This window comes from Streptomyces sp. NPDC040589 (assembly GCF_055594445.1).
This window is the reverse complement of sequence record NZ_JBVIWP010000016.1, coordinates 57,672-113,088: the sequence shown is the minus strand read 5'-3', so window position 1 is coordinate 113,088 and position 55,417 is coordinate 57,672. Positions and strand designations below refer to the sequence as shown.

At 72.4% G+C, this 55,417-nt stretch carries 52 protein-coding genes and 2 pseudogenes (2 of these 54 only partly in view); 26 read left to right on the top strand and 28 right to left on the bottom strand.

From position 1 onward, the window contains the following. A protein-coding gene (locus tag ACZ58V_RS40375) for a hypothetical protein (RefSeq protein ID WP_468198161.1) crosses the window boundary here: on the top strand, positions 1-44 show its 3' portion. Its footprint begins 280 nt before the window's first position; only the last 44 of its 324 coding nucleotides appear in the window; the start codon falls outside the window, past its left edge; its stop codon occupies positions 42-44. A 30-nt stretch (positions 45-74) separates the two neighbouring features. Here ACZ58V_RS40375 and ACZ58V_RS40370 read toward each other — a convergent pair whose 3' ends face one another. Together ACZ58V_RS40370 and ACZ58V_RS40365 are read right to left on the bottom strand one after the other, a co-directional pair. Next, positions 75-611, bottom strand: a complete 537-nt coding sequence (locus ACZ58V_RS40370) for a hypothetical protein (protein WP_468198159.1) — start codon at positions 609-611, stop codon at positions 75-77. Continuing rightward, positions 608-1,240 (bottom strand): hypothetical protein, encoded by a 633-nt coding sequence (locus ACZ58V_RS40365; RefSeq protein WP_471296306.1) that lies wholly within the window; start codon positions 1,238-1,240, stop codon positions 608-610. The genes ACZ58V_RS40370 and ACZ58V_RS40365 overlap by 4 nt, the downstream gene beginning before the upstream one ends. A gap of 251 nt (positions 1,241-1,491) precedes the next feature. On the opposite strand from ACZ58V_RS40365, the gene ACZ58V_RS40360 reads away from it, so the two are divergent. Together ACZ58V_RS40360 and ACZ58V_RS40355 are read left to right on the top strand one after the other, a co-directional pair. After that, positions 1,492-2,022: a hypothetical protein gene (locus ACZ58V_RS40360; protein WP_471296274.1), complete on the top strand. Its 531-nt coding sequence runs from the start codon at positions 1,492-1,494 to the stop codon at positions 2,020-2,022. 143 nt (positions 2,023-2,165) lie between these two features. Then, positions 2,166-3,131: an NAD-dependent epimerase/dehydratase family protein gene (locus ACZ58V_RS40355; RefSeq protein WP_468198154.1), complete on the top strand. Its 966-nt coding sequence runs from the start codon at positions 2,166-2,168 to the stop codon at positions 3,129-3,131. A gap of 73 nt (positions 3,132-3,204) precedes the next feature. Here ACZ58V_RS40355 and ACZ58V_RS40350 read toward each other — a convergent pair whose 3' ends face one another. Both ACZ58V_RS40350 and ACZ58V_RS40345 read right to left on the bottom strand, forming a co-directional pair. Then, the gene (locus ACZ58V_RS40350; protein WP_468198152.1) at positions 3,205-3,768 is read right to left on the bottom strand and encodes a hemerythrin domain-containing protein; all 564 of its coding nucleotides are present in this window, start codon (positions 3,766-3,768) and stop codon (positions 3,205-3,207) included. Between the two features lie 76 nt (positions 3,769-3,844). After that, entirely contained in the window at positions 3,845-4,378 is a 534-nt protein-coding gene (locus ACZ58V_RS40345) for a DoxX family protein (protein WP_468198150.1), read from the bottom strand. A 210-nt stretch (positions 4,379-4,588) separates the two neighbouring features. On the opposite strand from ACZ58V_RS40345, the gene ACZ58V_RS40340 reads away from it, so the two are divergent. From ACZ58V_RS40340 to ACZ58V_RS40320, 5 genes are read left to right on the top strand one after another with little or no spacing between them, the layout of a single operon-like run. Then, the gene (locus ACZ58V_RS40340) at positions 4,589-4,777 is read left to right on the top strand and encodes a hypothetical protein (protein ID WP_468198148.1); all 189 of its coding nucleotides are present in this window, start codon (positions 4,589-4,591) and stop codon (positions 4,775-4,777) included. Between the two features lie 20 nt (positions 4,778-4,797). Then, the gene (locus ACZ58V_RS40335; protein ID WP_468198146.1) at positions 4,798-5,493 is read left to right on the top strand and encodes a hypothetical protein; all 696 of its coding nucleotides are present in this window, start codon (positions 4,798-4,800) and stop codon (positions 5,491-5,493) included. Next, positions 5,490-6,452 carry a DUF6895 family protein gene (locus tag ACZ58V_RS40330; protein WP_468198144.1) on the top strand — a complete coding sequence of 321 codons (963 nt, stop codon included), beginning with the start codon at positions 5,490-5,492 and terminating at the stop codon, positions 6,450-6,452. The genes ACZ58V_RS40335 and ACZ58V_RS40330 overlap by 4 nt, the downstream gene beginning before the upstream one ends. Beyond that, positions 6,449-7,366, top strand: a complete 918-nt coding sequence (locus ACZ58V_RS40325; RefSeq protein ID WP_468198141.1) for a DUF6895 family protein — start codon at positions 6,449-6,451, stop codon at positions 7,364-7,366. The genes ACZ58V_RS40330 and ACZ58V_RS40325 overlap by 4 nt, the downstream gene beginning before the upstream one ends. Next, entirely contained in the window at positions 7,363-8,457 is a 1,095-nt protein-coding gene (locus ACZ58V_RS40320; protein WP_471296270.1) for a serine hydrolase domain-containing protein, read from the top strand. Before ACZ58V_RS40325 ends, ACZ58V_RS40320 begins: the two co-directional genes overlap by 4 nt. A gap of 61 nt (positions 8,458-8,518) precedes the next feature. Here the strand turns inward: ACZ58V_RS40320 and ACZ58V_RS40315 are convergent, their stop codons facing one another. From ACZ58V_RS40315 to ACZ58V_RS40305, 3 genes and pseudogenes are all read right to left on the bottom strand, one after another. After that, a complete protein-coding gene (locus tag ACZ58V_RS40315) occupies positions 8,519-9,886 on the bottom strand; it encodes a carbohydrate-binding protein (protein WP_468198136.1) in 1,368 nt (455 codons plus the stop codon). A gap of 55 nt (positions 9,887-9,941) precedes the next feature. After that, on the bottom strand, positions 9,942-11,606 hold the full coding sequence (locus ACZ58V_RS40310; RefSeq protein WP_468198134.1) for an alkaline phosphatase D family protein: 1,665 nt from the start codon (positions 11,604-11,606) through the stop codon (positions 9,942-9,944). A 191-nt stretch (positions 11,607-11,797) separates the two neighbouring features. Continuing rightward, a pseudogene (locus tag ACZ58V_RS40305) lies at positions 11,798-13,428 on the bottom strand (protein-arginine deiminase family protein). A 505-nt stretch (positions 13,429-13,933) separates the two neighbouring features. On the opposite strand from ACZ58V_RS40305, the gene ACZ58V_RS40300 reads away from it, so the two are divergent. Then, on the top strand, positions 13,934-14,512 hold the full coding sequence (locus tag ACZ58V_RS40300) for a hypothetical protein (protein WP_468198129.1): 579 nt from the start codon (positions 13,934-13,936) through the stop codon (positions 14,510-14,512). A 16-nt stretch (positions 14,513-14,528) separates the two neighbouring features. Then, the gene (locus tag ACZ58V_RS40295; protein ID WP_471296267.1) at positions 14,529-18,866 is read left to right on the top strand and encodes an HAD-IC family P-type ATPase; all 4,338 of its coding nucleotides are present in this window, start codon (positions 14,529-14,531) and stop codon (positions 18,864-18,866) included. 28 nt (positions 18,867-18,894) lie between these two features. On the opposite strand, the gene ACZ58V_RS40290 is transcribed toward ACZ58V_RS40295, so the two are convergent. Further along, positions 18,895-19,344 carry an SRPBCC family protein gene (locus ACZ58V_RS40290; RefSeq protein WP_468198125.1) on the bottom strand — a complete coding sequence of 150 codons (450 nt, stop codon included), beginning with the start codon at positions 19,342-19,344 and terminating at the stop codon, positions 18,895-18,897. 95 nt (positions 19,345-19,439) lie between these two features. On the opposite strand from ACZ58V_RS40290, the gene ACZ58V_RS40285 reads away from it, so the two are divergent. After that, positions 19,440-19,892, top strand: coding sequence for a flavodoxin family protein (locus ACZ58V_RS40285; protein ID WP_189729759.1), 453 nt, complete (start codon positions 19,440-19,442; stop codon positions 19,890-19,892). A 5-nt stretch (positions 19,893-19,897) separates the two neighbouring features. On the opposite strand, the gene ACZ58V_RS40280 is transcribed toward ACZ58V_RS40285, so the two are convergent. Further along, positions 19,898-20,974: a YihY/virulence factor BrkB family protein gene (locus tag ACZ58V_RS40280; RefSeq protein WP_471296264.1), complete on the bottom strand. Its 1,077-nt coding sequence runs from the start codon at positions 20,972-20,974 to the stop codon at positions 19,898-19,900. Positions 20,975-21,447: 473 nt separating this feature from the next. Between ACZ58V_RS40280 and ACZ58V_RS40275 the strand changes: the two genes are divergently transcribed. The 4 genes from ACZ58V_RS40275 (at position 21,448) to ACZ58V_RS40260 (ending at position 26,128) form a co-directional block, all read left to right on the top strand. Continuing rightward, complete coding sequence (locus ACZ58V_RS40275) at positions 21,448-22,080, top strand: GNAT family N-acetyltransferase (protein WP_471296261.1); 633 nt, start codon at positions 21,448-21,450, stop codon at positions 22,078-22,080. 179 nt (positions 22,081-22,259) lie between these two features. Next, entirely contained in the window at positions 22,260-22,943 is a 684-nt protein-coding gene (locus tag ACZ58V_RS40270) for a lytic polysaccharide monooxygenase auxiliary activity family 9 protein (protein ID WP_471296258.1), read from the top strand. A gap of 243 nt (positions 22,944-23,186) precedes the next feature. Then, positions 23,187-25,187: a DUF1996 domain-containing protein gene (locus tag ACZ58V_RS40265; protein WP_471296255.1), complete on the top strand. Its 2,001-nt coding sequence runs from the start codon at positions 23,187-23,189 to the stop codon at positions 25,185-25,187. A 173-nt stretch (positions 25,188-25,360) separates the two neighbouring features. Further along, positions 25,361-26,128, top strand: coding sequence for a sulfite exporter TauE/SafE family protein (locus tag ACZ58V_RS40260; protein WP_471296253.1), 768 nt, complete (start codon positions 25,361-25,363; stop codon positions 26,126-26,128). 10 nt (positions 26,129-26,138) lie between these two features. On the opposite strand, the gene ACZ58V_RS40255 is transcribed toward ACZ58V_RS40260, so the two are convergent. The 3 genes from ACZ58V_RS40255 to ACZ58V_RS40245 form a co-directional block, all read right to left on the bottom strand. Next, positions 26,139-28,400 (bottom strand): MMPL family transporter, encoded by a 2,262-nt coding sequence (locus tag ACZ58V_RS40255; protein WP_471296251.1) that lies wholly within the window; start codon positions 28,398-28,400, stop codon positions 26,139-26,141. A 58-nt stretch (positions 28,401-28,458) separates the two neighbouring features. Further along, the gene (locus ACZ58V_RS40250) at positions 28,459-29,445 is read right to left on the bottom strand and encodes a DMT family transporter (RefSeq protein WP_471296248.1); all 987 of its coding nucleotides are present in this window, start codon (positions 29,443-29,445) and stop codon (positions 28,459-28,461) included. A 92-nt stretch (positions 29,446-29,537) separates the two neighbouring features. Then, a complete protein-coding gene (locus tag ACZ58V_RS40245; RefSeq protein WP_468198105.1) occupies positions 29,538-30,350 on the bottom strand; it encodes a chitosanase in 813 nt (270 codons plus the stop codon). 223 nt (positions 30,351-30,573) lie between these two features. Here ACZ58V_RS40245 and ACZ58V_RS40240 point away from each other — a divergent pair, with 223 nt between their 5' ends. Beyond that, entirely contained in the window at positions 30,574-30,756 is a 183-nt protein-coding gene (locus tag ACZ58V_RS40240; protein WP_468198103.1) for a hypothetical protein, read from the top strand. A 7-nt stretch (positions 30,757-30,763) separates the two neighbouring features. On the opposite strand, the gene ACZ58V_RS40235 is transcribed toward ACZ58V_RS40240, so the two are convergent. Next, positions 30,764-31,492, bottom strand: coding sequence for an ankyrin repeat domain-containing protein (locus ACZ58V_RS40235; RefSeq protein WP_468198101.1), 729 nt, complete (start codon positions 31,490-31,492; stop codon positions 30,764-30,766). 152 nt (positions 31,493-31,644) lie between these two features. Here ACZ58V_RS40235 and ACZ58V_RS40230 point away from each other — a divergent pair, with 152 nt between their 5' ends. Next, positions 31,645-33,777, top strand: a complete 2,133-nt coding sequence (locus ACZ58V_RS40230) for a SpoIIE family protein phosphatase (protein WP_471296244.1) — start codon at positions 31,645-31,647, stop codon at positions 33,775-33,777. A gap of 23 nt (positions 33,778-33,800) precedes the next feature. On the opposite strand, the gene ACZ58V_RS40225 is transcribed toward ACZ58V_RS40230, so the two are convergent. Together ACZ58V_RS40225 and ACZ58V_RS40220 are read right to left on the bottom strand one after the other, a co-directional pair. Beyond that, entirely contained in the window at positions 33,801-34,463 is a 663-nt protein-coding gene (locus tag ACZ58V_RS40225) for an ANTAR domain-containing protein (protein ID WP_468198262.1), read from the bottom strand. 455 nt (positions 34,464-34,918) lie between these two features. Further along, the gene (locus ACZ58V_RS40220) at positions 34,919-37,489 is read right to left on the bottom strand and encodes a SpoIIE family protein phosphatase (RefSeq protein ID WP_471296242.1); all 2,571 of its coding nucleotides are present in this window, start codon (positions 37,487-37,489) and stop codon (positions 34,919-34,921) included. A 148-nt stretch (positions 37,490-37,637) separates the two neighbouring features. Between ACZ58V_RS40220 and ACZ58V_RS40215 the strand changes: the two genes are divergently transcribed. Next, positions 37,638-38,225, top strand: coding sequence for an AMIN-like domain-containing (lipo)protein (locus ACZ58V_RS40215; RefSeq protein WP_471296240.1), 588 nt, complete (start codon positions 37,638-37,640; stop codon positions 38,223-38,225). A gap of 141 nt (positions 38,226-38,366) precedes the next feature. Here the strand turns inward: ACZ58V_RS40215 and ACZ58V_RS40210 are convergent, their stop codons facing one another. The 5 genes from ACZ58V_RS40210 to ACZ58V_RS40190 all read right to left on the bottom strand — a co-directional run bounded on the left by ACZ58V_RS40210 (position 38,367) and on the right by ACZ58V_RS40190 (position 42,444). Beyond that, positions 38,367-39,470 (bottom strand): GNAT family N-acetyltransferase, encoded by a 1,104-nt coding sequence (locus ACZ58V_RS40210; RefSeq protein WP_468198260.1) that lies wholly within the window; start codon positions 39,468-39,470, stop codon positions 38,367-38,369. Between the two features lie 97 nt (positions 39,471-39,567). Beyond that, entirely contained in the window at positions 39,568-39,954 is a 387-nt protein-coding gene (locus tag ACZ58V_RS40205; RefSeq protein ID WP_471296238.1) for a hypothetical protein, read from the bottom strand. Between the two features lie 146 nt (positions 39,955-40,100). Continuing rightward, positions 40,101-40,787, bottom strand: a complete 687-nt coding sequence (locus ACZ58V_RS40200; RefSeq protein ID WP_468198091.1) for a hypothetical protein — start codon at positions 40,785-40,787, stop codon at positions 40,101-40,103. A 92-nt stretch (positions 40,788-40,879) separates the two neighbouring features. Beyond that, a complete protein-coding gene (locus ACZ58V_RS40195; protein ID WP_468198089.1) occupies positions 40,880-41,938 on the bottom strand; it encodes an LLM class flavin-dependent oxidoreductase in 1,059 nt (352 codons plus the stop codon). After that, the gene (locus ACZ58V_RS40190) at positions 41,938-42,444 is read right to left on the bottom strand and encodes an SRPBCC family protein (protein WP_468198087.1); all 507 of its coding nucleotides are present in this window, start codon (positions 42,442-42,444) and stop codon (positions 41,938-41,940) included. Before ACZ58V_RS40190 ends, ACZ58V_RS40195 begins: the two co-directional genes overlap by 1 nt. Positions 42,445-42,769: 325 nt before the next feature. On the opposite strand from ACZ58V_RS40190, the gene ACZ58V_RS40185 reads away from it, so the two are divergent. Continuing rightward, positions 42,770-44,122, top strand: coding sequence for a diacylglycerol/lipid kinase family protein (locus tag ACZ58V_RS40185; RefSeq protein WP_468198085.1), 1,353 nt, complete (start codon positions 42,770-42,772; stop codon positions 44,120-44,122). A gap of 67 nt (positions 44,123-44,189) precedes the next feature. Here the strand turns inward: ACZ58V_RS40185 and ACZ58V_RS40180 are convergent, their stop codons facing one another. Then, positions 44,190-44,516 (bottom strand): antibiotic biosynthesis monooxygenase family protein, encoded by a 327-nt coding sequence (locus ACZ58V_RS40180; RefSeq protein WP_059416674.1) that lies wholly within the window; start codon positions 44,514-44,516, stop codon positions 44,190-44,192. A 116-nt stretch (positions 44,517-44,632) separates the two neighbouring features. Here ACZ58V_RS40180 and ACZ58V_RS40175 point away from each other — a divergent pair, with 116 nt between their 5' ends. Continuing rightward, complete coding sequence (locus tag ACZ58V_RS40175) at positions 44,633-45,583, top strand: DUF1731 domain-containing protein (protein ID WP_468198082.1); 951 nt, start codon at positions 44,633-44,635, stop codon at positions 45,581-45,583. A 13-nt stretch (positions 45,584-45,596) separates the two neighbouring features. Here ACZ58V_RS40175 and ACZ58V_RS40170 read toward each other — a convergent pair whose 3' ends face one another. Together ACZ58V_RS40170 and ACZ58V_RS40165 are read right to left on the bottom strand one after the other, a co-directional pair. Further along, positions 45,597-46,469: an SCO4651 family lipoprotein gene (locus ACZ58V_RS40170; protein ID WP_468198080.1), complete on the bottom strand. Its 873-nt coding sequence runs from the start codon at positions 46,467-46,469 to the stop codon at positions 45,597-45,599. A 125-nt stretch (positions 46,470-46,594) separates the two neighbouring features. After that, a complete protein-coding gene (locus ACZ58V_RS40165; RefSeq protein WP_184598895.1) occupies positions 46,595-46,741 on the bottom strand; it encodes a hypothetical protein in 147 nt (48 codons plus the stop codon). Between the two features lie 139 nt (positions 46,742-46,880). Here ACZ58V_RS40165 and ACZ58V_RS40160 point away from each other — a divergent pair, with 139 nt between their 5' ends. From ACZ58V_RS40160 to ACZ58V_RS40150, 3 genes are all read left to right on the top strand, one after another. Then, the gene (locus ACZ58V_RS40160) at positions 46,881-47,309 is read left to right on the top strand and encodes a hypothetical protein (protein ID WP_468198078.1); all 429 of its coding nucleotides are present in this window, start codon (positions 46,881-46,883) and stop codon (positions 47,307-47,309) included. Between the two features lie 293 nt (positions 47,310-47,602). Then, on the top strand, positions 47,603-49,243 hold the full coding sequence (gene pgm, locus ACZ58V_RS40155) for a phosphoglucomutase (alpha-D-glucose-1,6-bisphosphate-dependent) (RefSeq protein WP_468198075.1): 1,641 nt from the start codon (positions 47,603-47,605) through the stop codon (positions 49,241-49,243). Between the two features lie 127 nt (positions 49,244-49,370). Further along, positions 49,371-49,661: a zinc-ribbon domain-containing protein gene (locus ACZ58V_RS40150; RefSeq protein ID WP_468198073.1), complete on the top strand. Its 291-nt coding sequence runs from the start codon at positions 49,371-49,373 to the stop codon at positions 49,659-49,661. Between the two features lie 47 nt (positions 49,662-49,708). Here the strand turns inward: ACZ58V_RS40150 and ACZ58V_RS40145 are convergent. Next, positions 49,709-50,116: pseudogene (locus tag ACZ58V_RS40145) on the bottom strand (hypothetical protein). Positions 50,117-50,325: 209 nt separating this feature from the next. Here ACZ58V_RS40145 and ACZ58V_RS40140 point away from each other — a divergent pair. Both ACZ58V_RS40140 and ACZ58V_RS40135 read left to right on the top strand, forming a co-directional pair. Beyond that, a complete protein-coding gene (locus ACZ58V_RS40140; protein WP_468198070.1) occupies positions 50,326-50,802 on the top strand; it encodes an SRPBCC family protein in 477 nt (158 codons plus the stop codon). 219 nt (positions 50,803-51,021) lie between these two features. Beyond that, on the top strand, positions 51,022-52,029 hold the full coding sequence (locus tag ACZ58V_RS40135; RefSeq protein ID WP_471296235.1) for a trypsin-like serine peptidase: 1,008 nt from the start codon (positions 51,022-51,024) through the stop codon (positions 52,027-52,029). A 107-nt stretch (positions 52,030-52,136) separates the two neighbouring features. Here ACZ58V_RS40135 and ACZ58V_RS40130 read toward each other — a convergent pair whose 3' ends face one another. The 3 genes from ACZ58V_RS40130 to ACZ58V_RS40120 form a co-directional block, all read right to left on the bottom strand. Beyond that, positions 52,137-53,138: a hypothetical protein gene (locus tag ACZ58V_RS40130; protein WP_471296232.1), complete on the bottom strand. Its 1,002-nt coding sequence runs from the start codon at positions 53,136-53,138 to the stop codon at positions 52,137-52,139. Positions 53,139-53,313: 175 nt separating this feature from the next. Then, a complete protein-coding gene (locus ACZ58V_RS40125) occupies positions 53,314-53,568 on the bottom strand; it encodes an EF-hand domain-containing protein (RefSeq protein WP_189729715.1) in 255 nt (84 codons plus the stop codon). A gap of 62 nt (positions 53,569-53,630) precedes the next feature. Then, positions 53,631-54,329: a helix-turn-helix transcriptional regulator gene (locus tag ACZ58V_RS40120; RefSeq protein WP_471296230.1), complete on the bottom strand. Its 699-nt coding sequence runs from the start codon at positions 54,327-54,329 to the stop codon at positions 53,631-53,633. Between the two features lie 89 nt (positions 54,330-54,418). Between ACZ58V_RS40120 and ACZ58V_RS40115 the strand changes: the two genes are divergently transcribed. Next, positions 54,419-54,856, top strand: a complete 438-nt coding sequence (locus ACZ58V_RS40115) for a hypothetical protein (RefSeq protein WP_471296228.1) — start codon at positions 54,419-54,421, stop codon at positions 54,854-54,856. A gap of 85 nt (positions 54,857-54,941) precedes the next feature. On the opposite strand, the gene ACZ58V_RS40110 is transcribed toward ACZ58V_RS40115, so the two are convergent. Then, a protein-coding gene (locus ACZ58V_RS40110) for a tyrosinase family protein (RefSeq protein ID WP_471296225.1) crosses the window boundary here: on the bottom strand, positions 54,942-55,417 show its final stretch. The gene runs 499 nt beyond the window's last position; the window shows 476 of its 975 coding nt (coding positions 500-975); the start codon falls outside the window, past its right edge; it ends in the stop codon at positions 54,942-54,944.

Here is a 55,417-nt window from a genome sequence, read left to right as displayed (position 1 = left end):
TGGATCTGACGCATCAGCCCGCCCTCAGCAGCAGGTTCTGGTGACGTGGGGCCGATTCTCCGGAGGACCGCGCGTCAGCCGGTTTCGCGGAAGGCGACGTCGACCTGCCTGCGGCGCAGTTCCTCCAGTGAGGTGTGCTGCCGCCGGGCCCGTTCGACGAGGTCGTCGAGCTGCCGCGCGTCGAGGCGTCGGTCCGTGCCGGCCAGGGCGCGCAGTGCCTGCCAGACCGCGGTTTTGCCGTCCACTCCCAGCCGCAGCGCCTCCAGCTCCCACAGCGTGCTCAGCGGGGAACGCCGTACCAGGCTGCCGTTGCTCTTCAGACGCCCCATCTGCTCGGCCGCCCGGCCCGCGTACACCTTGTAGCGCCGCACCGGGACGTCCAGCCGCCGCATGATGTGGAGCAGGCTCGCCCGGTCCTCGGCGATCTCGTCGGCGATCGGGGCCAGCGCGTCGGCGAGCACCGGATCACCGCACGAACGCAGCAGATAGCGGACTCGAGCGGTCCCGGCCGTGGCACCGGCGAGATGGTCGTTGAGGTAGATGCCCAGCAGGGACATGTCCGTGGCCGGAGCGCCCGGTGCGCCCGGCTGGTCCGCTCGCTGTTCCGTCATGGCACTGCTCCTGTTCTGCTCCGGCCCTGTGCCACGGCCACCCGCGTGGTGACGCGTACGACGCAGGGACTTCGGGGCGTCGAGCCGGGCCCGAACCGCACGGGAGGCTCGACCGGGGCGAGGGCGCCGAGGCTCTCGCCCTCGTAGGTGCCGGTCGCCGAGGTGACGGGGTGCAGGTCCCGGACGCCGTACCACTGGTGCCGGCCGGCCCGGGCGCTGCCGTGGGTGCGCGCGCCCAGCAGCAGCCCGGCGGGCCGGTCCCACAGCGCGATCCAGCCCGGACTCGTGGCGAGCCGGACCGGCACCGCCCGCAGCGCGAGGCCAGGCAGGCCCCTGCGGCCGGTGCTGAAGCGGAGGTCGAGCGGCGGCGCCGAGACGGCCCAGTGCCGGCGGTCGGTGACCCGCACCCCGACCGGCACGACCCGAACCTCGTCGAAGAGATACGTACCGGCGACGAAGTCCGCGGTCTCCCGCGAGGGGGCCAGCAGCAGCCGCAGCCCGCCGGGCTCCTCGACCATCACATCGCTGAACGGCCCGAACGGCGATCTCGCCCAGTGTCCGAGCACCACACGAGCGCCGGACGCCGTTCCGATCCCCGCGATCCAGCCGTCGAAGCGCAGTGTGCGCAGCGGCGACCGGGTTCGGGTACGCCGGGCCGGACCACTGGGTTCGCCGGAGTCACCGGGCCCATGGAAGAGCACGCGGGCCGGGTGCCCGGCCCCATCGCGGCGAAACGGCACCGGGGCTCCTCCGTCCGGTTCCGGCGATGTGGCCGAGGCCACGTCACAGAGGAGGTCCCTGTCACGCCGGGGCGAGCACGGCGGCGACTACCGTCTCGAGTGGATCCCCACTTCCCCCCACCCTTTCGGACGGTCCGGCAGTGCAAGCAGATCTCTCCCCTGTCATCGCGGCGACCGCCCAGTGGCTGACCCGCGCCTTCCCCGCCTCCGGCGGCGCGCTGGCCTTCGCCCTGTGCGAGGTACAGGCCCGGCAGGCCGTGACGGTCGCGGCGTGGCTCAGGTACCCGACCGAGATGGACGCCGCCCTGCTCGGCATGGCGGGCCCCGGCGGCTCCGCGCGGCTCGACTGGGTCACCGGCGCCGACGCCGCCCCGGACGACGACGGGGACGACGCGCACGCCTGGCGGACCTGGGTGGACGAGGTCGTCGCGAGCTGGGCGGCCTGCCTGCTCACCGACCCGGAGCTGGCCGACCGGGCGGTGGCCGCGCTGGCCGAGGGCAGCCACAGCACCGGTACACCGGCCGAGTTCCGCCGGCTCGTCGCCCCCGACGACGGCGACCGACGCGCCGCCGCCCTGCTGCGCCACCCCGACCTGCTCGCCCCGGTGGCCGGCCTGCACCACTCCCGGCTCCTGGACCGCCTCCACCCGGGCCGCACACTGATCGCCTGACGCGGCGCCCCCGCCGGGGCCCGTTCCCACCCTCCGTCTTCTCACCCTCCGTCACTCACCTCTTTGCCGTACGCGACCGTGCCCCGCTCACACGGGCGGCGGACGCTGAGCGTGGGAACGCCGCTGACGGAGGAGAGGCCGACATGACCACCGCCCTCACACGGAGCTGGGAACACGCCGTCGTCACGGGCGGTGCCGGATTCGTCGGATCCCATCTGTGCGCGGCCCTGCTGGACGCGGGCGCCGCCGTCACCTGCGTGGACGACTTCAGCACCGGCAGGGCGGAGAACATGTCCCCGCTGCTCGAACGGCCCGGCTTCACGCTGGTGCAGGCCGACGTCACGGAGGGACTGCCGGTCAGGCAGCGGCCCGACCTCGTCCTGCACTTCGCCTCCCCGGCGTCCCCGGCGGACTACCTGCGGCTGCCGCTGCACACCCTGGAGACGGGCAGCCTCGGCACCCGCAACGCCCTGGACCTCGCACACTCCTCCGAGGCCCGCTTCGTCCTGGCCTCGTCCTCCGAGGTCTACGGCGACCCGCGACAGCACCCCCAGGACGAGCGCTACTGGGGCAACGTCAACCCCGTCGGCCCGCGCGGTGTCTACGGCGAGGCCAAACGCTTCGGCGAGGCGCTGACCACCGCCCACGCCGAGACCCGCGGCACCGACACCTGCATCGTGCGGCTGTTCAACACCTACGGCCCCCGGATGCGCGGCGAGGACGGACGCGTGGTGCCGGCGTTCGTACGGCAGGCCCTGGCGGGCGAGCCGCTCACCGTGACCGGCGACGGCCGGCAGACCCGGTCGCTGTGCTACGTCGACGACACCGTGCGCGGCGTCCTGGCGGCGGCCGCCCACGGCATGCGCGGCCCCGTCAACATCGGCAGCCCGACCGAGATCAGCATGCTCGACCTGGCGCGACTGGTCGTCGAACTGACCGGGTCCGCCTCGGAGATCCGCCCCGTCGCACGCCCGGTGGACGATCCGGCCGTGCGCTGCCCGGACATCACGCTGGCCCGCGACAAGCTCGGCTGGGAACCGAAGGTACGCGCCGAGGAAGGGCTGCGGCGCGCGATCGCCTGGTTCCGCGAGGAAGCGACGGCCGGCTGACTCACCTGGGCACGCCCCCGGTTCCTCGCCGCGAGCACCGCCACGCCCGTTCTCCCCGGCGCGCGGCGGTGCCCTAGTCGAACTTGCCGCGGCCGGTCAGCGCGTCGCGCAGCCGGTCGACCATCCCCGTGCCCGGAGCCAGGAGCTTGTTCGCCGGCGGCTTGTCGGGCGCGGCCGGGTGGGGCCGGGTCGGGGCGGTCTTCTTCGCCTTGCGGACCTTGTCGCCCAGCTCGTTGAGCGTGTCCATCGGACAGGCCTGCCGCAGCGCGGGGAAGAGGGCCTTCTCCTCGTCCGCGAGGTGGGAGCGGATCTCGCTCATCAGCATGCCCATCAGCCGGTCGAAGTCGGCGTCGCCCGCGTCGCAGGCCTCCAGGTCCTTCATGATGCGCTCGGCCGTCGCGTGGTCGGCGAGTTCCCGGTCGGCGAGGACGTCCCCGTTGGCCACGTGCTCGCGTACGGCCGGATACAGGTAGGCCTCCTCGGCCACCGAGTGCCGTACCAGCTCGATCGTGACCTGGTCCGCGTACACCTTGCGGTCCTGGTGACCGGACGGCAGGGCCTCGATCCTGCCGAACATCTCCTCGACTTCGCGGTGATCGGTCACCAGCTCGTCGATGACGTTTCCTCCGTGTCCCATGTCCTTCACCTCCTGCCCCCGGGTCCCCCTGGCCCGAATGGGCTAACGCGCGGTCCCGAACAGGGTCCAGGCAGGCTCAGACAGGGAGCTTGGCCCGGACCCGGCCGGCCGCGGCGGCCGGCCGCGCGGTGGCACGGACGGAGCGGCGCACCAGTCCCGCGTCGTGCCGCAGGCCTTGCGCGGCATGGGTGCCGCGCCACAGCAGCGAGGGGCGTGCGCCGGTGTCGTCGGCGGCGATCAGCAGCCCGCCGAGCATGGACACGTTCTTGAAGAAGTGGATGCGCTGCTGGGCCCGTTCCGCGGGGTCCTCCACCTCCCAGAACCGGTGCGCCGCCAGCGTCGTGGGCACCAGCGTCGCCGCGATGGCCAGCGCGGCAGGACGCGGCATGCGCCCCGTGGCCAGCATCAGGCCCGCCACGACCTGCACGGCGCCGTTGAGCCGTACGACCTGCTCGGTGCGGTCGGGCAGCGCCGAGACACGTTCGGTGACCGGTTGTACGACCGGCTCGGCGGCCGGGGCGACCTCCTCCGGGGCGCGGACGGAACTCAGGCCGCCCGTCAGGAACATCGAGGCCAGCATGGGGCGGCCGAGCACGCGCAACAGACTCATGGCCCTCTCCAAGGGTGTCGGTGGGTACAGCGCTCGCCGGGTTCCCCGCCAGGGGCGAAAGCACTCACGAGGTTCGCGCCGCAGGGCTGATACGCGTGCGTCGAATGTTGAACAAGTGATGCAAATAAACTCATGGGTAAGTTGGCATGATTTGTTCCCATCAGGTGCACTAGAGGAGAAAGCATCCGCTTCCCTCAAGGAGATGGTGCAATGTCCTCCAGCGAGAAGGTCGCCAAGGAACTGACGGGCATCCAGAGCGCCGACATCGAGGCCGCACTCGACCCGGCAGAGACCGACGGTATCTACCGCGACAGCCGTGAGTGCGCCGCACTCGCGCTGTTCAAGGGCGGATTCGGTCTCCTCCTGTCGCCGCCCACCCCGCGCCCCAAGCAGGGTTGAGTGGATCGACAGGAGCAACCATGAAGCAGTCAGGCACTTCGTCTCTCTTGCAGGACGCGGTGCAGGACCTCGCTTCCGGCGTGGTCTCCGCTCTTCGGAGCGGAGACCACGCTCGTGCGGCCGCCCCCGTGGCGGTCGACCCGGAAGCGGAGGGCCTCGCCCTCGCGGCCGTACGGGTGCTGGGAGCCGACGCGTTGCTGCCGAGCACCCTTCTGCACACCCCGCCCCCGCCCGACGAACTCGCCGTGTTCCGGAGGGCCGTGGAGACCTACCCGCCCGGCGCCCAGGCCGCCCCCACCGTCGTGTGGAGCCACTGGGCCATGCGACGCACGCTGCGGCGGCTCGACCCGGGCCACGCCGACGGCCCGGACGAAGAACCCGACGCGGCCTGGCTCGAGGGCGCGACCTGGCAGCTCCTGACGCACCAGCTGGCGGTGCTGGCCGCCCTCGCCCTGCCCGGCGAGGACAGCGCGGTCGCCCGAGCGGCCGTGCACCGGCCGGTCGACGTCGCCCGCGGCTTCGTGCGCGCCGTACGCCGCAGAGACTGGCGGCAGGCGGCCGGCGCCGGACGCTGGCTGACCCTGCTGGACGGCGTACCGCGGACGCTGGGGCTCGAGAACGGCCTGGACTTCGTGGAGTTGATGGGCGGTCAGGACCCGCTCGTGGCGCTGCAGGTGAAGGCCGCGCGGCTGACACGGACGGGAGCGTTCGTGTGAGGGACGTACGGGGGCCACGGCAGGTGGCCGAGGACGCGCTGGCGTGGGTGTCCGCGCATCGCGAGCGGTTCGCGCTGGGCGAGGACGCGCTGGCCGCCGACGGACAGGTGAACCGCAGCTGGAAACCGCTCGGGGAACTGGCCCAGGTGTGCGCGACCGTGTCCCGGCACACCGCGCCCCCGGATCCGCTCCACGCGTGCGCGGCCGACCTCATGACCTTCGCGTGGCAACAGACCGGCCGGGGAGAGCTGTTCGTGCGCCTGCAACGGCTGGAGCCCTTCGCCACCTACCCGTTGGAGGTGTACGCCGCCATGGCCGCGGCGGGCCTGCGGCACCCCGGCTACGAGGCGGCCACGGCCACGGTCGCCCGCACCCGCGGCTGGCGGCTCACCGAGCAGGAGCCCACCCGGCGGCTCGGCGTCCTGAACGCCGAGACCCGCAGCGGCGTCCGGCCCTCCGACGCGATGCCGCAGGCGCTGCGGCACACCTGGCTGGCCGGGCTGCCCGAGCCCTGGACCTTCGAGCAGTCCTCCGGCTACTCCCTCACCCACGTGGTCTTCCACCTCACCGACTGGGGGCGCGCCGGGCCCGGGGGCGTACCACCGGACGTGGCCGACTACCTGGCCGACTGGCTGCCGCCCTGGCTCGACACCTGTCTGGACGCCGGGATGTGGGACCTCGGCTGCGAGCTTCTGGCCGTGGCGGCGAGCCTGCCGCTACTGCCCGAACCAGCCGTCCTCGAGGACGCCTGGGCACGGGTCGCTGCGGTACAGCACCCCTCCGGCGCGATCCCGGAGCAAGGGGGAGGAACGGACCACGACGGCGGCCCGGACTTCCTCACCCACTACCACCCCACCCTCATGGCCGCCTTCGCGGCAACCCTGACCACAGGGCGCCTCGAGGGCGGAGCCCGGGCAGGCACGCATCACCGGCCCGGCGGACAAGGAGTGCTGGGATGACCGACACCCGCCTGATCCACAACGTCGGTGCCAACGCCCTGGAATGGCTGTGGGCCCACCGCGACGGATTCCAGCTGGAACCCGACGTCGACCCGGAGGTCGGCTTCCTGGAGCGCTTCAAACCCATCGGCGAACTCGCCATGATCTGCAAGGTGCTCTTCCGCGAGGGGGTCGCGGGATCGCGTCAGGCGCAGCTGGCCCGGCAACTCCTCGACCACGCCTGGCGCGAGACGCTGGACGGCGGCCGCATGCTGGTGCGCGGGCAGCTCACGGAGCCGATCTCCCCCATCCCGTTCGAGGTGTACCTGCCCTTCAAGGAACTCGGCTACAGCCAGCCGGAGGTGGAGCGCGCCGCCGCCCTGAACCACCGGCTGGACAGCTGGGTGTCGTTCGAGGCGACCCCCACCCGCAGGCTCGGACTGTCCGCGTTCCAGCGCCGGTTCGGCCTCCCGCCGCGTCCGCCGGAGGCCGAACTTCGGGACACCACCTGGCTGGCCCGCACCCCCGAGCCCTGGACGGTGGAAGGGCACATCGCCTACGACGTCACGCACAACGTGTTCCATCTGACCGACTGGGGCGAGAACCCGGACGGCCTGCCGCCCGCCACCGCCGACTACCTCGCGACCTGGCTGCCCGTCTGGATCGACGACTGGCTGGACCTCGAGCGCTGGGACCTGCTCGGCGAACTGCTGGTGGTCGACGCCTGCCTGCCCCGCCCCACCCTGGACGAACGGGCCTGGGAGGGTTTCGCCGCCGCACAGCAGCCCGACGGGGCCATGCCCGCCCTGCGGACGATGCCCGAGGGCGCCCCCGACGAGGTGTTCGACATCGTCTACCACCCGACCCTGGTCGCCGCCTACGCCTCCGTACTGGCCACCTCCCGCTCGCTGTCCCGCCTGGCACACGCCTCATGACGACCCGCCGGCCCGCCTCGCGGCAGGGCGAGCCGCGTGATTCCCCTCCTGTCGCGCCTGTGGCCGCTCGCCCTGCCCCGGACGACGGGCCGCTCGGCGCGCGGCTCGCGGACGCCGTCACCGCAGCCGACGCGCCGGACGTCGTCTTCGCCCTCTCGCGGCACGGCCGCCGGATCGTCCGGAGCGGCGGTACCGCCCCGCCTCCGCCGCTGTCCCGAGAGAACCTGCGGTACGAGATCGGCTCGGCCGCCAAGACGTTCACCGGGCTGCTGCTGGCCCGGCTCATCCACAGCGGACTGCTGTCCGGCGGTGAACCGGCCATCACCCTCCTGGGCAGGGGGCGACCGACCGGTGCCGACCCGGTGACGCTCGCCCATCTCATAACCCACACGTCCGGACTGCCCGCCCTGCCGCCCGGCTTCCTCCTCCGGGCCCTGCCCGCCTGGCACACCAACCCCTACGGTCGCTTCCCGGCCGCCCGGGTCGTCGACGCCTTCCTGCGTCACCGGCCGCGCCACCGCCCCGGCACCCGGTGGCGCTACTCCAACTACGGCGTCGCCGTACTCGGACACGCACTCGCCGCCGCGACCGGCACACCGTGGGAGGACCTGCTCACCGACCAGGTCCTGCACCCGATCGGCCTGCACGGTACGACCCTGCGCGCGGACGGCTCGGGGTCCGACGCACTCGGGCACGGCACGGACGGCCGGTCACCCGTGCCCCCCTTCGACGCCGGAGGCTTCCAGGCGGCGGGTGCCGTACGGGCCACGCCGGGCGACCTGCTCACCTTCCTCGAGGCCCATCTCGACCCCGCCGGCCCCTCACCACAACTCACCGCGGCCCTGCGCGAGGTGCGCCGACCCGTGCTCCGCCGGGGCATCGGGCACCGGCACGTCCACACCACCGCCTGGTTCCGTCACCCGGCCGACGGCGGACCGATGTACTTCCACAGCGGAGCGACCCTCGGCCAGCAGGCGTTCCTGGGCTTCCGCCCCGACACCGGGACGGCCCTGGCCGCGGTGTGCACCCGCCGCTTCCGCGGCCACGACCCGTTCCTGGCCGCCGCGTACGCGCTGCTGACGGAGGAGTAGCGGGCCCCGCCCGGCGCCCACGGCACGTGGCGCGCCGGCGCCGGACGGCCCTGATCCGTCGTCACACCCGCTGCCACAGGGCCGGAGTGCCGGTCGGCGCCCACGCGCCCTGGGCCTGGTGGGTCTGCAGGCACTGGTAGCGCACCCCGGCGTGACTCACCGTGACACCGGCCTCGTAGACACGGCCGGCGGCCCACGTCTGCGCGACGCTGCCCTGCGGTGCCGCGGCTTCGGCGGCGGCGGTCTCCAGGGTGAGGCCGAAGTCGCTGAGCAGCGGATTGACCGGCTGGTAGAGCGTCGTGCCCCCGCTCTTGCAGTCGCCCGTACCGCCGGAGGTCACGCCCTGCGCCTGGACGCCCGCGACGTAGGGCCCGCCGGAATCGCCCGGCTCGGCGCACACCGTCGTCCGGGTCAGTCCGTCCACCCTGCCCTCGGCGTAGCTGACACTGGTGTCGTGCTGCTCGATCTTGCCGCAGTGCCACCCGGTGGTGGAGCCGGAGCGGCAGACGGCGGCCCCGACGAGCGCCTGGACCGAGCCGGTGACCTGCACCTTCTGCTCGCCCTCGACCTTCACGTTCGGTGTGGTCGTCCACTGGTCGTTGACGGCCACCCACGACATGTCCTTGCCGGGGAACGCGGAGGCCTGGAACGTGCCCTGCTCCGCCTGGTTGAACCCGGTCGTCGTGGCGCCCTTCTTGCCGCAGTGGCCCGCCGAGGCGAAGCCCTGCTGCGCGCCCTTGGTGACGGAGAACCCGATCGAGCAGCGGGCGCTGCCGTTGATGTAGTAGGCGTCGCCGCCGGTGACGTCCGCCAGGAGGCGCGGCCGGTCCGCCGTCACCGTGACGCCCACGCTCTTGGCGTCGAGGCCCGCGGCCTTGACGAACGCGGCGGCCGCGGCCTTGCTCCGGGCCTGAACCGCGACCCGGTTCGCCGGGATGTCGACGTACCACAGGGGTGTGTCACGGGTGTTGGCACGGGCCGCTGCCCCGTCCAGCTTCTTCTTCGCCGCCTGGAGGTCCCGGAGCGTCTTCTTCACGACGGCGGCTTTGGCGCCCTGGGCCTTGATGGCGGGCACGTCCGCGGTGTTGGTGGTCGCCACCACGAGCTCCTGCGCTGTCGTGCCGCGCAGCCAGGCCCCCGCGAAGCGGTTGCCCAGGGCGTTGCGCAGCCGCCCCGCCCGGGTGCCCGCCTCCGCCTCGTTGACCAGCCGCAGGGACGCCTGGGCCGGGGTCAGCCCGAGGTCGCGCTCCAGGGCACGCAGCACCGGAGCCGACGGCCGGTCGGCGCCGAGGGTCTGGGCGGCCGAGGGCAGCGGGCCCGCCGGGGGCGCCGGCTCGGCCGCCACCGCGGAGGGGAGCCCGGTGGCGACCAGTGCGCCGAGCGCGGTCAGGGCCGCTCGGCGACCGGTCACGGCGTGTCTGTGGACCATTCGATGTGTCTCCTTCGATCACGGTGGAACTGCGGTACTGCGGGAATCGGGCGTCTCACGCGGTCTTCAGGCCGGGGGAACCCACCTCCGTGACGAAGGACGCGGTCGTCGAGACGGTGCCCCCGGGCTGTGTGATGGACGGGACGGTCCGGAAGTCGACCTGGGCGTTCGCGCGGCCCAGCTCGACCCGGACGTAGCCACGCCGGCCGTCGTAGTACTTCATGTGGGGGTTGGCCCGCAGATAGGTGTCCCGGTTGTCGGGCCTCTCGGTTCCGTTGCCGCCGCTGGAGATGGAGGTACAGGTGAACTCCGTGCCCAGCGTCTTGGACTGCGGGTCGTCGAAGTCGTCCTTGATGTCGAAGGCGTACCCGACGTGGACGTCGCCGGTGAGGACCATCCAGTTGTCGATGCCCGCGGCCTTCGCGCCCGCCGTGACCCGGTCGCGGGAGCCGCGGTAGCCGTCCCAGGCGTCCATGGAGACCCGGGCCGGCCCGTTCACGTCGAACTTGCGCTGTGAGAAGCACACCTGTTGCGGCATCACGTGCCACAGCGCGCCGGAGGCCCGCCAGCCGTCCAGCAGCCAGCGTTCCTGCGCGGCGCCGGTCAGGGTGCGGGCCGGGTCGTCCGACTCGGTCCCCGGCGCGTGCGGCCGGTCGTCGTAGGCCTGGTCGGTGCGGTACTGGCGGGTGTCGAGGAGGTCGAACTGGACGAGTGACCCCCAGGCCAGCCGGCGGTACAGCCGGGCGTCGGGGCCCTGCGGAAGCTGCTCGGCGCGCAGCGGCTGGTTCTCCCAGTAGGCCCGGTAGGCGGCGGCGCGTCGCGCCAGGAACTGCTCAGGGGAGGTGCCGTTCTCGTCGAAGGCGCCCGCGTAGTTGTTCTCCGTCTCGTGGTCGTCCCAGGTGACGAGGAACGGGTGCCGGGCGTGCGCGGCGCGCAGGTCCGGGTCGTTCTTGTAGAGCGCGTAGCGCAGCCGGTAGTCCGCGAGGGTGATCGTCTCGCGGTTGAACACGTCGGGCAGCTTGCGGTCGCTGTAGCGGCGGGCCCCGCCGGCGGAGTCCACCGGGTACTCGTACAGGTAGTCGCCGAGGTGGAACACCACGTCGACGTCCTCCTCCGCCAGATGCCGGTGGGCGGTGTAGTAGCCGTCCTGGTAGGCCTGGCAGGCCACGGCGGCCAGCCGCATGCCGTCGATGGCGCTGCCCGCGGCCGGTGCCGTACGGGTGCGGCCCGTGGGGCTGATCCAGCTGCCCACCCGGAAGCGGTAGTAGTAGTGGCTGTTCGGCCTCAGGCCCTTGATGTCGACGTGCACGCTGTGGGCGTACTCGGGATGCGCCGTGGCGACACCCCGCTGCTCGACGAGCGCGAACCACTCGTCCGTGGCCAATTCCCAGGAGACGGCGACCCGCTCCTGGCCCAGGCCGCCGTCCGCGGTGAACGGATCGGGGGCCAGCCGGGTCCAGATCAGCACCGAATCGGGCAGCGGATCGCCGGAGGCCACGCCGAGAGTGAAGGGGTCGTCGGAGACCCGGGCGGCGTCCAGTTCCGGAGCGGCGGTGGCGCCGCGGGCCGGCCGGTTGGTGGTGAAGGCGAGCATCGCCGCCGCCGCGGTGACGGTCAGGAAGCGGCGGCGGGCGACGTGCGGCGCCGCGCTGCGCAGTACCGCGTCGTGCGGGGAGAAGGCATGCTCGGACGGTGCTTTTCGACGGCCCGTCAGCGTCATCTGGTGTCCTCTCGTACAGGGCAGTTGCGCCCCGGGCGGACGTGTGGGGCATCGCCGACGTGCGGAGCGCGGAGCATGCATGCTAAGCAGACAAAATGCCTAAAGCGGTCGCGACCTGCGGGGCGTTCACACCAGAGGCCGTAAAACGCCGCCGCCGCCGGCGTCGGCCGGCGGCGGAGGGGGAGTGGGGGTCACCGGCCGCCCGGTTCGGTTTTCCACCACCGCGCACTCCCGGACGTGTCCCGCAGGGCGTTCGTCGCGCAGTGCACCTCGCCGCCCGCCAGGTGCGACCAGGCGAAGTTCTCCACCCAGTGCACGCGCACTCCGCCGGCGGCGAGGGCCTTCTGCGCGGCGGTGCGGAACAGATCGCGGCCGTCCACCTTCGGCCCGTGTGGATCGGGTGCGGCGTAGTCCCGGGCGGTCAGGGACAGGCCGTTGGCGATGCCGGGGGAGTAGGCGATCGCACCTATGGGTCCGTCCGCTTCCGCCCCGAGCGTTTTGTACAACACCGGCACGCGCACCAGGTCGCGCCGGGACAGCCCCGTCTCCCGCAGCAGCACGGCGATCTGGTCGTCGATGCGGCGTGCCGCCTCCTCGTTGCCGGCGCGGAAGGCGTCGTCCGCCGGCAGGGCGTCGACACTCGGCTTGCGCTCCGCGCTCATGTCCGCGAACAGCCGCTGTCCGCCCTCCCCGGCGCGCCGCGCATGCCGCAACAGCTCCACCGCCTGCCGGGGGTCGGCGACCGCCAGTGTCCAGCCGCGCTCGTTCTCGGCCCGCACGACGTGGACCGTCTCGTCCACATGGCCGACCAGCAGCCACGACTGGTGATGGCCGGCTGCCTGCCCTGCGCCTCGATCATCCGCACGAACGCCGGATCGGGTGCCCGGTGCGGGGCGGTGCCGTACAGCACCCGCCCGTGCGGGTGACCCTCGTACGGCGGTACGGACTCGAAGTTGCCGGTGAAGTTCTGCAGGTCGACGCCGCTCGGCTCGCGCCCCGGCGTGAACTGCTGCACGACCCCGACGTCGGGCCCGCGGAAGTCACGGAAGAGCGGCCGGGCCGACCGGCTCAGGGTGCTCTTGCCGCCCTGGGGCGGCGCCCACAGCACCGGAGCGCGCGACAGCACCCGCATGCTGTGCACCCCTCCGCCGGGCGCCGGGACACCGGCCACGGCCGGTTCGGCCATGTCCTGCCGCCGGATGTCCCGCCACCACTGCTCCGTACCGGCCGTGAAGGTCACGTCCCGCCGGGACAGCCCCGCGGCGCCGGCCGCCCGGACCAGGGAGGAGGCGAACGGCCGCCACTCCCGCGGCCGGTGGACGTCGCCCACACCCCAGCGGCCGGGCGCGACACCGTGGCCCGGGTCCGGCTTGGCCGCGAAGACGCGCTCGGCACGCTGCAGATCGTTCTGGAACAGCACGGGCGCGACCTTCAGCCGCACCCGGTCGGACGTGGTGCGCCCGCGGTCGGTCACGGTGAGGGTGAGCGCGACCTCGCCGTCCCCGTGCCGAGGGTCGCGGACGATGTCACGCCCCTCCAGGGCCAGTTCGGCACCGGCCCGCAGTTCACCGGCCGTCAGCGGTCCGCGCAGGACCCGCAGCGCCCCGTCGCGTCTGACGAACAGACGGACGTACGGCCGCTGTGCCGCCGCCACCCCCACTCGCCCCGACGCGTCGTCGCCGACCGGCGCCGGCGGAACGCGCACCGGGGCGAGATCCGCCTCGTCCCGCTCTCCGTTGACCCGCTCGTCCGCCCCGTCGTGGCAGGCCGCCAGCCTCTCGTCCACGGCCGGATCGATACGGTCCAGGTCTCCGGGGCGCATCCGGCAGCGCCGCGCGTCGTCGTCGACGTTCGCGAGGAAGACCGCGCCACGCCCCGGCCGCCACACCTCCTCGCCCGCCTCGTCGGACGTCCCCGCGACATCCACGCGGCCGTCCTGGTTCACATCGGCGCGCAGGTCCGCGACGGTCGGTGGTCTCTGCGCGGCCGTCGTCGTCCCTGTGGCGGCGCCCAGCAGGGCCACGGTGGCCACCGCGGCGCGGCACGGCACGCGCGCCCTCGGCGTTTCGGGCATGACGAGTCTCCTCGGCAGATGAGGGGCCGGAACGGGAGGACGTCCGCAGACCATGCTCCTCGGCGCAGGCGAGCCGTTCATCGTGCTGTGCGCCGAGATGCCGGCTACATCGATGGATCTACCGGGCAGCCGTGTCCGCCTCCTCGGGCCTCGGCCGAACAAGACAAGCGCTAACCACCTCAAAGGCGGAATATGGGGCAAAGGGCTGGGAAGCCGGTTGAAGTCGCTGAACAACGCGCCTGTGGAGGTCGACATGAACCAGGAGACATCACGTTCGTCTGATCTTCCGCAGCCGTTGCGGGCCGTCGCCTCGGGCCTCAGGCATCTGCCGGGTGCGGAGCAGGTGGGCAAGGTGGCCGGAGGAGCCCTGGACAAGGTCGGCGCGGTGTCGCCGCGCGGCCGCCGGATGGCTGTCTACGCCGGTGCCGGTGTGCTCGGTGTGGCCGGAGTGGTGGAGTGGCCGGTGGCGCTGACCGGCGCCGCCGTCGCCTGGCTGACGCGGCCCCGGCCCGGACAGGAGCCCGACGGCGCGTCACCGAACGGCGGCACGCGTACCGCCCGGACCGGTGAACGCCGCAAGGGCGCCCACGACACACCGGGCGATCAGGACACCTCCGAGTACGGCCCCGGCGGCAGACTCGCCGCGTCCCACTACCGGCACGACCAGCCGGAACAGCCCGTCCACGAACAGCCCGCCAAGGTGGGTGACACCGCCACCGCCTCCGCGCTGAAGAAGGTCGCCGAGGCCACCGCGCACCACGAGGCGCACGGCGAGGAGCCGGACCGGGAACACGCCCACCCGCACGGACACGACAGCCGGCCCACCGGCTGAGTCGGGACAGCAGGAGATGCTCACACGCTTCGACATCGCCCCGCTCGTCGGGGCCGTGGCCGGGGCGGCCGCAGGGGCCGTCCGCGGCACCGCCCAGGGCGTGACGTCCGTCTACGACACCACGCGGCGCGTGCGCAACGTCGCGCGCAACGCCCTGACCGGCGGACAGCACTGGAAGGCCGGGCAGCGCGTCCACCTCGCCCTGCGGCGCGCCGACGGCGAGGCCGGCGCGCTCGCCCGCACGATGGCGGAGGAACTGCTCGACCACCCGGACGTGCTCATGGCGTACTGGGACGAGGGACTGTCCCGCCTGGTGATCACCGTGGCCGAGGACGCCGCCACCGACCGAGTCACCGAGCGTGCCACCGCACTCGCCGCCCGCTTCGGCCTGGACGAGGGCGCCGACCCGAACGCCCGGGACACCAGCCACCCCGGCGACCCCACCGAGGTGCGCGTCACCGCGGCGGCGATCCTGCTGGACGCCGCCGGCGCGGCCGGCGCCTTCGCGGGCCGGTCCCTGCGCCTGCCGCCCACCTCCCGCATCATCACCGCGGCCGTCACCCTGCTGCGCGAGAACCCCCGCTTCAGGGCCCTGCTCCGGGAGCGGTTCGGCACCTCCGGCATGGAACTCGTCCTGGCCGCCGCCAACGCCGCCGCACACAGCGCCGGCCAGACCCCGCTGGCGCTCGTGCTCGACGGCGCTCTGCGCGGCACCCAGCTGACCGAGGCCGTGGCCAGGGCCGCGGCCTTCGAGGCGCTGCACGACGACATCGTCCACGAACGGCGCACCAGCCTGTCCTGTCCGTCGGACACCCGGCCGCCGCTCAAGGTGACGCCCGCCGCGGAGTACGCCTCCCACGCCAGCACCGGCAGCGTCGCCGGCGCCGCCGCCACCCTCCTCGTCACGCACAGGGCGAGCGACGCGGCCGAAGCGGTCCTGGCGGGATCCCCGAAGGCGGCCCGGTACGGACCGGCCGCCTTCGGCGCGACCCTCGGAACGTTCCTCGCCCACGCCGGGATCCTCCTGCGCAACGGGGAGCGCCTGCGGCAGCTGGAGATCGCCGACGCCCTCGTCCTGCACGCCGACGCCCTGCGCAGCCGGCGGGATGACACCGAAGACGACTCCGACGGGCTGCCCGACGACCCGGTCCACCCCTTCGCCGAGGCCGTCCTCGACGCCGCCCGCAGGGCAGGACTCCACGTCGTGATCGCGGGCGGCTCCGACCTGAAGGACATCATCCGGCTCGCCGACGAGGTCGCCCCGAGCGCCAAGCCGTTCGGAGACGTCGTGCGGGCCCTTCAGGACGACGGGCACGTGGTCGTGACCGTCGCCCGCCTGAACGAGTCCGGCGACGGCCAGGTCGCGGCCGGGCTGACCGCCGGAGACGTGGCCATCGCCCTCATCGACGGGCGGGCCGCCGTCTCCTGGGGCGTCGACGCGCTGGCCCCCGGCGGCCTCGCCGACGTCTGGCGGCTGCTGACGGCGATCCCCGCGGCCCGGCGCGTGGGACGCCGGTCGCAGACACTGGCCCGCGCGGGCGCCGCCCTGTCGGGGCTCCTGGTCGCCCGCGGCGGGCAGCGCCTGGGCCGGCTCGGAATGTGGCCCCTCACCCGGCACGCCCCCGTCAACATCGCCGCCGCGGGCGCCCTGCTCACCGGCTGGCTCGCCGCCGCCCAGGTGGCCAGGGCCACCCCGCCCCCGCCACGACTGCACATCCCCTGGCACGCCCTGGAACCCCACGAGGTCCGCGACCGGCTGGGACGCGCCGGGCGCGACGGAGAGCCCCGCGGACTCGCCCTGCTCGCCGACCGCTCGAGACAGCAGGCCGGTCGCCTGATCCGCCACCCGGCCGTGACGCCCGCCCGCTGGACCTGGCAGGCGGCCGGTGCCGTACGCCGCGAACTCGACGATCCGCTCACCCCCGTCCTGGCCACGGGCGCCGTGGCCTCCGCGCTGCTCGGCTCCCTCGTCGACGCCATGCTCGTCGTGGGCGCCATGGACCTCAACGCCGTGACGGGCGGACTCCAGCGACTGCGCGCCGAACAGGCACTGGCCCGGCTGGCCGCCCGGCAGCAGCCCAAGGCCCGCAAGCAGGACAGCCACCGGCGCACCGTCACCGTCGACGCCGCCCGGCTGCGGCCCGGCGACGAGATCAGCCTCGGCGCCGGCGACGTCGTACCCGCCGACGCGCGGCTGCTGGAGGTCGAGGGTCTCGAGGTCGACGAGTCGGCACTCACCGGCGAGTCCCTGCCCCTGTCCAAGGCCGTCGACGCCACGCCCGGACTGCCGGTGGCCCAGCGCGCCTGCATGGTGTTCGAGGGCACGACCGTCGTGGCCGGACGCGCCACCGCGCTCGTCGTGGACACCGGCGAGCAGACCGAGGCGGGCCGCGCCGTCACCCTCGCCGCCCGCACCCCGCCACCCGCCGGGGTCCAGGCCCGGCTGCAGGAGCTGACCCGCAAGGCACTGCCGGTGACCTTCACGGGCGGCGCCGCCGTGACCGGACTGTCCCTGCTGCGCGGCAGCCCCGTCCGACGCGCCGTCAGCGGCGGTGTCGCGGTCGCCGTCGCCGCCGTGCCGGAAGGACTCCCGCTCGTCGCCACGGTCGCGCAGATGGCGGCCGCCCGCCGGCTGTCCCGGCGCGGCGTCCTGGTCCGCACCCCGCGCACCCTGGAGGCGCTCGGGCGGGTCGACACCGTCTGCTTCGACAAGACCGGCACCCTCACCGAGAACAGACTGCGCCTGGTCCGCGTCGCCACCGCCGACGGCACCGTCCTCGAGACCGGCACCGAACAGGCCCTGCCGGTCCTGCGCCTGGCCGCACGAGCGTGCCCGCAGGAGGAGACGGGACAGGGCCGCCGTGTCGCGCACGCCACCGACGAGGCCGTCCTCGACGTCGCCCCGCCCGACGAGGGCTGGGCCCCGACCGGCGAGCTGCCCTTCGAGACGCGGCGGGGCTACGCCGCGGCGGTCGGCCGCGACGGCGACCCGGACTTCGGTGAACTCCTCGTCGTCAAGGGCGCCCCGGAGACGATCCTGCCCGCCTGCCGGGACCTCCCCGGCCACGCGACCGACACCGCCCACGAGCTGGCGGGAAAGGGGCTGCGCGTCCTCGCCGTCGCACGGCGCCCCTGCCGGGCCGACGACGCCGACGCCGAACTCGACGCGCCGCTCGCGGACCTGGAGTTCAGCGGCTTCGTCGCCCTCGCCGACGTCCCGCGCGACACCTCGCAGGCCCTGCTCGCGGAACTCCGCCGCTCCGGCATCCTGCCCGTCATGCTCACCGGCGACCACCCCGAGACCGCCCGCGCCATCGCCCTGCAACTGGGCTGGCCGGAGGAGACCGAGGCGGTGACCGGCGACGAACTCGTCGCCATGGAACGCCGCGAACGAGTCCGGGTCCTGCGCGGCGCGGGCGTCATCGCCCGGGTCGCACCCGAGCAGAAGCTGCACGTCGTCGAGGCCCTGCAACAGGCCGGACGGGTCGTGGCGATGGCCGGCGACGGTGCCAACGACGCCGCCGCGATCCGCGCCGCCGACGTCGGGGTCGGCGTCGAGTCCCGCGGCTCCGCGGCCGCCCGCAACGCCGCCGACCTCGTGCTCACCACCGGCGACCTGTCCGTCCTCGTCGACGCGGTCGCCGAGGGCCGTGCCCTGTGGCGCAGCGTCGCCGACGCGGTGAGCATCCTCATCGGCGGCAACGCCGGCGAGGTCGGCTTCAGCGTCCTCGGCACCCTGCTGGCCGGCGCCTCACCCCTGTCGACACGTCAGCTGCTGCTGGTCAACCTGCTCACCGACATGTTCCCGGCCATGGCGGTGGCGGTCACGCCGAGCGACGACCCCTCGACGGCGGAGCACGCCGCGACCGGCCCGATGGGCCTCAACGTCCTCGGCGCCCCGCTGCTGCGCTCCATCCGGCGCCGGGGCATCACCACCTGCCTCGGCGCGGTCACGGCCTACCTCATCGGCCGCCTCACCCCGGGCACCGAACGCCGGTCCACCACCATGGCCCTGTGCGGCGTGGTCGGCGCCCAGCTCGTGCAGACCCTCTCCGGCCGCCGCCGCAGCCCGCTGGTGTGGGTGACGGCCCTCGGCTCGGCCGCCGTACTCGCAGCCCTCGTCCAGACCCCTGGCGTCAGCCACTTCTTCGGCTGCACCCCGCTCGGCCCGGTGGCCTGGGCGGGCGTGGCCCTGGCCATCGCCCTCTCGGCCCTGGCTCCGCGACTGGAACACCTCCGGGCCGTCCACCTGCTCTACGAGGCCGTGACACGCCTCGCCCTGCGCCTGGGCGACCTGACCCAGCAGGCCCGGGAGCTGCTGCAGAGCGGGATCGCCCGGCCGGTGGTGGCGTAACGGGCGGCCCCGCACGGCAGCTGGCGGCTCAGACCGCGCCGCGCCAAGCGCCCGTCTCCGACCCACGGGTCTCCATGAACTGCTTGAACCGCCGCAGGTCGCCCGAGACCTGCCGCTTGACGAACCCGAGCTTGTCGCCCACGGCCTCGGTCAGCCCCACGGGGTCGAACTCCAACTGCAGCATGACCTTGGTCGTGTCGTCCTGGATGCGGTGGAAGGTGACCACACCGGCCTGCCTGGCCTCGCCGCCCACCGTCGTCCAGGCGACACGCTCGTCCGGAACCTGCTCGGTGATCTCCGCGTCGAACTCCCGCTCCTGGCCGCCGACCTTCGTCACCCAGTGCGTCAGCGTATCGGTGCGCTGCTCGATGCGCTCCACGCCGTCCATGAACCGGGGAAAGTCCTCGAACTGGGTCCACTGGTTGTAGGCCGTGTGCACCGGGACGCGGACCTCGATGGATTCCTCTACCTGTGACAAGGCGGTACCTCCCTTTCTCGTACGGAGAGCGACGGACGGGTACCGGATCTCGCGCCGGCCACTCATGCTCTTCACGACTTGTAAGGTCGGATGCCGTGGCCACCTTGCTGATCGTCCATCACACGCCCTCGCCCAACTGCCAGGCGATGTTCGAAGCCGTCGTCTCCGGGGCGACCGACCCCGAGATCGAGAACGTCACGGTCGTGCGCCTGCCCGCGCTGTCCGCCACCGCCTCCGACGTCCTCGCGGCCGATGGCTACCTCCTCGGTACCCCAGCGAACCTCGGCTACATGTCCGGCGCCCTCAAGCACTTCTTCGACCAGGTCTACTACCCGTGCCTGGACGCCACGCGCGGCCGGCCCTTCGGCTATTACGTGCACGGCGGGAACGACGTGACCGGAGCGGTGCGGGGCATCGAGTCGATCACGACGGGCCTCGGCTGGCGCCGCACCGCCGAGGCCGTGACCGTGACCGGAGAGCCGGACAAGGGCGACGTCGAGCGTTGCTGGGAACTGGGCGCGACGGTCGCCGCGGGACTCATGGGCTGAACCCGTCAGGTCTCTTCCACCCGGCGCCGGTCCTCCTCGTCCCACGCCCGGGTGTCGCGCGGCTGGGTGTACGGCTCGGCCTCGGGCGGATGCCCCCCGGCGACGGCCCGCTGCCGTACCGTCTCCGCGTCGAACTCCAGGCCCAGCAGGATCGCCAGGTTGGTGATCCACAGCCACACCAGGAAGACGATGACACCGGCCATCGTGCCGTAGGTCTTGTTGTACGAGGCGAAGTTGGCCACGTAGACGGCGAAGCCCGCCGACGCGACCAGCCAGATCAGCAGGGCCAGCACACTGCCCGGCGTGATCCAGCGGAAGCCCTTCACCTTGGCGTTCGGGGTCGCCCAGTACAGAATCGCGATCATGATCGTGACCAGCACGACCAGAACGGGCCACTTCGCGAACGACCACACCGTCAGCGCGGTGTCGCCGATACCCAGAGTGGTCCCGGCCTGACGGGCCAGCCCGCCCGTGAAGACCACGATCAGCGCGCTGATCGTGGCCAGCACCATCAGCACCACCGTCACACCCACCCGCACCGGCAGCACCTTCCACACCGGCCGCCCCTCGGGCATGTCGTAGACGGCGTTGGCGGAGCGGATGAACGCCGCCACGTAGCCGGAGGCCGACCACACCGCCAGGACAAGACCGACGATGGCCATCAGCGAGCCGATGCCGGCGTTGCCCTGCAACTGCTCGACGGCCCGGGTGATGATGTCCCGCGCCGCGCCGGGAGCGAACTGCTGGATGTTCTCGAGGACCTTGTCCGTGGTCGATTTGCCGGTGATGCCCAGCAGCGACACCAGCACCAGCAGCGCCGGGAAGATCGACAGCACCGTGTAGTACGTCAGCGCCGCGGCCCGGTCGGTCAGCTCGTCCTTCTTGAACTCCCGCAGGCTCCCCTTCAGCACCGCACCCCACGACGTCCGGGGCAGTTCACTCGGCGTGTCCGGCGCCGCGCGTTCCACTTCGGGTCCCGGACCGGCCGTCCCGGGCGCCGGCCGAGGGCTCTCCGACGGCTCCGAAGGCGGAGCCTCGCTCTCGTGATGTTCTTTTCGTCCTGGAATATGCAGCTTCACCATGCGAGCCGGGTAACCCAGGTCCGGGCCCCTAAGCGGACCCGGTCAGCCGCGCCCGGCAGGTCGGCGTCACCCGCCCAGGGCCGGAACATCAACCCCGCAGGGCGAGCCCCCGCTGCTCCAGCGCCTCCGACAGCACCCGCACGGCCTTGGGCCCGCCCCCGCGCAGCGCCGGCAGTTCCGCCCGGGAGTGCGGGGCGCCACCTGCTCCAGCGTCGTCACGCCGGCGCCGACCAGGGCCTGCGCCGCGGGCCGGGCGATGCCGACGGGCAGGTCCCGCCCGGGGCGTCGGCCGCCGCCTCCGCCGCCGCGAGGGACGCGGCGAGCCGCTTCGGGGCGCGACTGAACCAGGACGGTCGGGCCGGCGCGTCGGATCCTCGGTCTCCTCCCGCGGCAGGTACAGCTTCAGTCCGGCACCCGCACCACCTCGTCACAGCGGGTTGAGGGAGCGCTCCCACGGCGTGCACGATGCCTCCATGACCACGTCCCCCGCCATCCGCCCGTACCGCCCCGAGGACCGTTCGGCCCTCGACGACATCTGTATCCGCACCGCGCACGCCGGCCAGGACAGCCGCCCCCACTACGCGGACCCGGGCATCTTCCCGGTGACCTTCGCGGCTCCCTACGTCCGTCTGGAGCCGGAACTGGCCTTCGTGCTGGACGACGGCCAGGGGCGGGCGGTCGGCTACATCCTCGGCGCCGCTGACACCCCGCGGTTCGCCGCGGAGTTCCGCGCCACGTGGCTGCCCCTGGTCGCCGGCCGCTACCCGGAACCGCCCGAGCCGCCGCACACTCCGGACGAGGCCATGGCCCACCTGCTGCACCACCCGGAACGGATGGTGAGGCCCGAACTGGCCGCGTATCCCGCGCATCTGCACATCGACCTGCTGCCCGACTGGCAGGGCCGGGGCCACGGACGCCGTCTGATGCGGACGCTCCTCGGGGCCCTCCAGGGCAGGGGAGTCCCGGCCGTCCACCTGGCCATGGCGACCGCCAACACCGGGGCCAGAGCCTTCTACGACCGCCTGGGGTTCCGCGAGATCGACGTTCCGGAGCCCGGCTCGGCCACCTACCTCGGTCGCACCACGAAGGAACTCGACCGGCTCTGACAGCCGCCTGTCGAACGCCGCGATCGCGCCAGGAGAAACGGAAGTGGCGCAATCGTGCGTTGCCGACCCGTGCCATCGGGCGCAGCGTGGACAGTGCGGGAGCGCTCCCACGCATCCCCGCACTCCCCACGCAAGGCACACCGCAAGCACCGCAACCCCCACATCCGAAAGAGGAGATCATGGATTGTCATGGTCATGCTCGTAAAGAGTCCCGACCGGTCAGGACCCGTCTGACACTCGCCCTGAGCGTGCTGGTGGCCGCGCTGCTCAGCCTGATCCCATGGAGCGGCACCGCCGTCGCCCACGGCTCGGTCGTCGACCCTGCATCCCGCAACTACGGCTGCTGGCTGCGCTGGGGGAACGACCACCTCAACCCCGCCATGGCCCAGCAGGACCCCATGTGCTGGCAGGCGTGGCGGAGCGACGCGAACGCCATGTGGAACTGGAACGGCCTGTACCGCAACGGCTCCGGCGGCAACTTCCAGGCCGTGGTGCCCAACGGTCAGCTGTGCAGCGGCGGCCGGACCGAGGGCGGCCGGTACAACTCCCTCGACACGGTGGGCGCCTGGAAGACGACGGACATCGGCAACAACTTCACCGTGAAGCTGTACGACCAGGCCAGCCACGGCGCCGACTACTTCCTGGTGTACGTCACGCGGCAGGGCTTCAATCCCGCCACCCAGCCGCTGACCTGGAACGACCTCCGCCTCGTCACCCGCACCGGCAAGTACGCGCCCAGCCAGAACTACGAGATCCCCGTGAGCACTTCGGGGCTGAGCGGCCGCCACGTCGTCTATACGATCTGGCAGGCGTCGCACATGGACCAGACCTACTTCCTGTGCAGCGACGTGAACTTCCGCTGACCTGCCGCTTCGTCTGCCGTACCCCGCCGGAGGGGACAAGTCCGGCGGGGTACGGCTGTGCATGCTTTCTGAGAGTTCTCGAAGAATTTCCGGGGTGGCTGAACGCTCCGGTGCTCCCGCACGTATGGGGCGAGGGGATTTTCATGCCCGGCACGCCTCAAGCGCAGGAGAGCACCCTTGGCACGCAATACGCGAAGACGCCCTACAGGCCCACGGCGCGCGACCTTCGCCGCAGTCGCGCTGATGCTGGGCGGAGGCGGCCTGATGGCGGCGAACGTCTACGCCTCGGCCACGGACGGCGGTTCGGGCGGTGAGCCCGCCCAGACGCGGTCCGGTACGGGGGTGCGGACCGCGGGCTCCACGATCGACTGCCCAGACGTGGGCAGCCGGCTGACCTCGGTCCCCGAGCAGGCGAGGGCGGAGGTCGACAAGGAACTCGCCCTTCTGGACGAGCAGATCGCCAAGGCCTACCAGCGGCTGAGCGCATCGGCACAACAGATACAGCAGGATTCCGGCTTCGCCGACAACGCGATCATGAACCCGCTGAAGGAGAAGCGGGGCGCGACCCTCGAGCGCATCGCCATCGCCATCGACCGGGTGGGCGACCGCCCCGAGGGACTCGACGCCCTCGCGGCCTGTACCGTCCGGGACTCCGGCAACCAGGCTCCCGAGCAGGGCGAGGGCCAGGACGGCGGCGGCGCGGAGCAGCCCGGCCAGGAGCAGGGCCAGGGCGGCCAGGAGCAGGGGAACGGCCAGGGGCAGGGCCAGGGCAACAACGGCGGACAGGCGGGCAACGGACCGGTCGCCGCCGACTTCGCGGACATCACCGGCGTCCAGCCCAACGTGAACAGCCCCCGCCAGAAGGGCAACGCCTCCCGCGGCACCTTCGCCACCAGCTGCGGCGTGAACGAGAACGGCCTGTTCAACTCCGACAACATCATCGCCGCCCCGGGCGTCACCAACGGCGCCCACCACTTCCACGACTATGTCGGCAACCAGGCCAACAACGCCTTCGCCAGCGACCAGGACCTCGCGAACGCCGAGACCAGCTGCGACGACCAGGGCGACAAGTCCTCCTACTACTGGCCCGTCCTGCGCGTGCAGAACGGCACCCAGGAGCAGGACGCCGACTCGCCCGGCGGCGGCATCGAGGGCAACGCCGGCGCGATCGTCACGCCGAAGCAGGTCACGCTCGACTTCGTGGGGAACCCGCGCGACAAGGTCACGGCCATGCCGCGGCTGCTGCGCATCATCACCGGCGACGCCAAGTCGTTCGTCAACGGCACGGCCAACGCCAACGCCTCCTGGAGCTGCACCGGCTTCGAGGACCGGCAGCTGAAGGACAAGTACCCGCTGTGCCCGAAGGGCAGCGACGTCGTGCGCTCCTTCAAGTTCCAGAGCTGCTGGGACGGCCGCAACATCGACAGCGCCAACCACCGCACCCATGTGGCGTTCGCCGACGCCTCCGGCGCGTGCCCGTCCGGTTTCCGGCCGATTCCGCAGCTGGTCCAGCGCATCGTCTACGACGTCGACGCGCCGAGCCTGAAGGACGGCGGCCGTACGACACCGCTGTTCGCGGTGGACTCCTTCCCCGAGCAGCTGCACAAGCCGGTCACGGACCACGGTGACTTCATCAACGTCTTCGACGAGGACCTGATGGGGGAGATGGTCGACTGCATCAACGACGGCCGGAAGTGCGGAGCCGGAGCGGATGCCGAGCCGGGCGAGAAGCCGGGCGAGGAGCCGAGTCAGGAGCCCGGGGCGGGCGAGGAGCAGAGTGCGGAGCCGACGAAGACCCCCGAGGCTCCGCAGGAGCAGCCCACCCGCACCCCGGACGCCCCGAAGGACGGCAACGCGGGCGGCAAGCCCGGCAACACGGGCAATGACGGAAAGGGCGAGGCTTCCAAGCCGCCGGCGGCGGACAAGCCGGCCCCCGAACCGGAGCCGAGCGACGCGCCCGCCGACGAAGCCGAGGTGTACGCGACGCCCTCGGCGAAGTCCGGTGAACAGGGCGGCTCGAAGGACGACTCTGGTGAGGACTCGGAGGACGGCCTCGGCCAGTCCCAGGCCGTCGGCACGGCGACCAGCGCCGCCGCCACCCCGGCGACTCCGCCCCGGACCGAGCCCCAGGCGGTCGGCAGCGGCAACCTGGCCGAGACCGGCGCCCAGCTCTGGCCGGCCGCGGCAGGTGCCGTACTCGTCATCGCGGGCTTCGTGGTCCTCCGCCGCGCCAGGCGCACCTGACACGACAATGCCCTGACGTGCCCCGGGAACGGCGGTGGGACCCTTCCTCGGATCCCGCCGCCGTTCTCCGGAGTCCGGCACCCTTCGGCGAACCCCGAAGTGCGCACCCTCTAGCGTGACCCCATGGACAGCACCTGGAACGCCGGACACGGTGCCGGCGGCGGAGTCACGGCATGACGCCCTGGGAGATGGCGGCCGTGTTCGCGGCCGGTACGGGCGCCGGCGCCGTCAACGCCGTCGTCGGCTCGGGAACCCTGATCACCTTCCCGGTGCTGCTCGCCACCGGACTGCCTCCGGTCACGGCGACCGTGTCCAACGGGCTCGGTCTGGTTCCCGGCTCGATCAGCGCGGTCTTCGGCTATCGCGAGGAACTCCGGGGCCAGGGACGGCGCGTCCTCCTGCTCGGCGTCGGTGCCGTGCTGGGCGGCCTCGTGGGCGCCGTGCTGCTGCTGACTCTGCCCTCCGCGGCCTTCGAGCGGATCGTGCCGGCCCTGGTGGGGCTCGCCCTCGTCCTGGTCGCCTGCCAGCCCCTCATCGCCAGGCGCGTGCGCCACCGCCGTCGCCGTACCGGCGGCACCCCCCGTCCCGACGGCGGTCCGCTGCTGTTCACGGGGCTGACGCTCGCCAGCGTCTACGGCGGCTACTTCTCGGCAGCGCAGGGCATCATCTACGTCTCCCTGATGGGCATGCTGCTCGACGAGACGCTCCAGCGGCTCAACGCCGTGAAGAACGTGCTCGCGGCCGTCGTCAACACCGTCGCCGCCGTGCTCTTCCTCTTCTTCGCGGAGTTCGACTGGACGGCCGTCGTCCTCATCGCCGCCGGGTCCGCGCTGGGCGGCCTCGTCGGAGCCAGGACGGGCCGCCGCTTCAGCCCCGCCGTCCTGCGGACCCTGATCGTGTCGGTCGGCACCGTCGCCCTCGTGCACCTGGTGTTCCACTGAGGCCGGTTCGCTACGGCGCCGGACGGGCGCCCGCCTCCTTCGGATCCCCCTCGGCGTCGATGTGGGGCATCACCCGGTCCAGCCAGCGCGGAGTCCACCAGGCGTGCGGCCCGAGCAGCGTCATCACGGCCGGCACCATCAGCAGGCGCACCACACTGGCGTCGATGAGCACGCTGACGGCCAGCCCCAGTCCGAGCATCTTGACCACGATGTTGTCGCTGATGATGAACGCCGCGAACACACTCACCATGATCAGCGCGGCACTCGTGATGACCCGGGCCGTGATCTCCAGGGCGTGCGCCACCGACGCCTTGGCGTCCCCGGTGCGCCGCCACGCCTCATGGACGCGGGACAGCAGGAAGATCTCGTAGTCCATGCTGAGGCCGAAGATGATGGCGAACATCATCATCGGCACATAGCTCTCGATGGGCACCTTGCCGTGCACGCCGAGCGCGGGCCCGCCCCAGCCCCACTGGAACACCGCGACGACCACGCCGTACGACGCGGCGATCGACAGCACGTTCAGGACGGCCGCCTTGACGGCGACGAGCAGCCCCCGGAACACGGCCAGGATGATGAGGAACGCCAGGCCAACCACGACGGCGATGATCACGGGCAGCTGGGAGGCGACGATGTCACGGAAGTCGACCTGTGTCGCCGTCGTGCCGGTGACGTACCCCTTGGCGTCCGTCCCCTGGACGGCGTCCGGCAGCGTGTCGTCGACGAGACGGTTGGTCAGGTCGGTGGTCGCGGCGTTCTGCGGGGACTTGGTCGAGTAGACCGTGCCGACCAGGACGTCCCCGTCCTGCGTGGGGGTCAGGGGGGTGACGGCGGCGGCTCCTTCGACCGAGTCGAGCGTCGTCTGGGCGCGCGAGGCCAGATCGTCGCGCTGCGAGTCCGGTACGTTCGTCTGGTCGATGACGACGGTGAGAGGACCGTTGGACCCCGGCCCGAACGCGTCGGTCATCAGGTCGAACGCCCGCCGGTCGGTGAAGGAGGTCGGGTCGGCGCCGTCACCGATGTGGCCGAGCTGGATGGAGAACAACGGGATCGCGAGCACCGCGATCACGGCGACACCCCCCGACAGGAACCACAGCGGCCTGCGCTCCACCCGCTGGGCGTAGCGGTGCCAGGTGCCCTGCGGCGTCTCACCCGCCTCGGCGTCGGTCTCGGCTACGGGCCGGCGCACGTGGTAGCGGTCGATGTGCCGGCCGATGAGGCCGAGCAGGGCCGGCACCAGGGTGAGCGCGCCGATGACGGCCGAGACGACGGTGACGGCGGCGGCGAGACCCAGCAGGGAGATGAAGGAGACCCCGGACGCGGACAGGCCCGCCAGCGCGATGATCACCGTACAGCCGGAGACGAGGACGGCGTGGCCGCTGGTGCTCGCGGCCTGCCCGGCGGCCTGTACCGGGTCCGCGCCGTCGATGAGGTTCTGCCGGTATCGGGTGATCATGAACAGGGCGTAGTCGATGCCGACACCGAGGCCGATCATGGTGGCCAGGGTCGGTGAGACCGTCGCGAAGGTGAACGCGGCGGCCAGCAGCCCGAGGATGGCGAGACCGCCGACGACGCTGATCAGCGCGGTGAGCAGCGGGATGCCGGCTGCGATCACGCTGCCGAACCCGACCAGCAGCACGATGACGGCGACACCGAACCCGATCAGCTCGCTCACCCGGTCGTCGGCGGGGGGCCTCGCGAGTTCGCCCAGCGGCCCGCCGTACTCGACCTCCGCTCCCGCCGAACGCAGCGGCTGTACGGCGGAGTCGACGCCGTTCAGGTAGCCGGCACCGAGGGTCGAGGGCTGCACATTGAAGCGGACCGTGATGTACGCCGTCTTCTTGTCGTCCGAGAGCGGCCCGACGTTCGGCTGCGACTGCTGGGAGGACGAGCCCGGGGCGGACAGCGGGTTCTGGGCCGACAGGACGTGCGGGAGCTTCTCCAGGTCGGCGACCGTGGTGGACATCTGAGAGCTCAGCGCGGTCAGTTCCTGGCTGTCGTCGTGCAGCACGATCTGGCTGCTGTAGCCACCGGCCTGCGGATCGTGCTCCTTCAGCACGTCCAGGCCCTTCTGGGCCTGCGCCTGGGGCAGGGAGAAGTTGTCGGAGTACTCGCCCCCGGACACATGGTTGACGACCTGGAGGGCCACCAGCGCCACGAGCCAGGCCCCGATGACGATCCCGAAGTGGCGTGCGCACCACTCGCCCAAGCGCCGCAGCAGACCCGCACGCGCGGCCTTCTTGTCCCCTTCACCGGTGCGGGAGTGCGGCATCTACGTGGCTCCTGTGTCGGCTGAGACATTGGGTGCCGTCCATTAGATGCGCGGGGGATCACTCCGGCATTTCCGGCGCGCGGGCGCCCTGCCACTCCGGGCGGGCGTTCCCCCGAAAGGTGGCTGCCGGGGCGGCGCGGCGGGCTCGCCGCCCGACGCGCCGGCGCGCCGAGGCCAGGTCCAGCGCCCCGGACCCCAGGGCGACGCCGAGGCCGACCAGCGCGCTGCCCGCCGCCTGCGCCAGTCCGTACGAGCCCGTGCCGACCAGCGGCGCGGTACCGGCCGCCGCGACCGGGATGAGGCCGGAGAACAGGGTGGCGCGTTCCGCGCCGATCCGCTGCATTCCCATGTACCAGCACACGAATCCGACCACCGTGACCACCACCGCCTGCCACAGCAGCGCGGCGGTCTCGGCGCCGTCCGGACGCCGCAGCCACCCGGCCCCGTCGACCAGCACACCGACCGCCGCGGACTCCAGCGCGGCGACCGCGCACACCGTGGCGGACAGCAACCGGGGCCCGAGCGGCCGCAGTACGGGTACGGCGAGCACGGCGAACCCGACCTCCCCCGCCAGGGCGCACACGGAGAAGGCGAGCCCCGCGCCGTCGGTTCGTCCCCAGCCCTGGACGGCGCAGGCGCCGACGGCCACGAGCAACGCCCCGTACAGAACCGCCCGCCTGGGCCGGCGCCCGTCCAGGAGGGGCACGAGCACGGCGACGACCACCGGCGCACAGCCCACGAACACGCCTGGAACCGCCGGTTCCGCCGTGCGCTCCGCGGCGATGACGGCCAGGTTGAAGCCGACCATGCCGACCGCGGCGAGCAGGATGAGACGGACCCACTGACGAGGCGTCAGCGCCCTCAGCCGGGCGGTCGAGCCCTTCCCGGCCAGGGGCAGGAGCAGCAGACAGGCCAGCCCGTAGCGCAGGAACTGGCCGCCCGCATACGGGTACTTGCCCAGGACGCTGTTGGCCGTGAAGGACGCTCCGACGAGGACACAGGCGAACGCGGCGAGCAAGGTTCCCCGCGTGGTGGTGACGTTCATACCGGCGACGCTAGGCAGCGCGGCGGCCCGGTTCGAGGTCCACTCTCGTGCCGGATCGGTGGACCAATCCGCCCCGGGCCGCCGCCCGAGGGTCAGCCGATGTGGTAGCTGTCGCCGTAGACCTTCCAGTCCAGTGGCGGGTCGAGGTCGAGGTTCCGCTTGCGCAGGAAGACGCGTTGCGCCGTGTCGACCCGGCTCGTGTCGCTGTGTGCCTCCTCCTGCCTCATGGCCCACACCCGCGCGTCCAGGAAGGCGTCGAGGTACGTCACCTCGTCACCGCCCTCCGCCGGCGGGTTCGCCGTGCGCAGCGCACGCCCCCGGATGTTGCGGAAGCTCAGCGGGTCGGTGCCGTCGCCATGCATGACGATGGCGTCGTAGTACGCGAACTGGCCCAGCACCCGCAGCCCGTCCGCCTTGCCCTGCCGGACCGCCGGGCCGAAGTACACCCGGTCGCGCTCGTCGTCCTGCGCCCGCCGGAACGTGGCGTCACGGGCCGCCCGGCGCCAGTCGCCGGGGAAGCCCGGGTCGAGCCCGTCGTGCGAGTCGGAACCGTCGACGTCGCGCAGTGCCGGCAGGTACTTCGCGAGGACGTTGCCGGGCTTGCGGTCGGTGTAGAGCTCGACGAGGTCGAGCATGTCGCCGGTGCCGGAGCAGAACCCGATGATGCCGGCGGTGTAGCCGCGGCCGTCGCGGATGTCCTCGATGTACTGGTACTGCGCCTTCCAGTCGAGCGAGGAGTTCTCCGCGCTCGACACGAGCTGCATGGCGATCTCCTTCTTCGCCGGGTCGTCGAGCCCGATCGCACGGACGGAGGCCGTGGCGTTAGGCGGCTTCAGGAACGGGGCGGCGGCGAGGGCGGCGCCGAACAACGCCAGAGCGGTGCGGCGCGGGGTCGGGTGTCTCACGGGGCCTCCAGGCAGAGTGGGGGTGGGAGAGCTGGCCGTGCAGAACTGACAGGAAGGTTTCCTACCACTTTCCCCCTGTCCCGGGAACCGGCAGAGTCGAAGTTCGTAACGTCGAACGAGCCGGCTGAGTACCGCCACGGGAACCAAGAGCCCGCCCCGTACGTCAACTCATTGCGCAGAGAGGCCGATCGGTCTCCGAGGCCGGCGAGAGAGGGGAATCGCGGTGGACGACGCGACGTCGCAGCAGGGGAGCGAGCCGGAGGCAGCGGCACGCCGGGCCCGCTTCGGCACACTGCCGGAGCCGGTGCGCGTGGAGGACATGGTCGAGGAACGAGCAGCGGGCGCCCCCGACCCCGCGCGCACCGCCTACAACCAGGACGAGTGGCTCGTGCGCTACTGCCTGTGACGCGACCCTACGAGCGGCTTTTCGCGCCCAGGTCGCGCAGCCACCGCACGACGTCGTCGGCGTCATGGGCGCGGGCGATGTCGAGCGGTGTCATGTCGTCGTAGCCGCACCAGTCGGCGTCGGCGCCGTGCCCGTGGAGATACCGCGCGGTGGCCAGATGCCCGCCGTGGCAGGCGCCCCAGAAGGCGCTGGTGATCTCGTCGGGCGAAGGGGGCTCCCCGGCCTCGACGCAGTCCCGCACCCGGTCGAGCAGGCCGAGCGTGGCGGCGTCCTGCAGTGTGGTGCGGGCGCCGTGCTCCACGAGCCGGCGCGCGGCGCGCCACTGGCCGAACCCGCGGGCGTCGGCGAGCGGAGTGCCGCCGCCGATCACCGCCCCGGGGGCCTCGATGTCGGCCCCGGCGGCGATGAGCGCGTCCAGGACGGCCACGTCGTCGCTGCTGGCGGCCCAGTGCAGAGGCGTCTCCGCGTGCGCACCGCCGAAGCGGGCGTCGGGATCGGCCCCCGCGGCGACCAGGGCGGCGACCACCTCGGGACCGTGGGGGAAGTGGCCGGGCCAGTCGGTCGCGATGTGCAGCAGACTGCGCGTGCCCTTGCCGTCCTCGCCGTGCTCGGTGACGCGTGCCGTGGCCAGACCGGGATGGTCGGCGAGCAACTGCCGGAGCCCCGGCAGGTCGCCGGCCCGGATCGCTGCGGTGACGGCGACGGCCAGCGGGTCCTGTGATGTCAGCGTCTGCAAGCCGGCCTCCCGATCGCCGTCCAGGGCCTCCGATTCTGTACGACGATGCCCCCGCACACCACGCTCCGTGCCCAGAGCACTCACCGCCGCGCCCGACGACATGCCCACAGTCCCCGCGAGGCGTAGCGTCCGGGTAAGAGCGGGAGGACAGCATGTCCGCGAGCAACGAGCCGCCCGGGGGTGCCGGGTCGCTGGACGCCCTGGGGGCGGCGCTGGCCGACACCGTGCGCGGAACCGGAGCCTCGATCGGCGGCCTGTACCTGATCGAGGAGACGGAGCCCGTGCTGCGCCTGGTCGCGCTGTGCGGCCTGCCGATCGCTTTCAGCGCCCCCTGGCAGCGGCTGCCCCTGACCGCACCGGTCCCGGTCGCCGACGCGATCCACGAGGACGCGCTGGTGAGTATCGAGAGCCAGGAGGAGATGGCCCGCCGCTACCCCCGGGCCGCCGCGGTCCTGCCCTACCCGTTCGCCCTGACCGCCGTCCCGCTGACCGGCGTACGGCGCCGCTGGGGCGGCATCGTGCTGATGTGGCCCGCCGTGCGGCCGCGCACCATCTCGCCACGCGAACGCGGCCACATCACCTCCAGCGCCCGCCGGATGGCCCGCCTGCTGGACGACGCCGCAGGGCCGCCCGCCCTGCCCGACCAGCCGCGCGTCGTCCCCGTCGACGCCGCACACCACCCCGTGCAGACCGGCCTGGCCGCCGCGGACTACCTCGAACGCCTCCCCGAAGGCGCCCTGGCCCTCGACCTGGAGGGCCGCGTCACCTTCGCCACCGCCACCGCGGCCCGCCTGCTCGGCCGCCGCGCCGACCGGCTGCTCGGCACCCGGCCCTGGCAGTCCCTGCCCTGGCTGGACGACCCCGGCTACGAGGACCACTACCGCACGGCGGTCGTCAGCCGCACACCCGTGTCGTTCACCGCGCGCCGCCCGCCCGACCTGTGGCTCACCTTCCAGCTCTACCCGGACACCAGCGGCATCAGCGTCCGTGTCGCCCCGAGCGGAGAGCGGACCGAGGCCCCGTCACCGCCCGCCGCCGCGCGCAGCCCCGCGGCGGCACCGACGGGACGCCTCTACCAACTGGTGCACCTGGCCGCCGCGCTCGCCGAGGCGGTGACCGTGCGCGACCTCGTGGCGCTGAGCGCCCACCAGATCCTGCCCGCCTTCGGCGCCCAGGGCCTCGTGCTGTCCGTCGCCGAGGCCGGACGTCTGAAGATCACCGGCTACCACGGCTACACGGCCGACGTCATGGAACGGCTCGACGCCCTGTCGCTGGACACCGACCTCACCCCGGCCGGCCAGGTCCTCGCCAGCGGCACGCCCGCCTTCTTCGCCGACCCGGCCGAGCTGGCCGCCAACTACCCCGGCGCCCCCCAGGTCAGCGGCAAACAGGCCTGGGCCTTCCTGCCGCTGATCATCTCCGGCCGGCCGGTGGGCTGCTGCATCCTGTCCTACGACCACCCGCACACCTTCACCGCCGACGAACGCGCCGTCCTGACCTCCCTGTCCGGTCTGATCGCCCAGGCCCTCGACCGCGCCCGGCTCTACGACACCAAGCACCGTCTCGTCCACGAACTGCAGCGCGCCCTGCTGCCGAGGGCCCTGCCGAATCTGTCCGGCCTCGACGTCGCCGCCCGCTATCTGCCCGCCGGCCACGGCATCGAGGTCGGCGGTGACTTCTTCGACCTGCTGCGCCTCGACGAGACGACCGCGGCCGCCGTCATCGGCGACGTGGAGGGCCACAGCATCGCCGCCGCCGCTCTCATGGGCCAGGTGCGCACCGCCATCCACGCCCACGCCACCGCGGGCGCCGCACCCGACCAGGTCCTCGTTCGCACCAACCGGCTCCTGGCCGACCTCGACTCCGAACTGCTCGTCTCCTGCCTCTACGCCCATCTCGACCTGGCCCGCCACCAGGTGGCCTTCGCCAGCGCGGGACACGTGCCGCCGCTGCTGCGTCACATCAGCCGCCCCGCGTCAGTCCTCGACGTCGAGCCCGGCCCGCTGCTGGGCATCGACACCGGCGGCCACTACCCGGTCACCACCGCGCCCCTGCTCCCCGGCACCACCCTCGCCCTCTACACCGACGGACTGGTCGAGCTCCCCGGCACGGACGCCACCCGGACCACGTCCGACCTCGCCGGGCAGCTGGACGCCGCCGACGGCCACGACCTGGAACGGCTCATCGACCGGCTCGTCCGCCACACGACACCCACCGGACAGCACGCCGACGACATCGCGGTGCTCCTGCTGCGCGCGTACCGCCCCGGCGGTAACCGGGCCTGAGGCCGCTGCCCGAGGCGCTCAGGTCAGGCCCGGTCGGGCTCCGTGCGGACGTGCCGGGCGACATCGCGCAGCTTGATGTTGTGGTTCTGCGAGATACGCCGCAGCACGCCGAAGGCCTCGTCCTCGCTCAGCCCGTGCCGTTCCATGAGGATCCCCATGGCCTCTCCCACGGCATGCCGGGTGTCCAGGGCGTGCTCCAGCTGGTCGACGGTACGGGCGGTGGCCAGAGCCACGGCGGCATGGGAGGCGAGCAGCCAGCCCGCGGCCTCGATGTCCTTGCCGAAGGCCCCCGGGCGGCGCGAGTAGAGGTTCAGCGCGCCGAAGTTCTCCTGCTCGGTGTACAGCAGCACGCCGGTCATGCTGCCGATCCCCAGATCGCGGGCCGCCTGGGAGAACCGCGGCCAGGACGGCTGCGGCGTGGTCATGTCGGCGATACGGAACAGCCGCTCGCCGTCCACACGACGGGCGGCGTCGAAGCACGGTCCCTCGCCCAGCTCTCCCTGCAGCCGGTCGGACTCCTCGACCATGTCGCCGCACGCGGACAGCGTCACGGCCCGGCCCTTGGACACCGTCAGGATCCCCGCCGCGTCACAGCCCTCGACGAGCTTCACCGCCGACGCGGCGATCTCGTCCAGCGTCGCCTGCACCGAATCCTGGGCCACCAGATCCCGGGCGAGCTGCGCCATCTGCTCGGCGTACCGCTGCCACTCCACCGCCACCACCGCCTCGCTCACCGGTCCCGACCACCGTACTCCGGGCCGCGGCGCCCGTCCGTTCGGCCCGGTGCCGCGACGGGCGAGCGATGCCGAGGCGGCGGGACCGACGAGAGTCCGAGGCGGCGTTGACCGGCCCGAGACGAGGTGGCAGGACCTGGCGAGGACTTGGGCGACCGGACCGACGAAAGGCCGGGGCAACCGCACCCGCCGGGCTTGGGTGTGCCGGTGTCGGTCGGGCTGGGTGTGGTGGTGTTCACCGGTCTGGATGTGCCGGCGGCAGTCGGGCCGGACGCTCCGGCGCTCACCGGTCCCGGGATGTGCCGGAATCCGCCGGGCCCGTACGGCGGCGATGCCGGAGTCCGGCGGGCCCGGATGCGGTGGAGTCGGTCGACGCAGCCGTGGCCATACCCCGGCAGCCCGGCCCGTCAGCGGTACGCCGTCAGGAGCAGGGCCACGTCGTCCGGTCGCTCGGGGGCGCGCCGGGCCGTTCTCACCAGGCGGTCGGCGAGAAGCTCCACCGAGTCCGCCGGGGTGTCGGCCAGAGCGCGGCGGACCTCCTCGATGCCCGACTCGATGTCGCTGCCGGGCTGTTCCACGAGCCCGTCGGTGTACAGGGCGAGGACGCTGCCGGGGGCCAGCGTGAGCGCGGTGACGGGATAGACCGAGTCGGGCTGCACACCCAGCATGACCCCGCCCATCAGGTCCAGCGGCTCCGCGTGGCCGTCGGGGTGGCGCAGCAGCGGCGGGGGATGGCCGGCCCGCACGGCGAGCGCGCGCCCGGTGAGCGGGTCGAGTTCGATGTAGCAGCAGGTGGCGAAGACGTCCGACTCCAGCTCGGCCAGCAGCCGGTTGGTATGGGTGATGACCTCCTGCGGCGGCCGCTCGCTCGCGGCGAAGGCGTGCACGGCACTGCGCAGCTGGCCCATCACCGCGGCGGCGCCGACACTGTGGCCCTCGACGTCCCCGATCACCAGGGCCACGCCACGCCCCATCGTGATCACGTCGTACCAGTCGCCGCCGATGGCCATGCCCTGCGTGCCGGGCAGATAGCGGCCGGCCGTGCGCAGCCCCTCGACAGCGGGCAGCCGGTGCGGCAGGAGCCCCTCCTGGAGGCCGCGCGCGACGGCGGACTCCGAGTCGTAGAGCCGTGCCCGCTCCATGGCCTGGGCGGCCAGCCCGCTCAGCGCGGTGAGGGCGGAGCGCTCGTCGGCGGTGAACCGGTGCGGGGCGTCCCAGCCGAGGATGCAGGAGCCGACGGGATGACCGGAGGCGATCAGCGGCAGAAACGACCAGGCGTGCATCCGGTCCAGGGCGATGCCCGGGTAGGCGATCGAGAGGTCCTCGGGCGACTCGAAGAAGAGCGGCAGCCGCGTGGTCAGCGCGTGGACGCCGGGCAGTCGCGTGTCGAGGGCGACCCCCTCGAACTGGGTGAGGAAGCCCTCCGGGTAGCCCGACTCCCACTGCAGGTACATCCGGCCCTCGCGGACGGTGTACAGGGCGAGTTCCCGCGCGCCGAACGCGGGCAGCAACTGCTCGGACACGGCCCGGCACACGTCCTGCACGGTGACCGCCTCGGTGAGCACGCTCGCCATCTGCACCACGTGGTACAGCGCCCCGGCCCGTGCCGCCGCGACCGGCCCGGGCGGCGGCACGGCCGCGGCGCCCGGCACGGGACCGGCGGACGACCCGGCCTCGCGCGCCGCCTCGCCTCCGGTGGGCGGGACGGTCGGATGGACCCGGCCGGTCAGCCCGTGCACATCCGGGTACAGCACGAAGCTCAGCCAGTTCCCGGCGGGATGCCGCACGAGGAAGGACACCTGTTCCTGCGACAGCATCGCCGCCCGGTAGCGGTCCTCGTACGCGGGATCCCGGAGCCAGGTGATCACCTCCCACGGGTAGCGGCCGAGGAGCTCTTCCCGGCCGGCGCCGAGCAGTTCCTCGCAACGGCGGTTGCCGTACGTCACACGGCCGTCCTGGTCCAGGGAGAACAGCCCGTCGGGCAGCCGCTCGGCGGCCTCGGCCGCGCTGAGCCCGCCGGCCGCGTCGACGAGGGCGCCCACCAGGATCCGGTCGGAGCCGGTGCCGTCGCGTACGAGATGGCCCCACAGTTCGACGGGCCGGTAGCTGATCTCCCCGCCGCCGACGGACTCGTCCCGGATCCGGAGGTGACGGGATCTGACCCGGCCGTGCGTCAGCGCGTCCTGCCGGCTCGCCCGTAGCTCGTGCAGGTCCTCCGGGCTGACGCGGGCCTCGACGGCCGCCATGGTGCCGTCGAAGTCCGCCCCGGCGATGCCGAGGAGCGCGAGGGCCTCGTCGTCCGGAGTGCACCGGTCGCTGTCCAGGTCCCAGTCGAGAAGCCCGACCCGCACGGGGCGTACGGCGGCCGTGGGCAGCCGCACGCTGACGGGTTCGTCGTCGTACTCGACCCGGTACGCGCCGGAACCCGAGCCGGACCGGTCGGCGGCGAGACGGCCGAGGCGCTCCTCCATGTCCCGCTCGGCGGGGCGCAGCGCGAACTCCACCGCCTCGAGGTCCATCGGCGACCGGGCGGCCGAGCGCAGCACGACCAGCACGCCCACGGCCTCCCCGCCGGCCCGGACGGGCTGGTGGGCGGAGCCGAAGGAGTACGGCAGCCCGGCGGTGAAGTGCGGAAAGCGCACCATGGCGACGCGCTCGTCCGGCAGCCACAGGGGCTCGTCGCGCCGGTAGGCCTCAGCCATGGGCAGGGCGCCGCTCATGGGCACCCGCCACCACGCCCTGAGCAGCGACCGGGGCACTCCGGTCACCAGGGCCAGCACCAGCGAGCGCCGGTCCCGGGAGCGCAGGTAGACAAGCCCGCCGTACCCCCCGAGGTCCCGTACGGCCGCGATCAGCGGAGCGGTGAGGGCATCCTCGATCCGGCCGGTGTCCCCGGTCCGGACCCGGCCGTCACCCCCGCCCCGGCCCGGGCCGCCGGGTGCCCGCGGCCCGTCCGGTACGGCGGCTGCCTCATCCATCTCGGGTCCTCCCGGTACGGACGCACCGGACACCAATCGCTCCCATCAGGATGTGGCATGGTCTGCACTCCGGCGCGGCAAGTGCAACCTTTCGGTCGTCACGGCCGTCTCACCTGATATCAGCAACACATAGGCCTCGGGGGCGAAAATGGTACGAATCCGAACTGCATGCGCGACTCTCGCACTCGTGGGCGCCACGGTGGGCGTGGCCGCGGTCCCGGCCGGCGCGGCTCCGGTCGCCACCCGGCAGGCGACCCAGGCCGCGGCGTGCCCCACCGGCTGGGGGAGTCTCGCCAAGACCGACACCAGCGCCACGATCGCGCCGGTGAAGGACATCAGGACCGGCCGTCACGCCTGCTTCGACCGGATGGTCATCGACCTGCCCGGCGCGGGCGGCGACGTCGGCTACTCCGTCCGCTATGTCGACCGGCTCCACCAGGACGGATCGGGCCGCCACATTCCCGTGACCGGCGGAGCCGTCCTCGAGGTGCGGGTGGCCGCGCCCGCCTACGACCCGGAGACCGGCGCAGCCACCTATCCCGGCCGGGTGGCGCGCCCGCTGCCGGGTGTGGACCTCACCGGCTACCGCACCTTCCGGGACACCCGCTTCGCCGGCAGCTTCGAAGGGGAGACCCAGATCGGACTCGGCCTCCGCGCCCGTCTGCCCTTCCGGGTGCTGCAGCTGGACGACCGCGTCATCGTGGACGTCGCCCACAGCTGGACCGCCGCGAGGTGACGGCACGGCGCGCCCGGTTCTCCGGAGCCGGGTGCGCGGGTCCAGATGATCCGCGGGGCTGCGACAGGGCAAGCACCTCAACGGTGATACGTCCGCCCGGTCCGCGCCCGTCAGAGCCCCGCCTACCCGGCGGGGCCGCTCTCACCCGCCGCGCACGCGCCCCAGTTCCGCCAGGGTCCGTGCCGCGGCGCCGGCCAGACGGGGCCGGTTGCGTACGAAGCGGCGGGCGGCCCGGGCGGGCTCCCGGCCCAGCCAGTGGACGGCTCCGCCCGGCACGGGCCGTACCACCGCCCCTTCGTACACCCGCAGGTCACGGGTCTTGAGCGACTCCTTGTAGCGGGCGGGGCCGCTCCCCAGGTCGACCGTCTCCACACCGTCGGCCGCCGCGGCCTCCAGCATCCTGAGCTGCAGCACGAGGCCGGGGGAGTACTTGGCACAGGCGCGGTCGTACGCCGGGAACCACCAGGACAGCACCGTGCGCGAGCGCAGACCGAAGTGCGCGGCCACGGGCCGGTCCGCGGCGTAGAGCACGGACAGCACGCCACGGCACTCCGGTTCCTCGCTCTCCCCGAGCAGCGTCACCAGCCGGGTGATCCACTCCTGCGCGAACCGGTCGCGCCGGCCGGTCCGCCGGTACTGCGCCGACTTCCAGTCCATCAGCGCCCGCAGAGCCTCCGGGTCCCGGGCGTCGTACACGAACCGCACCTCGCCGACCTGCCGGGCCAGCTTGCGCTCCTTGGCCAGGGTCTGTCTCAGGAAGCCCGGCGACTTCGCCCGCAGCCGCTCCCTGTACCGCTCGAACCCCTCGCCGATGTCGACGACCGGGGAGGCGAGCTCCTCGGCGGCGTGCGGCACGAACAGTTCCTGGCCGGCCTCCAGGTTGTCGAACTCCCAGGACGACAGCGCGCAGGAGCGCAGCAACCCGCGGGCGTCGAGCCGGATCCCGGGCCGTAACACGGCCCCCTGGCTGTCGGACACGCCGAGCCCGATGGCCCGGCCCTGGCCCAAGGGCCCCCTCTCGTAGGGGAAGAACCCGACCGGGGAGTCGTCGTCGAGCAGCACCGCCACTCGGGCTCCCGGCCTGACCTGGCCCACCACGGTGGTGAACGCCGGGTCGAGAAAGGGATTCGCGGGGGCCGCGGACTCCGTCCGGATCTCCCGCCACATCTTCTGGTCGTTCGGGCCCAGTTCGTCCGGCCTCAGAACGAGAACGCGCTTTCCGGGCAACTCTGCCTCCTGTGTCATCGGCATGGGGACACACGAAGGCCTGCACATCACCGCGAATCGGCACCAGGCAGTACGCAGGCCGCACGGCGCAGGCCTTTGTCGGTACTGCCGTCACTCAGCAGCGGAACGTCTGGAGCTCGACGGCGTTCGGGGCGGATCCGGCCGCCCCCGCACACCGGCTCGTCTCCGCCGTCCGGATGTCCGTGCCGCCCCGGTCCACCGCGGGCGCCCCGGTCGCCACCGCGCTCGCCCCGGCCGCACCCGCGGCCCGCGGTGTTCGTGCCGCCAGGTGCCGGAGCGAGGGCTCCTCCTCGCACGGACAGGGCTCCCCGGCTCCTTCGGCGTCAGGCGTCGAAGCCGCGCCGGTGGCCCGCACCTCCACGGCCGCCGTGACCACGGCTCCCGCCGCGCGCTCGCCCTGCGCGAGCCCCGGGACGACGAGATGCAGCAACAGCAGGCAGGCCACCAGGCCCACCGCCGCCGTCCATCGTCGCCGCACCATCAGACCCCCCGACACGGCCGGCTGCGCCTACCAGTAGGCCGAGCGCAACTCGCCCCCGTCAAGCCCTTGTGGGCCGATTCGCCCCGCTCGGCCAGTTGCTGACGAAATCCAACGGAAAGCGCTGCCGTCCTGCTTGCCGGACCGGGTCAGTTGCTGCCGCCGGGCAGGCTCAGCACCTCGCCCGCCTTCGGCGCCCGGATGCCGAGGGGCTCGTCGAAGGCGCTGAACGCGGTGGTGGTGTGCTGTGCACCGTTCTTGTAGACCGTCTTGAGCAGGTAGGGCTCGCCCTCGTCGGCCACGTAGAAGGTGTACGTCCCTTCCTTGTCCGCCTTGTCGGTCACGATCAGCTCGACGGCCTTCGTGCCCCCGACCCGGGTGGAGCCGCCCTTCTTCGCCGTACCGAACGAGTCGAAGGGCCGTTCGCACGAGGTGAGGCCGTCGCCCGAACCGGCCGGGTCCACGGGCGTCTTCACCCACAGCTTCTGCTCGCCGGTGACACCCGGGATCTTCTTCCACTTCTGCAGGTAGGCCCGGTTCGGCCGGACGTAGTCGGTCTCGCCCAGACGGATCTGCTCCAGGGCGGCGCCTCCGGTCATCTCGGTCTTCGACCTGCACCGGCTGTCCAGGTCGGTCTCGAGATGGCTGGTGACGGTACCGCTCGTCGTGCGGTTGGTGATGTCGACAGTGACAGAGTCCAGCTTTCGCATCGTCGCGTTGGCCTCGTCGAGGAGATCGCCGGCGGATCTGTCGTCGCCGGTGCCGCCGGAGCCGCACCCGGCCAGGGCGGCGCCCGCCAGCAGGCACGCGAGCGCGGTCGTCGTCACGGTAGCCATGGCCCGCACGGAGCCCCCCTGATGTTCGTGTCGGCCGATGATCAGCACGGGAGCCTACCTGTCCGCCGGTGTGCCCGGCGGACAGGCCGGGTTCAGGCTCCGGTGCCGGTCTCGCGGACCAACTCGATCGCCCGGCCGAGGGTGTCGAGCCGGTCGTCCAGGGTCTCCCCGGCCGGATAGAGACGGACCGTGTCCACACCGGCGTCCCGCCAGACCCGCAGCCGTCGCCGCACCATCTCCTCGGTGCCGATGAGCGTGGTGGCCAGCACCATCTCGTCGGTGACGAGACCCGCCGCGCCGTCCCGGTCGCCCGCCTGCCAGCGCTCCCGTACCTCCGCCGCGACCTCCGCCCAGCCCTGACGGCCGTAGGCCCGGTTGTAGAAGTTGGTCGACGCGGAACCCATGCCGCCCAGGCTGAAGGCGAGTTCCTTCCTCCGGCCCGCGATCATGGCGCCGAGCGCCTCCTCGTCCCGCGCGAACGCGACCTCGGCTCCCTGGCAGACGTCGAACCCGGCGCGTCCGCGGCCGGCGGCGGCCAGCCCCTCGTCCAGCGGGGCGAAGTATGCGTCCGCCGCGCCCTCCGGTACGAAGCTGGTGCCGAGCCAGCCGTCCGCGACCTGGCCGGTCAGCCGCAGCATGGCGGGCGACAGGGCGGCCAGGTAGACGGGGACGGGGTGCTCGGCCCGCATCGACAGGCGCATCGGCACCGCCTCCCCGCCGGGCAGCGGAATCCTGAACTCGGAGCCCGAATGGGAGATCTTGCCGCCCGCGACCACCTGCCGCACGATCTCCACCGTCTCGCGCGTCCGGGCCAGCGGACGGGCGAACGGCACGCCGTGCAGGCCCTCCATCACCTGCGGTCCGGACGGGCCCAGACCCAGCAGAAAGCGCCCGCCGGACAGGTTGGACAGGGTGATCGCCGCCTGGGCGAGGGCCACCGGCGTGCGCGTCCCGACCTGCATGACCGCGGAGCCCAGCAGCATCCGCTCCGTACGGGCCGCGTAGAAGCCCAGGGCGGACGGGGCGTCCGACCCCCACGCCTCGGCCACCCAGCAGACGTCGAGCCCCAGTTTCTCCGCCTCGACGACGAAGTCGGCCTGCCGGGACCAGGAACCCAGGGACGCAGCCTCGACGGTCGTCGCCGTGCGCATCACGCCTCCGCCCGCTGCCTGATGTGCTCCAGCGTGGCGGTCATGCCTCGTTCGAACTCCCGCAGTCTCACGAACACGATCTTCTGCTCCTTCTCCGGCATGGCGTCGATCGCGAAGGAGAGGCCGGAGCGCCCCGGCCCCATCCGCATCCACTGCGACAGCTCGGTCCCGCCGTCCCTGGGTTGCAGCCCGAACCGCCAGACGGCACTGGGCTCGCCCGGATCCCCGACCGCCCAGGCGAACACCCGCTCCGGGTCGCATGCGACGACCGTGGAGGTCGTCTCCCACTCACCGAGCGACTCGTGCCTGCTCCGGCCGGTGAAGCGCGCCCCGACGGCCGGCCCGGCGGCTCCGTCGACCCACCCCGCCCACTGCAACTCCTCGCTCAGGTCCGGCATCCGCGTCACATCCGACACCAGCGCCCACACCCTCCCCGGCGGGGCGGCGATCCACGTCATCACCTCGACCGTCGGTTCGTCCGCGTACCGCGCGCCCGTCCACTCCATCGCGTGCCGGCCTCCTCGTCGACAGGGACTGTGGGCAGCAGAGTTGCGTAATTAGACTAACCAGGTCAAGAGGGCGCGTGTGTCCATGCCTTTAACGGGCCGTGAAGGTGGGCGCAGGCGTGCCCCAGTGCGCGGAACCACGCTCGCAGGGCCGCGTACGCTACCGGTGGCTGCACCCCGGGGGATCTTCACGTCTGACGTGCCCGCCGGTGGGGAGCCATCAGGGGTGGCAGTGGCCGAGCCGATCCGTCGGCGGGCACCATGATGCACGGCCGGGCGCGGTCGCGAGGGTGCGCCCGAGCCGGCCTTCGAGCGGAGGAACGAGATGGGATCGGCGATGGGCGAGCGGGATCACCGCCGGCAGAGATGGGCGGCCAGAGGAGCGCTGGCCGCGGTCGCGCTGGCGGCGTTGCTGCCTCTCGTCTCCGGCGGCCTGAAAGGACTGCTGCTGCTTCTGGCCGGCCTGGTGGGACTCGCCCTGACCGCGGCGGCGCTCTGGTGGGTCCTGTCCCGCCGCGGAGCGGCACGCATGGCGGCGGCCGTGCTGGCCGTCGTCGCCCCCGTCGGCGTCATCGTCCTCTTCGCGGCCGCGAATCTGCTCTGGGTGGTCTTCGCCTCGCTGCTGCTGTGGTGTCTCGCGGTCTGGAGCGGCCGCTACGCCCTGCGCAGCACGGGCCTGCGGCCGGTACGGGTCAAGGAGTACCGCACACCGCCGCCGCAGCGCCCCTTCCTCCTGCTCAACCCGCGTTCCGGCGGCGGCAAGGTCGAGAAGTTCTCCCTGAAGGAGAAGGCCGAGGAGCTGGGCGCCCAGGTCGTCCTGCTCGACCCGGACCACCACCAGGACGTCACTGCCCTGGCCAAGGCCGCCGTGGCCGACGGAGCCGACCTCCTGGGCGTCGCGGGCGGCGACGGTACGCAGGCGATGGTCGCCGCCGTCGCGGCGGAACACGGCCTCCCGTTCCTCGTCATCTCGGCCGGCACGCGCAACCACTTCGCCATGGACCTGGGCCTGGACCGGGACGACCCGTCCACCTGCCTCGACGCCCTCACGGACGGGGTCGAACTCCGTGTCGACCTCGGCTTCGCCGACGACCGCCCCTTCGTCAACAACGCGTCGTTCGGCGTCTACGGGGCCGTCGTCCAGAGCCCCGGCTATCGCGACGACAAGGTGGGCGCCGCGCTGGAGCGGCTGCCCGAGCTGCTCACCCGGCAGAGCGGCCCGCGTCTGACGGCCAGCGCCGACGGCACCACCATCGCCGACCCGCAGGCCGTCCTGGTCAGCAACAACGCCTACCGCATGGACGACCCGTTCGGCTTCGGCCGGCGCGAGCGGCTCAACTCCGGGAAGCTGGGCGTGCTCGCCGTCCGCGTGGACAGCGCCGTGGAAGCGGCCGAACTCCTGCTGTCCCCGCGCCCGGAGGGCCTCACCGTCCTCACCGCCCAGCACGTCGTCGTCGACGCCGACGAACCGCATCTCGAAGTCGGCCTCGACGGCGAGGCGCTCACCCTGCCCGCCCCCGTCCACTGCCGCATCGCACGCCGGGCCCTGCGAGTCCGGGTGCCCCGCAACCGCCCCGGAGTCCCCGAGGCGCCGCCGCGCCTGGACTGGCGCCGGCTCCGCAAACTGGCGGCCGCGGTCGGCCGTACCGCCGCGCCCACGCGTTCCCGGCGCCCCTGAGCCTGTATGTGCGAGGTCCCCCATGCCTGAAGCGGCATGGGGGACCTCGCGCGTGTGCTCGAGCGGGCTACGCGCCCTTCGGCCCCGCCTGCTGCACGACCTCGAAGGACCACAGGGTGGAGTCGCTCGCGGCGGGCTTGGGCCGCTCGCCGCCCTCGCCGCCGCCCTGGTGCGCGGCCTTCATCGGCCCCTCCATCCAGGCCTGGAACGACGCCTCGTCACGCCACCGCGTGTAGACGAGGTAGGTGTCGGTGCCCTCCACCGGGCGGAGGAGCTCGAACCACTCGAACCCGTCGGAGCTCTCCACGGTGTGCGCGCGGGAGGCGAACCGCTTCTCCAGCGTCTCCCGCTGCTCGGCGGGCACGGTCAGCACATTGATCTTGACTACGCTCATGGCCCCATCTTGCCCGATGGCACGTCCGCGCCGACCCGGGGCCTGCACCCCCGGATGTTTTGAACGCGTTCAAATATCGGCTAGGGTCGATCCCATACGTCGAGGGGGAGACCTTCATGAAGATCGTGATACCCGGCGGGACCGGACAGGTCGGCACGGTCCTCAAGCGCGCGCTGAGCGCCGCCGGACATGACGTCGTGGTGCTGAGCAGGCGCCCCGCACGCCCGGGCGAAGTGCACTGGGACGGTGCGACCCCGGGACCGTGGACGGAGGAGATCGACGGCAGTGACGTCGTCGTCAACCTGGCCGGCCGGAGCGTCAGCTGCCGCTACACCCCGGCCAACCTCCGCGACATGATGGACTCGCGGGTCGACTCCGCCCGGGTCGTGGGCGAGGCCATCGCCAAAGCCGCCCGGCCGCCCCGGGTCTGGCTCCAGATGAGCACCGCGACCGTCTACGCCCACCGCTTCGACGCGCCCAACGACGAGGCCACCGGCGTGATCGGCGGCGCCGAACCCGGCACCCCCGGCTACTGGGCCTACAGCGTCGGCATCGCCAAGGCCTGGGAGCGGGAGCAGGAGGCGGCCGACACGCCGGACACCAGGAAGGTGGCCCTGCGCGCCGCCATGGTGATGAGCCCGGACCGCGGCGGTGTCTTCGACGTCCTGCTGCGACTCGCCCGGCTCGGCCTCGGCGGCCCGGTCGCCGGCGGCGCACAGTACGTGTCCTGGATCCACGACCAGGACTTCGTCCGGGCGGTGGAGTTCCTCGTCGCCCGGGACGACATCGCGGGCCCGGTCAATCTCGCCGCTCCCGCACCCTTGCCGCAGCGCGCCTTCATGCGTGTCCTGCGTACCGCCTGGGGGATGCCGGTGGGTCTGCCCGCGACGCGCTGGATGGCCGAGGCCGGCGCCTTCGTGCTGCGTTCGGACACCGAACTGCTGCTGAAGAGCCGACGCGTCGTCCCCGGCCGGTTGCTCGAAGCGGGCTTCGGTTTCGACCACCCCGGCTGGCCGGAGGCCGCGGACGACCTCGTGCGGCGGCTGCGCGGCCGGGGCGATCAGTGAGGGTGAGCCGACGTCAGCTCTGCCCCTTGCCCTGCTCGAGGGCCTGTCCGGTCATGTCGGTGACCTGTCCGGCCGGGGGTGCGTCCGCCTCCACCTCGGTTCCGAAGTCGGTGAACTCCATGAGGGTGCGCACCTTGACCTTCTGCGGCGAGGACGAGGCGTCGGTGGAGGAGCGTTCCGTCGACGTCGGCGCGGCCTGAAGGGTCATGTCGAACTGCTGGCGCCGCATACGGCCCTGTTCGTCGAGCCACACGTCCATCGGCAGGGTCGGACCGACCTGCTGCCGCAAGGTGTCGCCGTTGGGCAGCTTGGCGACGTCGACGGAGACGCGGTAGCGCGTGGTCTCGACCCCGTCGATGGTGGCCGTGCCCTTCTTGGTCACGTCCTTGTCGGTGATCCCTTTGGCGTACGCGGCGGACTGCGCCGGGTCGCTCATGGACTGGTCGCCGCCGCCCTGCCGCCCGGCGACCTTCCCCAGGTCGATCTTGATCCAGGGCTTCTTGCCCGGCGCCTGCCCCTTGGGCATCTTCTGGTACAGCACCTGATCGACCACGCGCTGCTCGATCCGCTGCCCCTGCACCGTGACCGTCATGACGCTGTCGCCGTCGTCCAGGTCCACGGCGCCCTGTCCGTTCGCGGTCGCCGAGTCGCTCTGGGCCGAGGTCCGCACCTGCAGCTTCACCCGGGCGGTGTCCTCCTCGGCCGTCCTGTCGTAGGCCGAGCGCACCGCCTGGGTGCCCTGCTCCTGTGTGCCGCCCTTGCCGGAGGAACCCCTCGCACCGTCGCCCGTGCCGCCGTCGTCGCCGCAGCCGGTCAGCACCGTTCCCGCCAAGACACCGGCGACGCCTAAGACACAGACCTTCCTGCCGTTCCCTGCCCTGCTCATCGAACCAGCTCCTCTCAGGTGTGGTGCGACCCAAGTGCCCATACCGGGCATGAACACACGTGCCCGCACGAGGAGTTGGTTTCCGGGATGATCGTGATGCGGCCGGTGCGGGCGCCCGTCTCCGGTCAGTGGCGGCCGCGGAGCTTGCCCAGCAGGCGCTGGGCCTGGGCCCGCTTGCGGGGGTCGGCCGCGGCCCGCCGGGCCTGCTCGACGGCCCGCCGCCCCTGCGGGCTCCGGGCGAACTGCTTGATGCGATCCAGGATGTTGGCCATGAGGCACCTTCGGTCGTGTTCTGACGTGCTTGTTGTCTGTAGCCCGCCTACCCCTTCGACGAGGTGCTCAGCCCTCACCCGGCCGGATGGTGCGCGACCGAACGTGTTTGCCGACGGAGTCAGAGGCAAGTCGGTGTCCATGACTGAACAGAACAAGCGCACGAATCAGAAGCCGACCACCATCCGGACGACGGAGTCCAAGGCGCGCAGCGCGGCGGACAAGGCGACCGCGCCGACGTCCCAGGCCGCGAAGCGTGCGGCGGCCAAGGCCGATGACGCGGGGTCAGCGGTCAAGGCCGGCGCCGAGCGCTCCGCCGAGGCCACGACGGCGGCCATGCAGACCGCGGCCAAGGGCGTCGAGGCCGGCCGCCAGGCGGTCGTCACGGCCTCGGGCCATGTCGCGGCCACGGCCAAGACGGCCTGGACGGTCATCGCCCACCGCAAGCTCGTCGCCGCGGGCGTCGGAGCCGGCCTGACCGCCCTGAGCGCCGCGTCGTACGCGGTGGGACGCCGCGCGGAACGCGGCGCGCACGGCCCCGTCACCCGGTTCACCGGCGGACGGATCTGACCACGGCAAGGGCGTTCGACGTGACGGCCACGAGGAGGGCAGGCGGCGCGGCGCGCATCACCGGACGTCCCGGTGGTCCGCGGCGCCGCCTCCTTGTGGTCTCCGCCGCGCCTCGGCACCCGAAGGCACCGCCTCCGCGTGCTCCATGGCACCTCCCGCCGTCCGAGGTGCCTGCTTCTCGTGGCTTGGCGCACATCCGGCCCTCGTAGTGGTGTCCCCCTCGCGCGGCACCGCCGTGACGAGGAAGGATGAGACCGCAAGCGAAGGATCAACCCATGCGGAGGAGCGGGCCCATGCAGCACGAGCGAGCGGGCAATCCGGCCGGTTTCGAGGATCTCGTCGATGTGGCCCGGCTGGTGACCGCGTACTACGCGCTCCACCCCGACCTGGACGACCCGGGGCAGCGCGTCACGTTCGGGACGTCCGGACACCGCGGATCGTCCCTGGCGAGCGCGTTCAACGACGACCACATCGCCGCCACCAGCCAGGCCATCTGCGAGTACCGAGCCGGCCAGGGCATCGACGGCCCCCTCTTCCTGGGCGCCGACACCCACGCCCTGTCGGAGCCCGCGCGCGTCACAGCCCTGGAGGTGTTCGCCGCCAACGAGGTGACGGTGCTGATCGACGACGCGGACGGCTACACGCCGACCCCGGCCGTCTCGCACGCCATCCTCGCCCACAACCGCGGCCGCACCACGGGGCTCGCGGACGGTGTCGTGGTCACGCCCTCCCACAACCCGCCCGCCGACGGAGGGTTCAAGTACAACCCGCCCAGCGGCGGCCCCGCCGCCTCCGACGCCACCTCCTGGATCCAGGACCGGGCCAACGAGATCATCCGGGGCGGCCTGAAGGGCGTACGGCGCGTCCCCTACGCCCGGGCCCTCGCCGCCCCCACCACCGGCCGCTACGACTTCCTGGGCACCTATGTCGCAGACCTGCCCGGCGTGCTCGACCTGGACGCGATCCGGGCGGCCGGGGTGCGGATCGGGGCGGACCCGCTGGGCGGGGCGTCCGTCGCCTACTGGGGCCGCATCGCCGAACAGCACGGCATCGACCTCACCGTGGTCAACCCGCACACCGACCCCACCTGGCGGTTCATGACGCTGGACTGGGACGGCAAGATCCGCATGGACTGCTCGTCGCCGTACGCGATGGCCTCGCTCATCGAGCAGCGCGACCGCTTCCAGATCTCCACCGGCAACGACGCCGACGCCGACCGGCACGGCATCGTCACCCCGGACGCGGGCCTGATGAACCCCAACCACTACCTGGCCGTCGCCATCTCCTACCTGTTCGCCCACCGCGACCGCTGGCCGGCCGCCACCGGCATCGGCAAGACCCTGGTGTCCTCCGCCATGATCGACCGTGTCGCCGCCGACCTGGGCCGCGAACTGGTCGAGGTGCCCGTCGGGTTCAAGTGGTTCGTGGACGGACTGGCCGGCGGCACCATCGGCTTCGGCGGGGAGGAGTCGGCCGGGGCCTCCTTCCTGCGCCGGGACGGCTCCGTGTGGACCACCGACAAGGACGGCATCATCCTGGCGCTGCTCGCCTCCGAGATCACGGCGGTCACCGGCAGGACCCCGTCGGAGCACTACGCCACGCTGGCCGCCCGCTTCGGCGAGCCCGCCTACGCCCGCATCGACGCGCCGGCGTCCCGCGAGGAGAAGGCCCTCCTCGGCAAACTCTCCCCGGCCCAGGTCAGCGCGGACACCCTGGCCGGAGACGCGGTCACCGCCGTCCTCACCGAGGCCCCGGGCAACGGCGCCCCCATCGGCGGCATCAAGGTGACCACGGACAACGCCTGGTTCGCGGCCCGCCCCTCGGGCACCGAGGACGTCTACAAGATCTACGCCGAGTCCTTCCTCGGCCCCGACCACCTCGGCCGGGTCCAGGAGGAGGCCAAGAGCGTGGTGCTGGCCGCGCTGAAGGGCTGAGCGCCGGCGGGACCGCACACGGCCCGGGCCACGTCGTCGTGACCCGGGCCGTTCGGGCTGCCGGCTCGTCCTGGCGGACCGCGATACAGGACACTGGGTGCAGATCCGATCCGGGAAGGACCGTCACGTGATCATCTTTGGCACCAAGGGGTACCTCTACCAGCTGGCGATACTGACGCTGGTCTGCGGGCAGTGCGGCAATCCCGCCGCGCACACGCTCAGGAAGCGCGTCACGAAGTTCACGCTGTTCTTCGTGCCGCTGTTCCCGATCTCGACGAAGTACCTGACGCAGTGCACCTTCTGCGGCGCGGAACAGAAGGTGACCAAGGAGCAGGCGGAGCAGCTGCAGACCCAGAGCGCGGGCGGCCAGGGCGGTCAGCCGTACGGGCAGCCGGAGCAGCAGCAACACCGCTTCTAGGGACCCGCATCCCGGCCGGTGGGCGCATCCGGTACCGCCTACGGCGATCAGCTCACCGGTCGCCCGCGGGCCGCCGTACCCTCCTGTGCCCGGCGCCGCCGCTCATGGCGCAGCGCCAAAGCCGTCGCGACCGCGCCCGCTCCCTCCTACAGGCCCACACCGACGAAGACACCCGGCGCCCTCCCACCCAGCGCGGCGACGGTGAAGACCGTGCACGTGAGCAGCCGGAACGGCACGGTTCACCGGAAGAAGGCCCGCCAGTCGGCCAGTGCCGCCAGCACGTAGTACACGCCCATGTTGAGCGCCGCCTTGGACGACGCCGTCATGAACGCGGGCGTGAGGTCCCCGGCGGCGCGCTCACCCGGAGCGGCGAGACCGAGCAGCGACAACTGCGCGGCCGGCGAGACCAGACCCACCGCCCCGAGGGCGGCGGCGAGCATGCCGAAGACGGCCATGGTCCAGCCCGGGGCGGAGCGGGGAAGGCGCACGCCGGGATCGTACTCACGTTCGATCGACGGCCGGGCCGGTTCCGTTCCCTTCCGGGCCGGCGCTGATCCGTGTGGCAACCGGAAGATCTCGGGTACCCGTCCGCCGCGGGCCCGGACCGGTGATGCGGGCCGATGGGCCTCCCGCAGTCGACCAGCGAGAACGGAGGCATACAGAGATGAGCACCATCAAGGAAACCGTGGAAGTCGACGTTCCCGTCCACACCGCCTACAACCAGTGGACGCAGTTCGAGGAGTTCCCGAAGTTCATGGAGGGCGTCGAGGAGGTCAGGCAACTGGACGACCGCCACAACCACTGGACCACCAAGATCAGCGGAGTGCGGCGCGAGTTCGACACCGAGATCGTCGACCAGCTGGCCGACGAGCGCGTCACGTGGCGCACGACCAGCGGCGACGTCAATCAGAGGGGCTCTGTCCGCTTCGAGCGTGTCGACGACACCCATACCAGGGTCGAGCTGGTGATGGACATCGAGCCCAGCGGAGCCGCGGAGAAGGCGGCGGACATGACGGGCACGATCGACCGTCGGGTCAAGGGCGACATGAAGCGCTTCAAGCAGTACATCGAGGAGCGCGGAGCCGAGTCCGGCGCTTGGCGCGGACGCATCCAGCCCGGCGGCACCGGCCCCGCCCTCTGACATTCACCCTCCGCCCGGACCCGGCCTCCACCGTGGAGGCCGGGTCCTTCTTCGCCCGCGCGGCGGAGAAGAGGTGATGATTCGGCCATCGTTATGACATGCACCTGTCCATATCGGCCTCCTGGTGGCACGCTGCCCTCTGACTGCCCGCAGTGACACCCCTGCCTGACCGGGCGGACGGTTCCCCGCCGCCCGGCCCCCGCAGCAGAAGGAGACCGCGTGATAGGCAGACCCCGCAGCCTTCGCTCGTCCGGCGGCACCACCCGCGTTCGCCACACCGTCCTCGGCACACTCGCCGGCGTCGCCGCACTCCTGGCGACCGGTGTCACCGCCGCTCCTGCGGGCGCCGCGCCCGACCCGGGAGTCATGACACCCTCGGCGCAGGAAAGCGCCCTCGACTTCTGGACCCCGCAGCGGATGCGCGCGGCCACCCCGCTCGACGTCCTGTCCGTCGACCGCTCCGACGTACGGGCATCCGCACCACGCAAGGGCAAGACGACCGTCGTGGCACCCAGCGCACCCGGCTCCGACGTGGGACCCCTGGCGATCCCGCACGGCGGCGGCCCCTGGTCCGGCGGGGGAGCGGTGGCCAAGACCGCGGGGCGGGTGTTCTTCACCTACCAGGGACGGACCGCCTCCTGCTCCGGCAACGCCGTCACCAGCGCCAACAAGAGCACCGTGATCACCGCGGGGCACTGCGTGAAGATGCAGGGAGCCTGGCACACCAACTGGGTGTTCGTGCCCGGCTACCACGACGGACAGCGCCCGTACGGCACCTGGGCCGCGTCCAAGACCCTGTCCACGCCGCAGTGGACGGCCAGTGAGGACATCAACTACGACATCGGCGCCGCCGTAGTGGCCCCGCTGGACGGGAAGCAGCTGACCGACGTCGTCGGCGGCCAGGGGCTGGCCTTCAACACCGGCTACAACAAGCCCATGTACTCCTTCGGCTTCCCGGCCGCCGCTCCGTACGACGGCGAGAAGTTCATCTACTGCAGCGGAACCACCTTCCGGGACTTCCTGCTCTCCAGCGATCACGGTCTGACCTGCAACATGACCGGAGGCTCCAGCGGAGGCCCGTGGTTCACCCAGTTCGACGAGGCCACCGGGACCGGCCTGCAGTCGTCGGTGAACAGCTTCAAGTACAACTTCCTGCCGAACGCCATGTACGGCCCGTACTTCGGCGCGGACGCGCAGAACCTGTACCAGAGCGCCCAGTCGTCCTGAGCCGTCGCACCAGCCGGGAGCCGGGTCCTCCTCCGCCGAACAGCGGGGGAGGACCCGGCTCCCGTGCGCCGTCCGGTCCGCAGGGGACGGTTCGCCGACGCGTCGGGTCAGCCCCGGGCCACCGCGATGGCCCCCGCGAGCCGCCCTCCCGCCTCGTAGATCATGTACGGAACGCCGCCGTCGGTGCCGAAGGAAGGCGCCGCGGCACGCCCGTTCTCCGGCGCCGCGCCGCGCGAGTTGTAGAAGACGCCGAGGTGGTGGCGCTTGCTGAAGTCGTTGCCGACCTCGGTGATCATGATGTCGCCGCCGCTGGACTTGTCCTTGTTGTAGACGACGTAGGTGCTGTTGTTCCGGTGCAGCAGATGCGGACCGCCGACGTTGACGGCACCGACGTCGCTGTGCCGGATCAGCGCCTTCTGGTCGTAGGTCCAGGTGCGGCCGTCGGCGGACCAGCCCCAGTGGATGTCACGGTGGTTGGTGGTGTTGTTGAGCATGAAGACCATCACGTAGCGGGCGCCGCGCGAGGGCAGGTCGTGGCGGAAGACCCGGGCGTACGACGTCTCCGTGGTGCCGGCCGGGAGCATGGACTTCGACAGCACGACCTTGTCGTACGTGAAGCGGACCCCGTCGGCCGAGCGGGCGAGGCGGGTCGTGTGGTTCTCCCCGTGGAAGTACAGCCAGAACTCCTTGACGTCCTGGTTCCACAGGACATGAAGGGACGAGACATGGGTGACGGAGTAGTGCCCTGCCCACTGGTTGGAGACGATCGGGTTCGACGGGTACTCCGTGAACGGCCCCTCCAGCGAGTCGCCGTAGGCCAGGCAGATCCCGCCGGGCGCGTCGTGCGGCGCGTAGTAGAGGTAGTAGCGGCCGAGGGGGGAGCTCAGCTTGTCGTAGACGCCCCGTATGCAGGGGAAGATGATCTCGCCGGTGGGGTTGTACGTCAGCTGGGACGCCGTCAGAAGGGTGCGGACGTACTTGTAGTCGGGGAATCCGCCGGGCGCCGCGGCCGCGGGCTGCGCCCCCACGGCCGTCCCGACGGTGAGAGCCGCTCCGGTGGCGGCGCCGGCGCGCAGGAAGAGACGCCGGTCGAAGTGCTGCTCGTGCATGGTGGGCTGGTGTGGCGAGTGATCAACGGCAACGGCTCGGGCCGCATCCTGGTGGCGGCCGGCCTGATCCTCGTCTGGGTCTGCCTGCTGGCCGCCAACCGCGCGGCGCGACGCAGGCGGGAGTGACCTTGTGAGGCCTACCGTGCTGTCCCCGACGTGCCGCGCAGCGTGGTCGTCAGCTCCAGCCGAACCGGCGGTCCACCACCGCGGCGAACTCATCGAGGGTCAGTACCGCGTCCCCGTTCTGGTCGGCCGTGTCGAACAACGCGGAGGAAGCGTCGACGTCCTGCACTCCCCAGTACGGCAGTACGCCCGAGGCGGCCAGGGACGGTCCGTTCGTGCGCAGGGCGACGATCACCTCTTCCCGGGTGAGAACCCCGTCGTGGTCGAGGTCGAGCGCCTCGAACAGCTTGCGGGCCTTGTCGCTCATCGTTGTCCCCGTCGTATGGAGGTCGGGCGGGCAGATGCATCCCGCTCACTAGGGAGGACGCCCTACGCGCCGGCCGGGTTGCCCCCCGGGCAGGAAGCCGGCTCCAGGCGAACGCAGCAGTAGCCGGGAGTCGGGGCCAGGCATGCCTGGAGGGTCTTCGTGCCGAGGCCTTCAAGGGCGCCGCGGAGCAGGCGCAGGTTCATACCGCAGACGGTCTCTGTGTGGTCGCGGGCGAGCGCGTGGAAGGGACAGTTGCCCAGCACGATCGCGTCACCGTCATGGCGGGGCTCGAATCCGTACCGTTCCAGCAGGTCGAACACGCCCGTGTCGCCCTGGCCGGCGAGCTGGGCGCCAAGATCGTGGGCTTTGCGGTGCAAGACGGTACGGACCGGCTCGCCCGTGGCTTCGGATTCCTCCATGGCCTGGGCGAGGAGCCGTCCGGCCAGCTCGTAGTGCCGCTCGGGCAGGCTGACGGAGACCTGCTTGGTGGAGCGCTTGTAGAGCTTGGCCGGCCTGCCCGCTCCTGGACCGGTGCGGCCACTGCGCCGTTCGTAGACGACGTCGAGGAGCGACTCGTCCGCCAGGCGGTCCAGATGGAACGCCGCGGTCTGACGTGCGAGACCGAGGGCGGCGGCGGCTTCGTCGCGGCTGACAGGTTCCGGCTGGCGCACGACGTGCCCGTACAGCCGCATCCGGGTCGGCTCTTCCAGTGCGGCGACCGCGGAAACGTCGGCACGGGGCGCTTGCTGCGGGTGGTCCATGAACACCAGTGTAAAACCCATGGCCCTTGACTAAAGAACGTCGCCCCGTTTCTATCGTTAATGAGAGTCATCGATAGAAGGAGCCGGTCATGTCGTCCCCCACCACAACCACCACGTCCGCCGTCACCCGGCGAGCTGGGTTCACCGCCCCCGGCTACCAGGCCTTCGTCATCCTGCGTACCGGGTTCACCGTGGCGCCGATCCTGTTCGGTCTGGACAAGTTCGCCAACCTGCTCGTGGACTGGCCCACCTACCTCGCACCGTGGATCAACGACGTCGTGCCCGGCAGTGCCCAGGCGGCGATGTACGCCGTCGGTGTCATCGAGATCGTCGCGGGACTCGCCGTCGCCGTCGCCCCGCGCTTCGGAGGCTGGCTGGTGGCCGGATGGCTGGCCGGCATCATCGTCAACCTGCTGACCATCCCCGGCTACTACGACATCGCGCTGCGCGACTTCGGTCTTCTGCTCGGGGCTATCGCCCTGGCCCGGCTCGCCCAGCACTACCACGGCAAGCGGCCATCGTACTGAGGGCACGGGGCTTGGCGACGTCCTTGCTGCCGCTCGGACCGGGGTGTTCGACGGCTGCCTCGTCGGCAACCAGGCGTGCGCTGATTCAGGGGACCACGTCGTAGGTGAACAGGGCGGTGTTGTCGAGCGTCTTCCGGGGAGTGGCGCCCTCGCCCAGGGGCGAGATGAGCGGGTCATCGATCCGATGGCCCAGGAGCTCCGCTGATTCCGACATCGCAGGGACATAGTTTCGCCCGTGCCGATTCATCCAGCCTTCCCAAAGCCGGTCCACGTTGGCGTGGTGCAGGAAGAAGACCGGATCATTCGGTGACGAGGCCGGAGCCATGTCCCCACCGATCCACCGGTGCACCTGGTTGTGGAGTCCCGTTCCGGTGAAGCCCTCGAGGCGCCCTCGGAATCCTCGCGAGTTGTGGAGCCAGGGAGCGAAGTCGTACGTGGCGAGGTCCGGATCCCCGAGCGGCGCCGGCTGCGTATTAAAGGCGGCCCCCACGTCCAGGGCATTCGGGAGAGTCGGAGAACCGCTCCGGAACTTGCGGCGCAAGCCCCTGTTCGTCTGACGGA

What these genes read in the sequence shown, in the direction of transcription:
- ACZ58V_RS40125 (WP_189729715.1), bottom strand. Translation starts at nt 53,568, where the DNA reads ATGAGCGACAAGGCCCGCAAGCTGTTCGAGGCGCTCGACCTCGACCAC.
- ACZ58V_RS40130 (WP_471296232.1), bottom strand. Translation starts at nt 53,138, where the DNA reads ATGCACGAGCAGCACTTCGACCGGCGTCTCTTCCTGCGCGCCGGCGCC.
- ACZ58V_RS40265 (WP_471296255.1), top strand. Translation starts at nt 23,187, where the DNA reads ATGCTGGGCGGAGGCGGCCTGATGGCGGCGAACGTCTACGCCTCGGCC.
- ACZ58V_RS40345 (WP_468198150.1), bottom strand. Translation starts at nt 4,378, where the DNA reads ATGAGTCTGTTGCGCGTGCTCGGCCGCCCCATGCTGGCCTCGATGTTC.
- ACZ58V_RS40325 (WP_468198141.1), top strand. Translation starts at nt 6,449, where the DNA reads ATGACCGACACCCGCCTGATCCACAACGTCGGTGCCAACGCCCTGGAA.
- ACZ58V_RS40200 (WP_468198091.1), bottom strand. Translation starts at nt 40,787, where the DNA reads ATGGCTACCGTGACGACGACCGCGCTCGCGTGCCTGCTGGCGGGCGCC.
- ACZ58V_RS40275 (WP_471296261.1), top strand. Translation starts at nt 21,448, where the DNA reads ATGACCACGTCCCCCGCCATCCGCCCGTACCGCCCCGAGGACCGTTCG.
- ACZ58V_RS40340 (WP_468198148.1), top strand. Translation starts at nt 4,589, where the DNA reads ATGTCCTCCAGCGAGAAGGTCGCCAAGGAACTGACGGGCATCCAGAGC.
- ACZ58V_RS40215 (WP_471296240.1), top strand. Translation starts at nt 37,638, where the DNA reads ATGGTACGAATCCGAACTGCATGCGCGACTCTCGCACTCGTGGGCGCC.
- ACZ58V_RS40335 (WP_468198146.1), top strand. Translation starts at nt 4,798, where the DNA reads ATGAAGCAGTCAGGCACTTCGTCTCTCTTGCAGGACGCGGTGCAGGAC.
- ACZ58V_RS40210 (WP_468198260.1), bottom strand. Translation starts at nt 39,470, where the DNA reads ATGACACAGGAGGCAGAGTTGCCCGGAAAGCGCGTTCTCGTTCTGAGG.
- ACZ58V_RS40160 (WP_468198078.1), top strand. Translation starts at nt 46,881, where the DNA reads ATGACTGAACAGAACAAGCGCACGAATCAGAAGCCGACCACCATCCGG.
- ACZ58V_RS40205 (WP_471296238.1), bottom strand. Translation starts at nt 39,954, where the DNA reads ATGGTGCGGCGACGATGGACGGCGGCGGTGGGCCTGGTGGCCTGCCTG.
- ACZ58V_RS40230 (WP_471296244.1), top strand. Translation starts at nt 31,645, where the DNA reads ATGTCCGCGAGCAACGAGCCGCCCGGGGGTGCCGGGTCGCTGGACGCC.
- ACZ58V_RS40250 (WP_471296248.1), bottom strand. Translation starts at nt 29,445, where the DNA reads ATGAACGTCACCACCACGCGGGGAACCTTGCTCGCCGCGTTCGCCTGT.
- ACZ58V_RS40225 (WP_468198262.1), bottom strand. Translation starts at nt 34,463, where the DNA reads ATGGCGCAGCTCGCCCGGGATCTGGTGGCCCAGGATTCGGTGCAGGCG.
- ACZ58V_RS40140 (WP_468198070.1), top strand. Translation starts at nt 50,326, where the DNA reads ATGAGCACCATCAAGGAAACCGTGGAAGTCGACGTTCCCGTCCACACC.
- ACZ58V_RS40280 (WP_471296264.1), bottom strand. Translation starts at nt 20,974, where the DNA reads ATGGTGAAGCTGCATATTCCAGGACGAAAAGAACATCACGAGAGCGAG.
- ACZ58V_RS40355 (WP_468198154.1), top strand. Translation starts at nt 2,166, where the DNA reads ATGACCACCGCCCTCACACGGAGCTGGGAACACGCCGTCGTCACGGGC.
- ACZ58V_RS40115 (WP_471296228.1), top strand. Translation starts at nt 54,419, where the DNA reads ATGTCGTCCCCCACCACAACCACCACGTCCGCCGTCACCCGGCGAGCT.
- ACZ58V_RS40350 (WP_468198152.1), bottom strand. Translation starts at nt 3,768, where the DNA reads ATGGGACACGGAGGAAACGTCATCGACGAGCTGGTGACCGATCACCGC.
- ACZ58V_RS40190 (WP_468198087.1), bottom strand. Translation starts at nt 42,444, where the DNA reads ATGGAGTGGACGGGCGCGCGGTACGCGGACGAACCGACGGTCGAGGTG.
- ACZ58V_RS40320 (WP_471296270.1), top strand. Translation starts at nt 7,363, where the DNA reads ATGACGACCCGCCGGCCCGCCTCGCGGCAGGGCGAGCCGCGTGATTCC.
- ACZ58V_RS40120 (WP_471296230.1), bottom strand. Translation starts at nt 54,329, where the DNA reads ATGGACCACCCGCAGCAAGCGCCCCGTGCCGACGTTTCCGCGGTCGCC.
- ACZ58V_RS40165 (WP_184598895.1), bottom strand. Translation starts at nt 46,741, where the DNA reads ATGGCCAACATCCTGGATCGCATCAAGCAGTTCGCCCGGAGCCCGCAG.
- ACZ58V_RS40195 (WP_468198089.1), bottom strand. Translation starts at nt 41,938, where the DNA reads ATGCGCACGGCGACGACCGTCGAGGCTGCGTCCCTGGGTTCCTGGTCC.
- ACZ58V_RS40170 (WP_468198080.1), bottom strand. Translation starts at nt 46,469, where the DNA reads ATGAGCAGGGCAGGGAACGGCAGGAAGGTCTGTGTCTTAGGCGTCGCC.
- ACZ58V_RS40370 (WP_468198159.1), bottom strand. Translation starts at nt 611, where the DNA reads ATGACGGAACAGCGAGCGGACCAGCCGGGCGCACCGGGCGCTCCGGCC.
- ACZ58V_RS40300 (WP_468198129.1), top strand. Translation starts at nt 13,934, where the DNA reads ATGAACCAGGAGACATCACGTTCGTCTGATCTTCCGCAGCCGTTGCGG.
- ACZ58V_RS40220 (WP_471296242.1), bottom strand. Translation starts at nt 37,489, where the DNA reads ATGGATGAGGCAGCCGCCGTACCGGACGGGCCGCGGGCACCCGGCGGC.
- ACZ58V_RS40295 (WP_471296267.1), top strand. Translation starts at nt 14,529, where the DNA reads ATGCTCACACGCTTCGACATCGCCCCGCTCGTCGGGGCCGTGGCCGGG.
- ACZ58V_RS40270 (WP_471296258.1), top strand. Translation starts at nt 22,260, where the DNA reads ATGGATTGTCATGGTCATGCTCGTAAAGAGTCCCGACCGGTCAGGACC.
- ACZ58V_RS40310 (WP_468198134.1), bottom strand. Translation starts at nt 11,606, where the DNA reads ATGACGCTGACGGGCCGTCGAAAAGCACCGTCCGAGCATGCCTTCTCC.
- ACZ58V_RS40315 (WP_468198136.1), bottom strand. Translation starts at nt 9,886, where the DNA reads ATGGTCCACAGACACGCCGTGACCGGTCGCCGAGCGGCCCTGACCGCG.
- ACZ58V_RS40175 (WP_468198082.1), top strand. Translation starts at nt 44,633, where the DNA reads ATGAAGATCGTGATACCCGGCGGGACCGGACAGGTCGGCACGGTCCTC.
- ACZ58V_RS40180 (WP_059416674.1), bottom strand. Translation starts at nt 44,516, where the DNA reads ATGAGCGTAGTCAAGATCAATGTGCTGACCGTGCCCGCCGAGCAGCGG.
- ACZ58V_RS40185 (WP_468198085.1), top strand. Translation starts at nt 42,770, where the DNA reads ATGGGATCGGCGATGGGCGAGCGGGATCACCGCCGGCAGAGATGGGCG.
- ACZ58V_RS40255 (WP_471296251.1), bottom strand. Translation starts at nt 28,400, where the DNA reads ATGCCGCACTCCCGCACCGGTGAAGGGGACAAGAAGGCCGCGCGTGCG.
- ACZ58V_RS40260 (WP_471296253.1), top strand. Translation starts at nt 25,361, where the DNA reads ATGACGCCCTGGGAGATGGCGGCCGTGTTCGCGGCCGGTACGGGCGCC.
- pgm (WP_468198075.1), top strand. Translation starts at nt 47,603, where the DNA reads ATGCAGCACGAGCGAGCGGGCAATCCGGCCGGTTTCGAGGATCTCGTC.